Here is a 55,422-nt window from a genome sequence, read left to right as displayed (position 1 = left end):
AGAGGATCCGGGAGTACCTGGAGAACCTTCACGGCCTGGTGTACCGCGTCGAGTACGGGAGCGTGCTGCGCAAGTGGGGCCGCTGCGGCGGCGCGCCGTGGAGCCCGGGCGCCTACGGCCAGGCCATCCTCTCCGCCGCGCCGATGACGGACCCCGTCACCGTGGAGTATCCCGACGGCGGATCCGAGGACCGCGGGTACATGGCCGTGACCACCACCGTGGGCGACCGGTCCGTGCGGGTCTTCAACACACATCTCGCCCAGCGGCGGCAAGAGGATGTACGGGTCGGTCAGACCCGTGTGCTCGCCTCGGAGTTCGCCCGGCACGACCGCGCGATCCTGCTCGGCGATCTCAACGCCGTGCCGGACGCTCCCGAACTCGACCGGTTGTGGGCACTGGCCACGGACGTCGACCCGCAGTGCCGTCCGTCGCCCACCGGGACCTGCCGGCCGACCACCGACTGGCAGAGCAAGTTCGACTACGTGTTCCTGCGAGGGATCGTCCCGCTCGGGCACCGCGTGCTTCCGAGTCCGCACTCGGACCACCACCCCCTGTACGCGGACCTGGACCTGACCTGAGCGCTCGTCCCGGCTCCCCGCGGGCCAGGGGCGGCTTCGGCTCGGCCCTGCTCCCGAAAGGCCAGGTCAGGGGCCCGCACGCGCTGCGCGTCGTCGCACGACGTGGAATTCTTCCTCGCAGGGGCATACGGGGAAGGCAAGCAGGCAGGGCATGCCGGCGACAGGTACGCCGGCCCGATCAGCAGGGAGGCCGCGATGACGGGGCCGGAGCACACGGAGTCCTTTCACGGGCCGTCCGTGCCGACAGCGTCCGTCGTGCTGGCCGGGACTCTGGAAGCCATCGGCGCCGGTGCCTACGTCGTCAACGAGCAGGGCTGCATCGTCGCCGCGAACACCCGCGCCGAGCAGCTCCTGGGCCGCTCCGCCGACGATCTGATCGGCCATGACGCGCACGACCTGCTGCACCGGGGCCCGCAGGGGCAGCCACTGCCGAGAACCCAGTGCGCCATGCGGCAGCCGTTCCACGCCGGGCGCACCGCCCAGGCCGACGAGGCCTATTTCGTCTCCGGCGACGGCACCCTGCTGCGCATCTCCTGGCTGATCACGCCGTACGACGTCGGCGGCCGGCACGCGGGCACGCTCGTCGTCTTCCACGCCCCCGACCACCAGGAGCTCGGCGATCCGCAACCGGAACCGGCGGCCCAGCCGCTGTCCGAGCTGCACCGGCTGGCGCTGCTCGCCGAGACCACCGCGCAGCTGACCTCCACGCTGGACGTGGACGAGGCGCTGCGCCGCCTGGTGCGCCTGGTCGTGCCGCGGCTCGCGGACTGGATCGTCGTCGATCTGATCACCGAACGGGACGAGGTGTGGCGCAGCGTCGTGGTCCACGCCGAGGGTGACACGTACACGCACCGCGAGGACCTCCAGGGGCCGATGCCGCCGATCCCGGAGGAATCCCCGATGCCCCTGTCCAGAGCCCTGCGCGGCGTCGCGTCGGACCTGGCCGGACCGCGGACCTACCAGGGGTCACCGGATTCCGGCATCGCGGTCGAGCAGCGCCGCCTGTTCGAAGCCACGGGGATGCACTCGGCGGCCATCGCGCCCATCCGCAGCACCCGCGCGGTCCTGGGAGCGCTGACCCTGGGGCGCGACGAGAACCGTTCGGCCTTCACGCCCGTGGACCTCCCGCTGATCGAGGACATCGCCCGCCGTGCCGGTCTCGCCCTGGACAACGCACGCCTCTACCAGCGTCAGCGCAAGGTGGCCGAGACCATGCAGAACCACCTGCTGCCGCAGATGCCGGGCGTCGCGGGCCTGGAGATGACCGTCCGCTACCTGCCCGCCCCCGACGCCTCGCAGGTGGGCGGCGACTGGTACGACGCCTTCCCCTTGGCCGACGAGTCCACCGCCCTGGCCGTCGGAGACGTCGTCGGGCACGACCTGGAGGCGGCGGCCGGCATGGCGCAGGTCCGCAACATGCTCCGCGCCTACGCCTGGTCCCAGCACGAACCCCCCAGCCGGATCGTCGAACGGCTCGACGAGGCGATCCAGCACATCACCGACGTCACCATGGCCACGACGATCTTCGCCCGGGTCGAACCGGCCGACGACGGGCAGTGGAAGTTGTCCTGGACCAACGCCGGTCACCCTCCGCCGCTGCTGATCAGCCGGGACGGCCTGGCCCGCTATCTCACCGACGGCCACGGCATCCTCCTGGGCACCCAGACGGGTACCCGGCGCCCCGACGCCACCGCGCTGCTCCCGCCCGGTTCCACCCTGGTGCTGTACACGGACGGCCTCATCGAGGCACCCCGCCACACCCTCGACGAGGGACTGAGCCGACTGCGCCAGCACGCCGCCGCCCTCGCGCACCGTCCCCTCGCCTTGTTCACCGACGAGCTCCTGCGCCGCGTCCGGCCCGCCGGCAACGACGACGACGTGGCCCTTTTGGCGTTGCGCGTCCCCGAGGCCTGACCGGATGCGCGCCGCCGTGCCCGTGGCGCCCGCCCCTTCCCCGACGGCACGCGGGGTCGCGTCCGCCTCCTGCGGGGCAGGCGTTCCGACCTGGTGAGGAGTCCTGCGCTGACCGGCAACGAGGCGCGCCGCCCGGAACTGCTCGCCCAGAACCCGGGGTCTGTTCGGCGAGGTCGACTCACCGCTGGACAGTTCGACTCCCTCACCGGCGTGGAGGATCCTCCTCGAGCGTGTCGAGGTCGTCGGCCACGGTGACCTGCCCGCCGCCGGGTACGCGGGCCGTACCTGGACCGTGACCGGTCTGCGCGCGGAGGCGCGAAGCCGCGTCGACGACCTCGCCACCCGCTTCGACGGCCGCGACGGCATCACGACCCACGCCGAACGCCGCCGGGCCCGCCTCGACAGCGCCACGCCCCTGGACACTGGAGCTGACCCTGCGCTGCCGCTGCCGCTGCCGCTGCCGCTGCCGCTGCCGCTGCCGCTGCCGCAGCCCGCAGCCCGCAGCCCGCAGCCTCAGCCTCGACGACAGGGTCCCGGCCGCCCCCGTCGCCCCCTGCCCACCATCCGCCCGGCCGCCGCCGCCCCGAACGCCCTTCGCCAACTCGTCGTCCGCGAAAGGGCGTTGGGCGGGCAGGGACGCCTGGGGGTGGCGGCCTGCTGGGCGCGGCCGCGCACGCTCGTCGCCGCCCGCGACTACAGCCACTCCGACGACCCGGCCGTCGCCCGCTCGCGCGGCTGCGCGCGGACCTGCCGGCCGACGAGGCGAACAAGGCAGGTGGGAGGGACGAGTTCGCCGAAGCCGCCGCCCTCCAGGACCGAGTGCGTCCTGCCTCGGGGGAGCGCTGGAGGGCCTCGACCCGGAACGCCCCGCCCTCACCCGCCTGGACGCGGGGATCACCCGGCTGACCGCCCTGGGCCACACCGAGGAGACGAAGTCGCGGGTCTCCCCGGCGGGCAGGCTGCGCAACGGGGAGTGACACGGGGGCACGGGGCCGGGACGGAATATTCGCTGTCCGTGGGCCATGGCACGCGCTCATACTGACGCGGTGGATCCAGTGACTCTCGAGACCGAGCGCCTGGTACTGAGGGCCTTCGAACCGGGCGACGTGGACGCCGTGTTCGACGCCTGCCAGGACGAGGACATCCAGTTCTACACGCCGGTCCCCGTGCCCTTCACACGGCAGGACGCCGAGAAGAAGGTCGGTGGGGAGTGGCCCGAGGGCTGGGCCACCGACAAGGACTACGTCCTCGGAGCGTTCCGCAAGGACACCGCGGTGCTCGTCGGCTCCTACTGCCTGACCAAGGTGAGCCAAGGCGTGTACGAACTGGGCTACTGGGCGGTCAAGGAGCAGCGCGGCCAGGGCTTTTCGGTCGAGGCCGCGCGGGCGCTGTGCGACTGGGGGTGGGCCACGCTCGACGTCCACCGCATCGAGTGGTGGGCCATGACCGGGAACAGCGGTTCACGGGCCGTGGCCGAGAAGCTCGGCTTCACCGTCGAAGGGACATTGCGCCACCGCGGCATCGCCAACGACGGCAAGCCCCACGACTGGTGGGTCGGCGGACTGATGAGGCCCTGACCGTTGAGGGCCGAGGTGTCCCACCCGTCCGTACGCACCGGGCTCACCCGTCCGTACGCGCTGGGCAGGGCGCGACCGGCGCGCCGCGATCAGGATGGGCCGTGCCGGGGCGTCCGTCGGCAGCTCGGTGCTGCCTGACGTGATGCGGCAGTCGCCGCCCGCATGCGCGAGGGAGAGGTATGACCGAGACCGACGAGGCCGGGGCCTTCTCTGCCGGGGCCGAGTGGCCCTCTGAGCATCGCGACCCGGTCACCGGCATGATCGACCTCCGGCGCGTCGGTGCGAACCCGGACTTCTGGTATCCCGTGGCGCTGTCGAAGAACGTGCGCAGCAAGGGGACGTTCGCGACGACGTTCGCCGGTGAGCGCATCGCGCTCTACCGCGGCGAGAGCGGCACCGTGTACGCGTTGGAGGACCGCTGCGCTCACCGTCAGGTGCCGCTGAGCATGGGCGTCGTGGAGGGCGAGGCACTGCGCTGCTGCTATCACGCCTGGGCCTATCGCGGTGACGGCCGCATCTCGCAGATCCCTTACCTCTCCAAGGGCGACGGCCGGCCGCCGCGGGGCGTGCGCGGCTACCCCGTCCGGGAGGCGTACGGCCTGGTGTTCGCGTTCCCGGGCGACCCCGGCAAGGCGGCCGGCACGCCCCTGCCGGACCTGCCGGCGTTCGGGTCACCGCGCTGCAAGACCATGACCTACTCCCGGACCGTGCGCTGCCACTACTCGTTCATGCACGAGAACCTGCTCGACATGAACCACCAGTTCCTCCACCGGGGCGTCGTCGGCAGACTCCATCCCGAACTGCTGGACTACCGGAGCGACGAGCGGTCGGTGGAGGCCAGGTACCTCTTCAGTCATGCCGGGGGCAAGCGCAACCGCGGGGCCGGCCTGCTGGCCTCCGAGGGCATCGGCGGCAGCGACTCCCGCGACGTCATGACGATCCGCACCGTGTACCCGTACCAGACCCTCGATCTGGTCCCGGAGAACGCGGAGCGGCCCGCCTTCCGCCTCTGGGTCGCCTACGTGCCCGAGGACGCCGAGCAGCGCAGGTGTCACACCTTCGGGCTGCTCATGATCGAGAAGCCGCGGATCCCCGGCGCTCTGCAGCTCGCCTGGCCCTTCATCAGGCGCTTCACCGAGCGTGTGTTCGCCGAGGACCGGATGGCTGTCGAGGCCGAGCAGCGGGCCTGGGACGAGCAGGGCGAAGACCGCAATCGGGAGGTGTTCTCGCTGATCCTCGACGTCCGCGAGGTACTGCGCACCAACGGTGTCCCGATCCGCCCCCGGCCTGCCGCGTGCGGCGCCGCCTCCGTGTGCGGCGGCCGGGAGCGCGGTTGACGGAAGGCCGCGGTGCCGCAGGCCCCGCGCTCCGTCAGCCGCGGACACGGGCCCGTACGGCTTCAGGCAAGGAACTCCGTCAGCAGCCGGTTCAGCTCCGCGGGCCGTTCGGTGGGGAGGGAATGGTGAGAGGCGCCGGGGAGGGTGACGACCCTCGCCGCGGGCAGAAGCCGGCGTGCGGCGGTCGCAGCGCGCCGCGGGTCGTGGGCTCGGCTCGTTCGGCCAGGACCACCAAGGCCGGCACGGTGCACGTCGCGAGATCACGCGCCGTGGGGCGCGGCGGGGCGCGATCGGTCTCACGGGCGGGGACGGGTGCGGTGCCACCGCGGGCGGGCATCGGGGCCCCGGCGTCCCGCCACCGAGGCGCAGCGCGGGCACTGCCGCTGTACCCGGTCGGCCGCGCCGCCCGATTCCGGAAAGGTGTCCGGCCAGTCGACGTGCGGGAAGCGGACCAGTTGGGAGCGGCTGAGGGACAGGCCGCAGACCGTCTCGTTGCGGCCCGGCTCCCATGCGTGCACCTCACCGGAGGGCAGCCGGCGCCGGCCTTCCTCCTCATCGGTCCACTGCCCGGACGCGGCGACGCCGTACCTCTTGACGCGCGCCACGGCGGGTCAGCCGGCCGCGTGGTCGACGTGCAGCCGCACCTGCTCCTCCAGCCGCCGCAGGCTGGTGTCCAGGGCGTCGGCGACGGCCCGCTCGCCAGGGTCGTGGCCGTCGTCGAAGAACGACAGATGCACGGTCACCTCACTGGCGCCGCCATCGATCCCGGCCACCTGGAGCCAGCCCGCGTAGCCGCCCCGGTCGCGGGTCCCCCACTCGAGCCGCATCTGGTCCCGCCGGGCGCGCAGCACGGCCGAGGTGTCCTCGTCGGTGCGGTCCTCGTGCACGGTGACGGCCGGCAGTTCCCCGGCCTCCACGTGCAGGGCCTCCGGCAGCCAGCTGTCCAGCCGGCCGACGTTCGCGGCCTGGTCGAAGACTTGCTCGGCCTGGGCGGGCATCGTGCGGGAACGTTCGTACTCGGTCATCGCCTCACCGGCCTCACCTCGACTGTCGTGGCGCGTACCGCGTTCCCGGCCTGGCCGGGCCCAATCGCGCAACGCCCCGTCCGCGTTCCGTGCGGACGGGGCGTTGCGCGCCGGTCAGAACCGGGGCCGGGGGGACTGCGCCTGGACGAGTTCCCGCGCTTCCGCCTCCGTCTCCACGGACGGCGGGGAGCCCGCCAGGGGCTTGTTCGCGGTCTCCCGCATGCACAGCACGGCGATGACGCCGATGACCGCGGCGCCGGTGGCGTAGTACGCCGGCATGAGGGTCGAGTCGAAGGCGCTGATCAGGGCGGTGATCACCAGCGGTGTGGTGCCGCCGAAGATCGAGGTGGCCAGGTTGTAGGCCACCGAGAGCGACCCGTAGCGCACCTGGGTGGGGAATATCGCCGGGAGCGCCGCCGACATCGTGCCGAGCATCGCCACCAGCGAGAGCCCCATCAACAGCAGGCCCAGGGTGATGAGGACGACGCCGCCCTGCCGGATGAGCAGGAACGACGGCAGGGACAGGAACAGGAACCCGAGCATCCCCGTCATCAGTAGCGGCTTTCGCCCGAAGCGGTCCGAGAGCCGCCCGACCTGGTTGATGAGGCACATCTGCACCACCATCACGACGAGCAGGATCAGCAGCCCGTGGTTGGTGCCGTAGCCCAGCTCGTCGGACAGGTACGTCGGCATGTACGACAGCAGCATGTAGTCGGTGATGTTGTACGCCGCGACCAGCGCCAGGCACAGCAGCAGGGGCCGCCAGTACCGGGTGAAGATCTTGCCGAGGTCGGCCGCCGCCGAGGTCTCCACGGCGTCGGCGGCCTCGCTCGCCCTGGCCTGGCCGCCCTCCAGCTTCTGGAAGGCGGGCGTCTCGTCCAGCTTGAGCCGCAGGTACAGCCCGATGAGGCCGAGCGGGGCAGCGACCAGGAACGGCACGCGCCAGCCCCACGCCAGCATCTGCTCGTCGCTGAGGAGGGTCTGGAGGGCGACGACGAGGCCGGAGGCCCCGACGTACCCGGCGAGGGTGCCGAGCTCCAGGAAGCTGCCGAAGAAGCCGCGCCGCCTGTCGGGCGCGTACTCCGCGATGAACGTCGAGGCGCCCCCGTACTCCCCGCCCGTCGAGAAGCCCTGCACCAGCCGGAAGAAGATCAGCAGCGCCGGGGCCCACAGACCGATCACGGCGTGCGAGGGCACCAGACCGATGGCGAAGGTCCCCACCGCCATCAAGATCATGGTGAGGGAGAGGATGCGCTTGCGGCCGACCTTGTCCCCGAGCGGCCCGAAGACCATCCCCCCGAGAGGGCGCACCAGGAAGGCGACCGCGAAGGTCGCGAAGGAGCCGAGCAGCTGCGCGGTGTCGTTGCCCGAGGGGAAGAAGACCCTCCCGATGGTCGACGCCAGGTAGCTGTATATACCGAAGTCGTACCACTCCATCGCGTTGCCGAGAGCGGCGGCCTTGGTGGCACGCTTGACCGCCGCCTCGTCGGTCACCGTGATGTCGCTGCGACGCAGCTTCGGATTGCGTCGTTTGTCGATCGCCCGGAACAGCACCCGGTGTCGTCTCACAGCCGCGGGATCCACCGACTCGTCGTTGTCGGTCGCCGCCATCGCGTGGTTCCTTTCGCCGTTCGTCTTTCCCCGCAGCAGCACGCCTGCACCGATCTTGCTCACTCAAACGGACCCCTTCGCGTGGCATCCATCCGAACACGCACCGTGATGCGCGGGCGCTCAGGGTGAGAAGCGGGCGCCGCGCCGCCCTGGAGGATCTCCGGCGCGGGGTGTGCCCACGACCCGGCGGGGAACCTGGTTCGCCGGGTGCGTGCCTGGTGAGAGGAGCCCAAGTGACGATGTCGGCGGCGGGTGGCCGGAACCAGGGCGGGCACGAGGACGGCTACGCACCGGACCCGAACCGGTGGCGGGCCCTGTGGGTCACGCTGGTGGCCGGCTTCATGAGCCTGCTGGACGTGTCGATCGTCGCGGTCGCCCTGCCCACCGTCCAGGAACAGCTGCACGCCTCCGCGGCCGAGGTGCAGTGGGTGGTGTCCGGCTACGCCCTCTCCTTCGGCCTCGCCCTCGTCACCGCCGGCCGGCTCGGCGACGCCCTGGACCGGCGCCGCATCTTCCTGCTCGCCCTCAGCGGCTTCGTGCTCTTCAGCGCGGCCTGCGGGGCGGCCCCCAACATCACCTTGCTGGTGGTGGCCCGGCTCGCCCAGGGCCTGGCGGCCGGCTTCATGGCCCCGCAGAACTCCGCGCTCATCCAGCAGATGTTCCGCGGCGGGGAGCGCGGCCGGGCCTTCGGCTTCTTCGGCGCCACCGTCGGCATCTCCTCCGCCGTCGGCCCCCTCACCGGCGGCCTGATCCTCGCCCTGGCCGACAGCGCCCAGGGCTGGCGGTGGATCTTCTACGTCAACGTCCCCATCGGCATCCTCGCGGTGCTGCTCGGCCGCCGCCTGCTGCCCCGCACCCGGCGCTCCGGCCGCGAACACGTCGACCTGCCCGGTGTCCTGCTCCTCGGCCTCGGCGTCCTCGCGCTCATGTACCCGCTGGTCCAGGCGGAGACCGGTGGCCTCACACGGCTGTGGTGGCTGTTCCCGGCCGGCGCCGGGCTTCTGTTCGTCTTCACCCGCTGGCAGCGCCGCCTGCTGAACCGCGGGACCCAGCCGCTGCTCGACCCGCGCCTGTTCACCACCGTGCGCGGCTACGCCGTCGGTGCCGGCGTCGGCACGCTCTACTTCATCGGCTTCAGCGGCGTCTGGCTGGTCTTCGCCCTCTTCTACCAGCACGGCCTGGGCTTCTCCCCGCTCAAGTCGGGTCTCGCGGTCACTCCCTTCGCCCTCGGCTCGGCCCTGGGCGCCGCGGTCTCCGGGCGCCTCGTGGACCGGCTGGGCCGCCTGCTCACCGTCGGCGGGCTCACGGGCGTCATCCTCGGGCTGGGCGGCACCGCGCTGCTGCTGCGCTTCGCGCCCCTCGACGTCGCCCCCTGGATCGCCGCCCCGGTGCTGTTCATCGGCGGTGTCGGCGGCGGCTGCGTGATCTCGCCCAACATCACCATGACGCTGCGCGATGTACCCGTGCACATGGCGGGAGCGGCGGGCGGCGCCCTGCAGACCGGGCAGCGCCTGGGCGCCGCGGTGGGCACCGCCACCCTGCCCGGCCTCTTCTACCTGGTGCTCGCCGACAGGAGCGACGACTACCGCGGTGCCCTCTTCCTCGCGATGGTCGCCGGGCTCGTCGGGATGGCCGCGTCCCTGGCCCTCGCGGCCTACGACTGGCGGCGCGACCGGCGGACGCGGAAGCCGCACCGCGGGTGTCCGGACGATGTCGCCCACAGTCCCGTGCACGCCCGGCAGCCCTGAGCGGCCACACGCTCACGAGGTCTGCGGCCGGGCCTCCCGCGGGGCGGGCGCGTCGTCGTCCAGCTCGCCGCGCAGCGCGCCGAGGGTGAAGGCCGTCATGGATGCCAGGAGCAGCAGCGCGAGCGGCCCCCAGATCGCCGGGATGGCCCACAGCGGCCAGTCGTTGGAGGCCTGCGCCCAGAGCGTCATGATGGCCGTGGCGCCCAGGGCGACGCCGTGCCACCGCACCATCTTCGCCGCCGTCATGTGACGCGCCTCGCCTCGCGCGAAGAGCGGCCACAGCCCACCCGCGAGTGCCGCCAGGCCGAACGAGACGCAGGCCAGCGCACCGCCCAGACGGTCCTCGGGCCATCCCACGGGCCCGTCGGACGTCTGCTGCCGACGGCCCTCGGCGTCCCGGACCTCGACGACCCGGCCGTCCCAGATCACACCGACGACCTTCTCGCCCCGCTCCATCTCGGACATCACGGGCTCGGTGCGCAGGAACGTCACCTCCCACGGCTCGCCGGACGGCGGCACCAGCTCCGCCTCCGGAGAATCGCCCCGCTCCCCGCGGTTCATGTCGGCGCCGCGCACGGTGAACTCCTGCTCCCCCACGCACCCGGACGCCTCGACGGGGACAGCGGCGCACTCCGGCGCGGCGCGGTACTGCCGCTCCCGCTCCAGGGCCCCGCCTACCTCAAGGGCCGACGCCACCCCGATGCCGAGCGCCACGACGGCGAGCAGCACCCACATCACCGACCGCATGGCTCCGTGCCCCGACGACCCCACCGCGCCTCACCCCCTCCGCACGTGGAAACCCCGGAGCATTGGACCACGCCTCAGGCGCGGTGTGGACCCGCCGCCCCTCGACGAAGGTCTTCAGGACCCGGGTGGCGGCGATCTCCTCGGGAGGGCCCGCGAACGGATCGCGGTCCAGGCCGACGAGGTCGGCCAGCTTGCCGACGGTGATGCTGCCGGTGATGTCGTCGAGGTGGTTCGCATGGGCGCTGCCCGCCGTGTACGCGACGATGGCGGTCCCCAGGTCGAGGCGCTGTTCGGGGAAGAACGCGGGCATGCCCTCGGGTGCCTCGGGGGAGACGCGGTTGACGGCGACATGGATGGCCTGGAGCGGTCGGGGCTGCTGACGGGCCGGTCGCTGCCCGCCGCGAGGGTGGCCCCGGCCCGCAGCAGATCCCCGAAGGGATATGCCGTGACCCGCGTTCCGCCCCCAGGAAGGGCAGGGTCAGCTCGTCCATCTGCGGGTCGCGGGCGGCCCACAGCATCTGCAGGTTGGCGCTCGCGCCCAGCGCGCGAAAGCGTGACAGGCCGCCGGGGTGGACGACCTGGAGGTGCGCCAGGTGGTGACGTGTGTCGCGGCGGCCGTTGGCGGTGCGGGCGGACTCCACGGCGCCGAGCGCCTCACGCACGGCGCGGTCGCCGAGCGCGTGGAAGTGGACCTGGAAGCCGTGCGCATCCAGCTCTGACGTACTTCCGCAGCTCGCCCGGCTCGACGAAGCTGATGCCGCTGTGGTCCGAGGCGCAGCCGCAGCCGGTCGGACAGGGATCCAGCATGGCGGCGGTGTGGCCGGCCGACGCCGCACGGCTCTACCTGGCCTTCATCGACACCGTTCTCAGCCACGCCGCCGCCGAGGCGGCGTTCCACGCGCTTCCCCCACAGCGGCGCGAGGCCGACCACAGGTCCTGGCGAGACGTCTACGAGGACCTCGATCCGGCGACGTACCCGTCCCTGACCGTGGTACGCCGGGAGCTGCCCGCGATGGCGGACAGCTCCTTCGAGGAGGCGGTGGACCTCCTGGAGGCCCTGAGGGCGCGGGCCCGTGCCCTCGCCCGGCGGCCGGCGTAGCGGCGCTACGGCACCTCCGCCCGGCCGGGGGTGTCGTCCAGGAAGCCGCCCGACTGGTGCTGCCACAGTTTCGCGTAGGCACCCTCCCTCGCGAGCAACTCCTGATGGGTGCCCTGCTCGACGATCCGGCCGCGGTCGAGGACGACGAGCTGGTCCATGCCGGCGACCGTGCTCAGCCGGTGCGCCACCACCAGCGCGGTCCGCCCATCCATGAGCCGCCACAGCGCCTCCTGGACCAGCAGTTCGCTCTCGGAGTCCAGGGCGCTGGTCGCCTCGTCGAGCAGCAGGATCGGCGCGTCCCGCAGGATCGCCCGGGCAAGGGCGACCCGCTGGCGCTGACCGCCGGACAGCTTGACGCCCCGCTCGCCCACCATGGTGTCGAAGCCGTCCGGCAACGCGTCGGCGAACTCCGTGACATGGGCCGCCTCGGCCGCCCGGCGGATGTCGGCGTCCGTGGCGTCCGGCCGGGCGAAGGCGATGTTGTCCCGCAGGGTGCGGTGGAACATGGCCGGGTCCTGCGGAACGTACGCGATCCGACGGCGCAGGTCCGCCTGGCGCACCCGGCTGATGTCCTGGCCGCCGATCAGGATGCGGCCGCCGTCGATGTCGGTCATCCGCAGCAGCAGCCGGGTGAGGGAGGTCTTGCCGCCGCCGGACCGGCCCACGAGACCGAGTTTCGCCCCGCTCGGCACGGCCAGGTCGAGTCCCTCGAACAGTGGCCGCCCGCCCCGGTGGGCGAAGGTCACCTTCTCGAAGCGGACGTCGGCTGCCCCGGGCCGCAGCGGCTCCGGCGCCGACGGGTCGAGCACGGTCGGCGGGGTCAGGAGCAGTTCGGTGAACTGCGCGGCCTCCGTCATCGAGCTCTCCAGCCGGCGGTAGATCTGGTTGAACTCGAACATGATCCGGGTCGCGTTGTTGTAGTAGGCGAAGGCGACCACGATCGCCTCGACGCCGTGCGCGCCGCCGCCCAGCGTCACGGCGAGCAGCAGGCCCATCGCGTTGGTGAGCACGGACATCGGCGCGACCAGTGTGTCGATGCGCAGATTGCCGTAGTCCCACGACCGCATGGTGAGGCGGCGCGACATCGCGACCCGCGTCCGGTGCTCGGCGGCCTCCCGCTCCTCCGCGGCGAACGCCCGCACCGTGTCCATGTTCATCAGACTGTCGGCGACATGGCCCGACACCCGGGCGATCGCCTCCTCACGCTGGTCGACGAGCGCCTGGCGGCGCCGGATCAGCGGCACGACCAGCACCGCCGTCAGCGTGATCATCACCAGGAGACCGACGACGAGCAGCGGTTCGTAGCGCCACAGCACCACCGCCCCGAACGCCAGCGGCACGAAACTCCCCACGATCTGGAACGTCAGCGTGTCGACGAACTGCTCGAAACGGGAGGCGAAGCTGAGGACCCGCTTGGTCAGCGAACCGGCGAAGTTGTCGTGGAAGAACGCGGCGTCCTTGGCGAACAGTTCGTCCATCCCGATCACGTACAGATGCTCGATGCCCAGGGCGTCGAGACGGTTGAGGCAGTGCAGGGCGATGCGCCACAGCGCCTCCGCCACCAGCAGGACACCGGCGAAGGCGAGCACGTACGGCAGCATCGAGCCGGCCGTGATGTCCCTGTTCCTCGCGATGTCGCCGACGAGCTTGGCGACGATCAGCGGCGCGACGTAGTTGATTCCGATGTTGCCCAGTGCCGAGAGCAGCATCGCGGGTGCCGTCCACCGGCGCAGCCGGGACAACTCCCGTCCGTAGTGACGAAGTGCGAGCAGCACCGAGCGCCTGCCCGGTAAAACCCTGTGTGTTTCCGGCGTTTCCATCCCACCCCTGTGTCGTCCTGTGGCCGCCTGCCACGCCGCGCGTGCGGGCAGGGGCCATCGCCGCAACGGATGTGTGAGGTTTCGGGTCGAGTCCGGAAGTGTCCCGCGATGCCGGCCACGGCGTCCAAGCGTTTTCCGGCCGGGGGGTGGCGTGCGGGTGGCGCCCTGGGGCGTGGCGGGCGGATTCGGGGTGGGACCGTCGCGTGCGCCGGGGAGCGACGCGCAGGCGCCCCCCGCCGGTGGGTCGGACGAGGTCGGAGAGGTCTTCCGGGGTGAGGGTGATCGACCGGGCGGCCATGTTCTCCTCCAGGTGGGTGAGGGAGCCCGTGCGCGCGCTGGGGGTCGGTCGCGACCGACACGGCGGCGGCGAAGGAACTCGGCATGTCCGTGCGGACCCGTCGCCGCCGGGGCGCCGAACTGCTCGACACCCTCGACGCGGGGTCGCGGTTCCAGGCCGGTGTGCGCGCGGGGGAACTCGGCCTCAGCGGCTGACGAACCGGTGGGGGAGTCCGGGGCGGCAGCGGTCAGTCCCCGATCGCGGTGACGATGAGCGCCTGGAGCTGGGCGGCCGTGTGGTCCAGCGGTTGCGTGCTGCGCTTGGCGCGGCACATGGCCACGGTTCCCTCGACCGCCGCGACGATCAGCGTCGCGAGCTGGGCCGCCTGCGCGGGTTCGGCGCCGTGCTCCCGCAGCGAGCCGGCCAGCAGGCCCTCCCACTCCTCGAACACCTCGGCGGCCGCCGCCAGGACGGTGGGCGTCTCGTCGGCAGGGGGTTCCTCGATGGAGACGGCGAGGACCGGGCAGCCCGCCCGGAAGTCGCTGTCCACCACGATCCCGCGCCACAGGGCGAGGAAGGCCCGCAGCCCGGCGACCGGCCCCGCCTCGAGCTCCTCGCGCAGGCCACGGGCGGCCCACGCACCGGTGAAGCGCACCGCCTCGGTGGCCAGTTGCTGCTTCCCTCGGGGAAGTAGTGGTACGTCGAGCCCAGTGGCGCCCGGGCGTGCTTGGCCGTCTCGCGGATGCTCGTCGCGTTCAGACCGCGTCGGCTGATCATGTCGGCCGCACCGGCCACGATCCGATCGGCCTCCACGTGTGCGACATCGCTCGCGCGCTCGGCGCCTCCGACGTGCTCTACGTCGACCCCGACCCGGAGCACCGCGCCCTCGCCCGCGGCTTCGGCGCCACCACCGCCGAGACCCTGCAACCCCTGCCGCGGAGCTACGACATCGCCGTCGAGGCGACGGGCCGCGTCGACCGGCTCGCCCTCGCGCTGAGGTGCCTGACTCCCGAGGGCATCTGCGAGAGCGCGGGCAACCACTTCCGGCCCGGCGAGCTGCCCCTGCTCGACATGTACCTCACCGGCGTCACCCTGCGCGCCGCCCGCGACAGCGTACGGGTCCACCTCCCCGACGCCGTCGCGCTCGCCGCCTCCGGCGCCGTCGCACCCGGAAAGGTCGTCTCCCACGTCATCGACTGGGAGGACCTGCCGGCCGCGCTGCCGGAGAAGCACCTCAAACCGGTGTTCGTCCGGGCCGCCGGACAGGACGAGTCATGACACGACGCTGGAGTCCGGGCGCAGAGTGAAGACCTGATCGAGACCGACCAGGGTGAGGACGCGCAGCAGGTTCGACGGTACGGCCGCCAGGACGACGTCGGCGCCGGCGGCCAGGGCGTGCTGCCGGGCGGCGAGAAGTGCGGTGATGCCCGAGGAGTCGCAGAACTCGAGTCCGGCCAGGTCCAGGACGAGACACTGCCCCGGTGCCAGGGAGAGCCGGCCGAGACTGCCGCGGAGTTCGGGGGCCTGGTCGTAGTCCAGGTCGCCGGTCACGTACAGAACGGGGCCGGTCGCGGTGGCGCGCTGTCTGACGGTAAGAGGCTTCATGAGGTGTGACCCGTCCCCGGGCCCATGGGGGAAGGTGCGGCGGGAACGCCGAGGGCGAGCAGGGCGGTGTCGTCGTCGAGACCGTCGCCGAAGCTCTCGAGCAGCCCGGTGAGGGCGGTGATCGCCTCGTGCGGTGCGGCGGGAGCCTGGTCGGCGGCGAAGGCGTGCAGGGCGTCCTCGCCGTACAGGTCGTCGCGGCCGGCGCCGATGCGGGCCTCGGTGAGGCCGTCGGTGTACAGCACGACCGTGTCGCCGGGGGCGAGGACGGTCTCGGCGGTGCCGATGGGGGCGCCGGGGACGACGCCGATGAGCAGCCCGCCGGGGGTGGGCAGGAACTCGGCGCTGCCGTCGGACCGCAGCACGAGCGCCGGCGGGTGGCCGCCGGAGGCCAGACGCACGGTCGTCGGCCCGTGCTCGCCGCCCGGCTCGATGACCCCGAAGATGCAGGTGCAGTACCGGGGGTCGCCGTCGGCGGTGTAGCGCTCGTGCAGGACGGCGTTCAGCGTGGTCAGCGCCGAGGACGGATCCGGGTCGTGGTGGGCCGCGGCGCGCAGGGTGTAGCGGGTCAGCGAGGTCAGGGAGGCGGCCTCGGGGCCCTTGCCGCACACGTCGCCGAGGAAGAAGGCCCACCGGTCGCCGGCGACGGGGAACAGGTCGTAGAAGTCGCCGCCGAGCTGATCCGGCGCGGCGGTGTGGTAGTGGACGGCCGTCTCCACGCCCGGCACGGCGGGCAGCGAGTCCGGCACCAGGGAGCGCTGCAGGACGGCGAGCGCCTCGGCCAGCCTGGCCCGGTCGGCCTCGGCCTGCCGCCGGGCCTCGTCCGCCTCGGCGCGGGCCCGCTCGGCCTCCTGCCGGCGGTGCAGGAGTTCCTTCTCGTAGGCGCGGCGGTCCGAGGCGTCGAAGACGGTGATCCGGATCAGCAGGGGCTCGCCCTCGGTCCCGTACTTGATCACGGCGGAGACCAGCACCGGCAGCCGGCCGCCGTCGCCGCGCCGCAGCTCCAGGGCGATCCCTCGCAGCTCACCCTGCATGCGCAGCAGCGGGGCGAAGTGCGTCTCGTGGTACAGCTTCCCGCCGACGGTGAGCAGGTCCGCGAAACGCTTGCGGCCCGCCACGGCCTCACGGTCCAGACCGAGCCAGTCCAGCAGGGTGCCGTTGATCTTGGCGATGGTGCCGTCCATCAACGTGGACAGGTAGCCGCACGGCGCGGACTCGTACAGGTCCTCCACGCTGTCCTCCAGCAGCGCTGTGAAGGCCGCGTCCGTGCTCGCCCCGCCCCCCGTTCCGGCGGGCTCCGGCACGCCGCCCAAACGGCACATCACTTCAGGGACTCCAGGAAGCCGAGGATCGCCTCGGCGGTGGCCTCGGGGGCGCTGAGCTGCGGGCAGTGCCCGGTGGCGGCGAGCGTGACCAGGCGGGAGTCGGGGATCGCCGCGTGCACGTAGGCGCCGACCTCGCGCGGCGCGATGGCGTCCTGCTCACACTCCAGCACGAGCGTCGGCACGGACACACCCTTCAGGTCCTCACGGCTGTCGGTGAGGAACGTCGTGCGGGCGAAGACGCGGGCGATGTCGGGGTCGGTGGCGCAGAAGCTGTTGGTCAGTTCCCGGCCCAGCTCCGGCCGCTCCGGGTTGCCCATGATCACCGGTGCCATCACCGACGACCAGCCCAGGTAGTTCGCCTCCAGGGAGCCGAGCAGCTCGTCGATGTCCTCGGTGCTGAAGCCGCCGCGGTAGCCCTCGTCGTCGATGTAGCAGGGCGAGGGGGTCACCATCACGAGCGCCCCGATCCGCTCCGGCGCGGCCCGCGCCGCCAGCACCCCCACCATGGCACTCACCGAGTGCCCCACGAACACCGCCTGCCGCAGGTCCAGCTCCTCGCAGACGTCGACGACGTCGGAGGCGTAGCCATGGAGCGAGGAGTACCGCTCCTCGCTCCAGGCCGCGAGGTCCGAGCCGCCGGAACCGACGTAGTCGAACAGCACCACCCGGTAGCGCTCGGCAAGCACCGGCACCACCAGCCGCCACATGTTCTGGTCGCAGCCGAACCCGTGTGCCAGGAGCAGCACCGGCGCGTCGTCGCGGCCGATGACGTTGACGTTGTTCCTGCTGCGGATGTCCATACCGACCATGCTCCCACCTCGGCCGGAGCGGTACGACGGCGGGCTCGTGAGCAGGCTCTTCGCTGCGGCGAAGCTAGCCCAGGTACAGCGGTACCTTCGAGGCCAGCGGGCCGAGCCCGGCCTGCTCGGCCTCGGTAGGCGTCCTCCTGCCGGTGCCGATCATCAGCGCGTCCACGTCGTGGAAGGCGGCCGGGAACGGGCTCCCCACGATCTGCTCCAGCATCTCCCGGGACCGGGCGAGCCCCTCCGTCGGCGGCTGCTCAGCGCCCGGGAGGTGGGCGATCAGGTCGAGGTGGTGCAGCGTCCACTCCATGACGTACGTGGCGAGGAAGTCGCCCACGGTCAGGATCTCCTCACGGGTGCCGACCCGGCATGCCGGGTCGGCGAGCAGGGCGGCGCGGCCGGCGGCGGAACCGACGTCGTCCAGATGGAACTTCAGCAGACGCGGATCCTCGTACGCGGCGGCCAGCCGGACGGTCAGCGCGTCGAGCGGGTCGTCACCGGCCGGCGGGGTCCGGGAGATCTCCCAGTACGTCAGCGCGTCACGGGTCGGTTCCCGGTCGGACGGGGTGGCCAGGGTGATGAGGACGTCCTGGGCGTCGACGATCAGATGGCACACCAGGTCGCGCACCAGCCAGCCCGTGCAGCCGGAGGGCCGCCCGAAGTCCTCGTCGGACAGGTCGTCAACCGCCGCGCGCAGTGCCGTCCATGAACGTGAGAAGAGATCCACCTCGGCACCGTAGTGCGGTGCGGCGAGCGTGGACAAGCGCATTCCGGGCACCTGGACCGATACCGGGAGCGTTGCGACCGTCGACGCGCGCGACCCCGGTGGTCACGTTGAGTGATCGGCGGTTGCGGTGCAGCACACAGCTTGCGATCCAAAAGGTGGTGAGCATGACCGTCCTGCAGAACCCCGAAGTACCGCCCGCGGCCGGTGACGGCGCGGAACGGCTCGTGTCGCCGGTCGGTTCCCACACCGAGTGGGATCCGCTGGAGGAGATCATCGTCGGACGCCTGGAGGGCGCGACGATCCCCTCCGACCACGCGGTGGTGACCTGCAACGTGCCGCCGTGGGCAGGGCGGCTGCAGGGGCTCGCGGCCGGTTTCCGGTATCCGCGGCTGCTCCTCGAGCAGGCGCAGCAGGAGATCGACGCCTTCGTCGCCCTGCTGGAGTCCCTCGGCGTCACGGTCAGGCGGCCGGAGGCGGTCGACCACCGGCGCCGCTTCGGCACCCCCGACTGGACCTCGCGCGGCTTCTGCAACACCTGCCCGCGCGACAGCATGCTCGTGATCGGCGACGAGATCATCGAGACGCCGATGGCGTGGCCGTGCCGGTACTTCGAGACGCACTCCTACCGGCCGGTCCTCAAGGACTACTTCCGGCGCGGCGCGCGCTGGACGGCGGCACCCAAGCCACAGCTCACCGACGAGCTCTTCGACCCGGACTTCCGCGTCCCCGGACCGGACGAGCCCATGCGGTACATCCTCACCGAGTTCGAGCCAGTCTTCGACGCCGCGGACTTCGTCAGGGCGGGACGGGACCTGTTCGTCACCCGCAGCAACGTCACGAACGCGATGGGCATCGACTGGCTGCGCCGCCACCTCGGCCAGGGGTACCGCATCCACGAGATCGAGAGCCGCTGCCGCACACCCATGCACATCGACACGACGTTCGTCCTGCTCGCACCCGGGAAGGTGCTGATCAACCCCGAGTACATCGACGCGGACCGCCTGCCGGACGTCCTCGGCTCCTGGGACGTCCTCGTCGCTCCCGAACCCGACCCGATCGACGAGCGGCTGCTCAAACTCACCTCCATGTGCGGCAAGTGGCTCAGCATGAACGTGCTCATGCTCGACGAGAAGCGGGTGATAGCGGAGCGGCACCACACCGGGATGCTGCGCGCGCTGGAGAAGTGGGGCTTCGAGCCGATCCCGTGCGACCTGCTGCACTATGCCCCCTTCGGCGGTTCGTTCCACTGCGCGACCCTCGACGTCCGGCGCCGCGGCTCGCTCCAGTCCTACTTCGAGGACTGACCGGGCTGCTCCGACGGCCGGAGGCAGGCAGGGCCGAGGGCGACACGGCCACGGGGGGTGCCCCTCACCCTCCCGGGGCTCCGAGCCGCGCTGTCGTGAGAGCGGCGAGTTCGTCCGGTGTGCGCGGTCCCGGTTCCGTGTCGGCCAACAGCCCCTGGACGCGCAGAAGCTCAGCCGTCGCGGCCCCCCAGGGCAGGCGTAGTCCCGCTTCCCGCAGGAGGTCGGTGCGGGCCAGTGCCGTGGCAGCGGGGCCGGTACGGACGCCGGACGGGGTCAGGAGTGCCGCGTCGTCGGCCCAGCGCAGGGCCAGGTCGACGTCGTGCGTGGCCATCACGACCGTGGTGCCGGCGGCACGGAGCCCCTCGAGGGTCGTGAGGAGCCGTTCCTGCCCGTCGGGGTCGAGTCCGGCCGTCGGCTCGTCGAGGACGAGGACGCGGGGCCGCATGGCGACCGCGCCCGCGATGGCGGTGCGTTTGCGCTGCCCGTAGGAGAGGAGATGGGTGGGCCGGTCGGCCAGGGCCGTGATGTCCAGGGCGGCGAGCGCCTCCGCCACCCGCGCCCGCACCTGTGGGTCGTCCAGGCCGAGGTTCAGCGGCCCGAACGACACGTCCTGCTCGACGGAGGCCGCGAACAGCTGGTCGTCCGGGTCCTGCACCACCAGCTGCACGGTCGTCCGCAGCCGGGTCAGGCCCTCGCGGTCGTACGACACCGGCCGGCCCTCGACCGTCAGCACGCCCTCGTGGGGCCGCAGCCCGCCGGAGAGCAGCCGCATCAGCGTGGTCTTGCCGCTGCCGTTGCGGCCGAGCAGGGCGAGCGCGCGCCCTTCGCGGATCTCGAAGTCGAGGCCGCTGAGCACGGCCGGACCGTCCTCGTAGGCGAAGGACGCGCCCCGCAGGGCGACGAGAGCGGGCTCGCTCATGTCAGCGGCCTTTCCAGTACGAGGGTGAGGACGACCAGCGCCACGAGCAGCACGCAACTGGCCGCCGTGAAACGGACGGACACCCGGGCCTCGGGCACCAGGACGCGCAAGGTGCCGTCGTAGCCGCGCCCGGCGAGCCCGGCCTGGAGACGGGTGGCCCGGTCGAAGGCCCGGACGAACGCGGTGGCGCCGAGCCCGGCCAGGGAACGCCACTCCGCGCTCCGGCTGGTGTGCCCGAGCCGGGCCGCCTGGGCCTCCCGGATGCGACGCACGGAGTCCAGCAGCAGGAAGCTCATCCGGTACGTCACCAGTGCGACGTCGACGACCGGCGCGGGAATCCCGGCCCGTACCAGGCGGGGCAGCAGGTCGGACATGGGGGTGGTGAAGGCGAACAGCAGCACGCCCAGCGAGGCCGCCGAGGTGCGCAGCAGCAATTCCCCGGCCCGCAGCGGCCCGTCGGCGGCGAGGGAGACGAAGCCGCCCGGGCCGCCCACCTGGACGAGCAGCGTGACCGCGCCGGTCACACAGAAGCCCAGTGGCACCCGGTAGGCCCGCCACAGCCGCCGCCCGGGCACACCGGCCGGTCCCAGCAGCACCACCAGGGCGGTCAGCAGCACCAGGGCCGCGCCCGGCCAGGGCGGCAGGGAGATCGCGAGCACGGTCAGGCCGAGCCCGAGCACGGCCTTGTCCACGGGATGGCGGCGGCGCCAGCGACTGCTGTGCGCCGCCGCGTCGATCGGCAGCACCCGGGCTCAGTCCCGTTCCGCGGCGGACTTCTCCGCGGCGCCGGCGACCGCGCTGCCGGCCTCCCGCTCCAGCACCCGCCGCTCGCCCTGCCGACGTCCGCGGCGCAGGCCGAAGTAGTAGGCGAGGACCCCGGCGCCGAGAGCCGCCTGGAGGGCGAACAGAGCCGACTCGATCTCGCCGGACGGCGGCTCGTACAGCGGTGAGAACCACGGCTCGTAATCCGGCTTCAGCTCGGTGATCGCCGTCTCGGCCTCGGCGTCGGCTCCCGTGAACGGCTCCTTCTTGTGGTCGCCCAGGCCGAGCGCCAGGGGCAGCACGGCGAGCGCGGCCACGGCGAACAGCAGCACCAGGTTGATCTTCGTGTTCTTGCTCATCGGGTCACCGCCTCGGTCTCGGTCCGGGTCTGCTTCTTGGCCAGGAGCACGCCCAGCCGGGTCAGTTCGCCCTTGCTGGACTGCACCAGCAGCCGCATCACGAGCACGGTCAGCAGGCCTTCGCTGACCGCGAGCGGGATCTGGGTGACGGCGAAGATGGAACCGAACTTGCCGAGCGCGCCGAGGAATCCGCTGCCCGGGTCGGGAAACGCGAGAGCCAGCTGCACGCTGGTGACGCAATAGGTGGACAGGTCGGCGACGAACGCGCCGGAGAACACGGCCACCATCAGCGGCGCGTTGGAGCGCCGCAGCAGTGCGTAGACGGCGTAGCCGGCCCAGGGGCCGACGATCGCCATCGAGAAGACGTTGGCGCCGAGCGTGGTGAGGCCGCCGTGCGCGAGCAGCAGCGCCTGGAAGAGCAGGGTGATGGTGCCCAGCACCGCCATGACGGGCGGCCGGAACAGGATGGCTCCGAGGCCCGTGCCGGTGGGGTGTGAGCAACTGCCGGTGACGGACGGCAGCTTCAGGGCGGACAGGACGAAGGTGAAGGCGCCGGACGCACCGAGGAGCAGGGTGCTCTCGGGGTGCTCGCGCACTTCACGGGTGAGCGACCGGACCCCGTGGACGACGAACGGCGCCGACGCGACGCCCCAGGCGACCGCGTGCGCCGGAGGAAGGAAACCCTCGGCAATGTGCATGGCTCAGCAGACCCTCTCCAGCACCTCGTGGATGGTTGACGCGCCTTGGCCGGTCTCCTGGCTGACGGGTACCACCGCCCGAACTCCGCCTTCCCGGGGCTAGGGCCCTGGCGTCACATTCCCGTCGTCCGCCCGAAGGGCGGGCCGTACGGCGTCCGGCGTGCGCTCGCAAGGCGCCGGAGCGCCCATGGGGGCGCTCCGGCAACGCGGCGAGCGTGCGTGCCAGGCGTCGCGCGGCAGACGGGAATGTGGCACCAGGGCCCGAGGACCCAGTGGCTGCCCGTGAGGGCCGGAGCCGGACTTCCCGATTCACAGTGGCGAGGGCCGCACCGGCATCACACCGGATTTCCCGTTCACCAAGGCCTGGTGACAATAAGGCCGGGGTAAGGGCGATGACAAGCCACCCCTGGGGGCGCGCGAGGGGGCGCCCGCTCGCACACCGGCGCATCCCCCCGCTGATCCACGCGCTGCGGGAAGGGCCCCGTCACACGATGTCCGGGCCGCGTCAGTCGTCGCCCCCGTCGTCTCCGCCGTCGTCGCCCTCCCCGTCTGCCCCGGCGGGGCGCGGCTTCTCCGGCTTGGCCTGCTCCGGGCCGCCGTCACCCGCCTCCCCGGCGGGAGCCGGGGTGCCGGACGCGGGCGCGGGAAGGGTCGGGGAGGCGATCGGAGTGGACGGAGTGACATCGGCCACGGTGCCGATGCCCGGCGTGCCGGCGGCTGCCGGGCCGGCGCCCGGGGCGGAGGAGACAGACGTGGTGGAGACGGAGGCCGGCGTGGCAGCGGGGCTGCTCGCGGACGGCGACGCGTCGGGTTCCGTGCCCTCCGCGGTGGTGTCGGGCGAGAACCAGCGCATGCCGAGGAGCATCGCGGCGAGGAAGAGTGCCGCGGCGGCGGCCGTCGCGGCCACCCGGGAGCGGTTGCCGGGGCCGCCCCGCCCGGATGAGCGCCCCGAACGACCCGCCTGGGCCGCCCGGGCCGCGGTGCGGTGTCCCGTGGTCGCGGGCAGTGCGTACGTGGTCGGACTGCTGGTCTCGGCGGCATACGGGCTCGGCACAGCGGCGTACGGCTCCGGCCCGGCGGACGGCGTCGCGGACGCGGTCTTCGGCCGCAGCGACGCGGAAACCTCCGGCAGCGGCTCGGGCAGGCCCCGCCAGGCACCCCCGGTGAACCACTCGGCGGCCTGCTGGGCGGTGGGCCGGTCCTCGGGCTGCTTGGCGAGCATACCGAGGAGGTAGTTCTCGAACGCCGGCGGCAGTTCGCACACTCCGAGTTCGCGAGGCGGCACGGGGGCCGAGTCGAGATGCTGGTGGAGCAGGGCGACGGCGGTGTCGGCCTGGAACGGCGGGCGGCCGCTGAGGAGCTGGTAGAGCACGCAGCCCAGGGAGTACATGTCGGAGGCGGGCCCCGCGGGCTTGCCCAGGGCCCGTTCGGGCGCGAGGTAGAGACCGGTGCCGACGATCTGGCCGGTGGCGGTCAGCGCGGCGCCGGGGTCGTCGAGGAACCGCGCGATGCCGAAGTCGCCGATCTTCAACGTGCCGTGGGCGTCGAGCAGCAGATTGGCGGGTTTGACGTCCCGGTGCACGATGCCCTGCCCGTGCGCGGCGGCGAGTCCCGCGGCCGCCTGCGCGGCGAGACGGGCCACCCGCTCGGCGGGCAGCGCACCGGAGCCGTTCAGCACTCCGGCGAGACTGTCGCCCTCGACCAGCTCCATCACCAGGTACAGCCGGTTGTCGAACTCGCCGAAGTCCAGCACGCCCACCACGTTGGGGTGGTTGAGGCGCCCGGCGGTCTGAGCCTCCAGACGGAACCGGGAGGTTGCCGTGGCGTCGGTGTCCTGGGGCAGCAGCAGCTTGACGGCCACCGCTCTGGCGAGCGTCTCGTCGTACGCATGCCAGACCTCGCCCATTCCACCGCGCCCGATCTCAACATCCAGCCGGTAGCGGCCCGCTAGCAGCACTCGTCCTCGTCTCATGCGTGTGGGAAGGTCATCGCCGCAGGCCGAACTCCCCGCTTCCGCACGGGGAGTTGGTGGGGGGTGCCGCAGCCGACCCAGGATACTGGCGCGGCACGGCCCCTGATCTCCACAGCGGTGTCCCCGGACGGTGCGGTCCGGAAAACCCCGAGCGGGGAGAGTGCCCTCCGCGACGACACTCCCGCGCGCCGGGCGCCGGGGCGCGCCGGGCACCTTCCGGCGCCCTGTCAGGCCGCCGTGCCCGCCCCCTCCGCCCGGCGCGGCAGCAGGGCCACCGCCAGGGCGGGGACGGCCGCGAGGACGAGCCACGGCACGGCGGCCGGCAGGCCCAGGTCGAGCAGGGAGCCCGTGGCCGCGCTGCCGACGAGGACGATCAAGCCGGAGACCGAGGACAGCGCACCCATGTAGAGGCCGAGCCGGCCCTCCTCGGCCAGGTCGGGCACCCAGGCGCGGGCGGCGGGCACGACCAGCATCTGCCCCACAGTGAGCAAGATCACGAAGCCCGCGGCCGGCAGCAGCCCGGCGACGCCCGTCCAGCCCGCGGGCCGCACCACGGCCACCACCGCGAAACCGGCCGCGATCAGCAGCAGCCCCGCGGTCATGGAGCGGCGCAGATCGAGCCGGTCGCCCGCCCAGCGCGTCACCGGCAGCTGGGTGAAGACCACCAGCACGGAGGACAGCGCGAAGAGCCAGGACAGGGGCGCCTGGGACCCCGTCGCGCGCTGCACCTCGTCCGGCAGGGCCAGATACAGCTGGTTGTAGGCGAGCAGATAGGTGCCGTACGCGCAGCACAGGGCGAGGAAGCGGCGGTTGCGCAGCAGGACGCGGGCGCCGCCCCGCCCCCGGACGCGGACCCGGCCGGGGATGTGCTGCGGCATCAGCCACAGGTGCCCGGCGAGGACGAGCACGAACACCGCGGCACCGGCGAGGCACGCCGTACGGAAGTCGACGGCGAGCAGCAGCGCGCCGAGCAGCGGCCCGACGAAGGCCCCGGCCTGGCCCGCCACGCTGAACAGGGCGAGGACCCCGGTGCGCGGGCCGTGCCCGTCCTCCTCCCAGACCACCGCCTGGCGGGCCACCTCGGACTCCACGGCGGGGGAGAACAGCGCGGCGGCGAAGCCGATCACCAGCACCGCCCCGATCACGGCCCCGGCGGCCTGCGCGTACCCGAGCCAGGCGAACCCGGCGACGCGCAGCACACAGCCCGCCAGCACCACCGGCCGCACCCCGAACCGGTCGACGAGCCAGCCGCCGACCACGAACAGGCCCTGCTGGCTGAAGGTGCGCAGCCCGAGCACGAACCCGACCAGCCAGCCCGCCATGCCGATCGCGGTGCCGAGGTGCTCGGCGAGGAACGGCAGGACGGCGTAGAAGCCGATGTTGAAGGCGAGCTGGGTGAGGATCAGCAGCCGCAGCAGCGGCGACAGTTCCCCGCAGAGCCGCCAGGCGCTCTCGCGCGGTACACGGGGCGCCTCCTTGCCGGAGGACGCGCGGGCGGTCTTGCGAGCCAGCACCCGGGAGATGAGATCCGTCATCGTTCTTCTGTCAGTGAGGCGGACACGGGGGTCAGGCGCGCGTCGGGGCGGTCCGGCCGCCGCTGCGGGGCGGAGGTACCCCGATCCTCGGGCGGTACGGCCGGGGCCGTGGGCCGGGTGCGCCGCCTGGGCCGTCGCAGGCCTCCGGCGGCCGTCACCGCGAGCGCCCCGAGCAGGGCGAGCACGGCGGCGGGGAAGAGGACGGCCCACGGGGCGCGCTCGGCGTACGGCTGGTTCTCGGCGAGCAGCAGGCCCCACTCGGGGGACGGCGGCTGGGCACCCAGCCCGAGGAAACCGAGCGCGGCGAGGCTCAGGGCGATGCCCGGCAGCCGGAGCAGGGCGTGCCGGGCGACCGGGGGCAGGACGGCGGGCAGCAGTTCGTGCCGGAGCAGGTACCAGGGGCCCGCGCCCAGGGCCCGGGTGGCCGTCAGATGGACGGTCGCCCGCTCCTGCCGCAGCAGGGAGGAGGTGTGCGCGGCCAGCGGGGACCAGGCCACGACGGCCACGGCCAGCGCGGGCGTCCAGGGCCCGCTGCCCGCGATGCCGGTGACGAGGAGGCCGGCCAGCACCGGCGGCAGCGCGCTGAGGGTGTCGACCAGCGGTCCGGACAGCCTCGGCAACAGGCCCAGCAGGAGCCCCGCGACGAGGGCTGCGGCGCTCACCGTGAGGGCGAGGCCGAGGGTGGTCAGCGCCCCGTGGGAGATCCGGGCGAGGACGTCCCGGCCGAGGGCGTCCGTCCCGAAGGGGTGCGTCACGGAAGGGGCTTGCAGCCGGGCGAGCGTGTCCAGGGCGAGCGGGTCGCGGGGCAGCCCGAAGCCGATGACGCCCGCCAGCAGTCCGCCGTAGAGCAGCGGGAGGGCGCGGGGCGCGGGCGGCCGGGGCCGGTGCAGGGACTGCAGGGCGCCGTCGCGCAGCGCCGGCCCGATGAGCAGCCGGGCGGCGAGCCGCGCGAGGACCCCGGCGGTGGCCGCGACCAGTACGAGGGCGAGCGCGCCGGTCTGCAGGACGGGCAGGTCCTGGGCGAGCGCGGCGTGCAGGGTGAGCCGGCCCAGGCCCGGGATGTCGAAGATCTGCTCGATGGTGACCGATCCGCCGGTCAGGCCGACGACGAACAGCGCCAGGTTGGGCAGCAGTCCGGGCACGCAGCGGCGCACCGCCTGCCGCGCCACGGACCTGTGCGGAACACCGCGTGCCGCGGCCGCCATGGCCCAGGGTTCTGCGAACGCGCCGGGCAGCAGGTCGTCGAGCATCCGGCCCAGGACCGCCCCGGCGGGCAGGCCGAGGGCGAGGCAGGGCAGCACCATCCACTGCGGTCCGTACCAGCCCAGCGCGGGCAGCCAGCCCAGTTGCACGCCGATCACCGAGACCAGCACCGAGGCGACGAGGAACTCGGGCAGCGCGGCCAGCACGGCTGTCACCGTCCCGCCGGGACGGCGCGCCCCGAGCCGGCCGCCCGCGCCCAGCCGGAGCGTACGGGCGCAGACGGCGACCGCCGTGCCCGCGGCGACCACCAGGGCCCCGGCCATCAGCAGCAGCGATACGCCGAGCGCCGGCGCCACGTCCGGCAGCACCTGACTGCCGGACACCCAGGACGTGCCCGCGTCCCCGTGCAGCAGCCCGGCCAGCCAGCGGCCGAGCAGCGGCAAGGGGCCGTCGTCGAGGCCCAGTTGGTCCCGGATGGCGCGCAGGGTCTCGGGAGTGGGATCGCGGTCCGCCGACCGCGCCCTGAGCACGGTCAGCGCGGGGTCGGTACGGGACAGCCACGGCAGCAGGCCGATCCCGCACACCAGGGCGGCCACGAGCACGGCCCGCCACAACAGCGTCGGGGTGCCGCTGCGGGCCAGTGCGCGCAGCCCCGCGGCGGCACTCTTCATCGGGGGCGGCGTGTCGCTGCTCAGCGCCGGGTCCCCGTACCGATGAGGGTGCGCTCGTACGGATCGGGCAGCGCGCCCTGCACGGCGGTCGCGATGCCCGCGACGAGCTTGAGGTGCACCAGCGGGATCACCGAGTCGGTGCCGAGGACGGCCGCCTCCGCCTTCAGGGCGGCGTCCTGCCGCTCGGCCGTGTCGGACTCGTTCTGGGCGGCGGCGACCAGCTTGTCCACGTTCTTGTCGCACAGGAAGGACAGGTTGTTGGAACCGTCGCAGGTGTAGTCGCTCGCGAGGACGGTGACCGGGTCGCCGGTGTCCAGCATCATGTTGCGGGAGAAGACGACGGCGTCGAACTTCCCGGCCAGCATGTCGCCTTCGAGGCGTGCGTAGGTACGCACCTCGAGCTTGACCTTGAATCCGGCCTTCTGCAGCTGCTGCTGAAGTATCTGGGCGGCCTCCGGCATCTCGGGCCGGTCGGTGTAGGTGGCGAGGGTGATGCCCTTGCCCTCGGGGTCCGTCGCCTTCGCCCGCCCGGTCGGCTCGGTCCGCTTGTCGGCTGCCCAGGTCAGGGCGGGCCCGTACAGGCCCTGGGCGGGCACGGCGAATCCCTCGTAGGCGCCCTTGGCGATGACCGAGGTGTCGATCGCCTCGCGTGCGGCTGCCCGCAGCCCCGCGTCGGAGAAGGCGCCGGACTTGGTGTTGAGGTAGAGGCTGGTGTTGCGAGCGGTGTCGATCTCGTGGACGTCGTTCTCGTCCAGGGAGGCGACCTGGGCGACGGGAAGGGACTCGGCGATGTCGACGTCGCCGGTGCGCAGGGCGTTGGCACGGGCGGTGCCGTCGGAGACGAACCGGGCGGTGACGCCGGCCGCCTGGGCCCGGCCGCCCCAGTAGTCGTCGAAGCGGTTCAGTGTGGCCGCGGTGGCACCGTCGATCTTGGCGAGTGCGAAGGGGCCGGTGGCGGTGCCGACGACGTTCACCGTGCCCTTCTTGTCGTACGCCTTCGGCGCGAACACGGCGAGGGACGGGTTCGACAGCCGCAGGGGCAGGACGGGGTCGGCCTGCGCGGTGCTGACCCGGACCCGCTTGTCGTCCTCTGCCGTGGCGGTCAGCTTCACGCCGGAGAGGGCGGAGGGTGCCGGGTCGGCCTTCCCGGCGGCCGTGAGAGCGGCGGCGACGGCCTTCGCGGTGACGGCCTCGCCGTCCTGGAACCTCGCGTCCCGCAGGGTGAACACCCAGCTCCTGCCGCCGTTCTCACTGCTCCACGACTCGGCCAGCGCGGGTACCGCCGTGCCGTTGGCGTCCAGCTTGGTCAGCCCTTCGACGACACCGAGCCGGGACAGGAGCATCGCGTCCTGGCCGTACGGCGAGTAGTTCTCGGTCGGGGCGAAGGGGAGGGCGACACGCAGGCGTGCGCCGCCGGCCGAGCCGGAAGAGGCCGGGACGTCGTCGCCGGAGGACGCGAAACAACCGGAGAGCAAGGGCAGCGCGAGCAGGCCGGACAGGAGCCGACGGCGGGAGGTTCTCATAGCGTATATGAATATCATTTTCGTTAGATGAGCGGTATCTCGAAGTGCACGGCGCCGCTGCCCCCGCCGGGCATCTCCTCCCGCTCGTCGCACAGCTCCTTGCCCAGCGCTCGCCACAGGCCCATCGCGCCGGGGGAGTGAGGGTACGTGTGCAGATACGCGGACCGGTATCCGCCGTCGGCCCGGGCGAACTCCAGCAGGGCTTCCACCAGATGGCGGGCCAGACCGCGGCGCCGATGCTCCGGGCGCACGCAGACCCGCCGGAGCTGGGCGGTCTCACCCGACGGGAACCGCTCGGCCAGCCAGCGCGGGTTCGGCGGGTGCTCCGGGCCGCGCGCGTCCAGTGCCGCCGTGGCCGCCACCGTCCCGTCCCGTTCGTCCACGGCGACGAGGAGTGTGTGCCGGGGCGGCGTGACGTAGAACGACACCGGATCGATGATGTCGGCGTGCCACCGCGGCACGTAGCCGGTGGCGAAGTCGCGGTACACCGTGTCGAGCATCACCGCCCGGGCCCCGTCGATGTCGGCCGCCCCGGCTTCCTTGATGCTGTAGTCACGCATTTGCACATCATAGGCAAGAGGCCCCCGGGTGGTCGCTGCCCACCCCCTCACCCCGTACGTCCCGGCGACGGGCCCGACTTCAGCTCTCGGACGGGGTGAGCAGCACGAAGTCCGCGTTGGCCGGGTCGAGACAGACGGCGAGCCGGCCGACACCCTCCACGTCCTCCGGGCCCATCTGTACGCTGCCGCCGCTCTCGGTGACCTCGGCCACCGCGGCGTCGCAGTCGCCGACGGCGAACACCGGGTGCCAGTACGGCCGCCCGCCCGTCAGGGTCAGGTCCTCCGCGCGAAGCTGCATGAGGCCGCCGTGCATCCGGTCCTCGGACAGCCCGGCCGGGGTGATCAGGGTGTACGTGCCCGCGTCCCCCGGCAGCGGCATGTCGCTGAACTGCCAGCCGAAGAGGCTGCCGTAGAACTCCCGCGCGCCGGCCGCGTCGCTCGTGAGCAGTTCGGTCCACGACAGCGAGCCCGGCTGGTCCACCAGTTCCAGGCCCTTGTTCGTCCCCGGCTGCCAGACGGCGAACTGGCCGCCCAGCGGATCGCTGTACTGCGCCATCCGGCCCCAGTCGTCGAGGTCCATCGGCGCGACCCGCACGGTGCCGCCCGCCTGTTGTACGGCCTGTGTCGTGGCGTCGGCGTCGCTGACGCAGTAGTAGAGCATCCAGGCGGGGCGGGCGCCCTCCTCGGTGAGCTTGCCGAGCCCGGCGACGATCTTGCCGTCCTTCTTGAACATTCCGCCCTCGAAGTCCTCGGTCTCACCCATGGACTCGTAGTCCCACCCGAGCACCGCACCGTAGAAGTCGGCGGCGGCCCGGACGTCCGGAGCGCCCAGGTCGAGCCAGCAGGGGGAACCGGGGACGTACTCCGTGGTGATCATGGCGATGCTTCCCTTCCGCGGGTCGTGTCCGCCCAGCGTGACACCGGGCGCCGACCCCCGCCCGTCGGCCGCACCCCGTTCGGGGGAGTGCCGGTGACCGGCCCGGGCGTGGAACCATCGGGATCGTCACCCCCGGCGGGTGGACGCGGATCCGCGTGCGATGAGGGCGGTGGTGGGGCGTGATGGCCCGCTGGGAGTGGGACGACACGTTGTTCGCGGGGACCGCCGCCCACTACGGGCGCGGCCGGCTCCCGTACGCCCCCGGGCTCGCGGACACGCTGGCCGCGGCGCTGCGGCCGGACGGGCGTGGGCGGCTGATCGACGTGGGCTGTGGTCCCGGCACCATCGCCCTCGGCCTCGCCCATCTGTTCGGCGAGATCGTCGGTGTGGACCCCGACAGCGGGATGATCGCCGAAGCCGCACGCGCCGCCGCCGGGCGCGGAGTGGACGGGAAATGCCGGTGGGTGCGGGCCCGTGCCGAGGCCCTGCCCGCCGGGCTCGGCACCTTCACCGTCGCCTCGTTCGCCCAGTCCTTCCACTGGATGGACCGTGACCTGGTGGCGGGGAGAGTCAGGGACATGCTCCGGCCCGGTGCGGTCCTGCTGCACATCGCCGAGCTGAAGACGGAGCCCGGGGCCGTCGACGTCCTGCCGCATCCGGCGGTCCCCTACGCGGCCCTCGGTGATCTGGTCAAGCGGTATCTGGGGCCCGTGCGGCGCGCCGGGCGCGGGGTGCTGCCGCACGGGACAGCGGGTGGTGAGGCCGAGGTGTTCGCCCGTGCGGGATTCTCCGGCCCCCGCCGGCTCGTCGTCCCCGGCGGACAGGTGCTGGAGCGGACCTGCGACGACGTCGTCGACCAGGTGTTCTCGATGTCGTTCTCCGCTCCGCACCTGTTCGAGGAGCGCCGGGACGCCTTCGAGGCGGACGTGCGGCGGTCGTTGCGGGAGGCGTCACCCTCGGGCCGGTTCTCCGAACGGGGGCCGAGCACAGAGGTCTTCGTGTGGTGGAAGGACTCGCCCGGAGGGTGACCCGGCCGCCGGGGACGGCATCAGTGGACGGACAGCCCGCCGTCGACGAAGACCGACTGCCCGGTGACATAGGAGGAGGCCGCACTCGCCAGGAAGACCGCCGCGCCCGCGAAGTCCTCGGGCAGGCCGTTGCGCCCCACCATCGTGCGGGCGGCGAGGGCGGCCACCTTCTCCGGGTCCGACGACAGGCGCGCGTTGAGCGGTGTCATGACGAAGCCCGGCACCAGGAGGTTGCAGGTGACGCCGCGCGGCGACCACGCCTCCGCCTGGGAGCGCGCCAGTGCCTCCAGCCCGCCCTTGGACGCGCCGTAGGCGCCGCTCTGCACGAACGCGCGATGCGCCTGCTGTGAACTGATGTGGATGATCCGCCCGTACCCGCGCTCCGCCATGCCGGGGCCGAAGCGCTGCCCCAGCAGGAACGGAGCCTCCAGATTGACGGCCATCGTGGCGTCCCAGACGTCCTCGGTGAGCTCGTCCATCGGCGGACGCAGGTTGATCCCGGCGCTGTTGACGAGGATGTCGGGCTCCCCGAACGCCTCGGCCGCCCGCTCGGCGGCCGTCCGCACCCCCTCGCGGGTGCTCAGATCCGCACGGACCCACGCGGCGCGGCAGCCCCGTGCCGTCAGCTCCTCGACCGTCGCGGTCAGATCGGCCTCTCCACGGGCCACGACCACCACGCTCGCCCCGGCGCGCGCGAGGGCGCCGGTGATGGCGCGGCCGATGCCGGAACTGCCACCGGTGACCACCGCGACCCGCCCTTCGAGGGAGAACAACTCCGCCAGGTAGGCCCGAGCTGCGGGCGTCGGCTGCGTCGGTGGGGTCGGCTGTGTCCTCATGGCGGCCCACTCTAGGTCGATCACCGTGCCGGGTCTCGCGCATATACCCCTAGGGGGTATATGGTCAGGGGATGGATCACACCGCTCACGAACCTGGGAAGCGCGCGCACGGGACGGCGTCCTGGGGGACCGCCGTGAAGGCGACCCTGCACTGCCTGACCGGCTGCGTCGTCGGGGAGATCCTCGGCATGGTGATCGGCACGGCACTGGGGTGGGGCAATGTGCCCACGATGGTTCTGGCGATCGGGCTCGCGTTCCTCTTCGGCTACTCGTTCACCCTGATCGCGGTGGTCCGGTCCGGCCTCGACCTGAAGGCCGCGATCCGGATCGCGCTGGCCGCGGACACCGTCTCGATCGCCGTGATGGAACTCGTGGACAACCTGATCATCGCGCTCACCCCGGGCGCGATGGACGCCCATCTGTCGGACGGCCTCTTCTGGTCCGCGCTCCTGGGCGGCTTCGCGGTCGCCTTCCTGATCACGACCCCGGTCAACAAGTGGATGATCGGCCGCGGCGAGGGGCACGCCGTGGTCCATGCCCACCACTGACGCGAGGTCGGCGTCCGTGCGCTCGGGTCCGTGGTCCGGCGTCGCGGACTCGCCTCACTCGCGATCGGTGACGCGGTGGGATCGCGCCGTCGTGCGACCGCAGGCGCGAGCCCATGGCAGTGGCCTGGATCACATGGCTGGTTTTGAGTGCCCGGCCCCGGCGATGTCCGTACTCATGGGTGTCACAGCGGGGCCGGATGCGAGGATGAGGCGCCATGACAGCTGGGTGGTGTGCTCGCACGATACGGGCCGCGGTGTTCGCGGCCGTCTGTGTCGTGCTCGCCGCCCTGGGGCACGTCATGATGTCCGGCGATCATGTGCACCCGTCGACGCTGGTGGCCGGCTGGGCCGTCACGGGCGTGGCGGGCTGGTGCCTGGCGGGTCGCGAGCGCGGACTGCGGACGGTCGTGGCCGTCGCCGTGGCCGTCCAGACGGCTCTGCACTCGGCGTTCTCGCTCGGGCCGCCGCCGGCCGCGCGTGCGACGGACTCCAAGGACATGCCCTCAACGGGCCACGCCTCCATGGGCCACACCATGCCGACCGCGGGGCACGACATGGGATCCATGGCGCACGACATGGGCTCCCTGCCCCTGCCCATGGGGCATTCGGGGCACACGCCGGGCGGTGACGCGTCCCTCGGCATGCTCGCCGCCCACCTCCTGGCCGCGCTGCTGTGCGGCCTGTGGCTGGGCCACGGGGAGCGGGCCGTCTTCCGGATGCTGCGTGCCGTGGGCAGCCGGCTGGCCGCACCCCTGCGGCTCCTGTTCGCCCTCTCCGCGCCGCCGCCCCCGCCCGTGCGCGCGCGGCGGCGGTCGTCGCACCACACACCACGGCGTCTCCTTCTCGTCCACGCGATCACCACCCGGGGACCACCCGCGGGGGCCGCTGCCGCCTGACGGCAGCCGGTGGTGACCCGGGGCAGCCCCTGCGCGCCCCGGCCGCGGCCGTGTCCCTCCGTACTCGCGCGCACCCACGGGCGGCCACGCCCGCCGGTGCGCCGTACGGGCACGCCCGCACCCCCGCTCACCGGACCGCGCCTGCACCCGCGCACGGCCGACCACGGCCCTGCTCCGCGTCCACGCGGTCCCGGACCTTCGAGAAGGACATCAGGTGATCACTCCTGCCCTGCCCCTTCCGCACGAGAGATCGGCGTCGGCCGACGAGTCGATAACCGCCTGGGCGCTGGCCGCCCGCGGCGGTGACCCCGAAGCCGTCGACCACTTCGTGCGTGCCTTGCACCGCGACGTCATCCGTTACGTCGCCCATCTGTGCGCCGACCCGCAGGCGGTGGACGATCTCGCGCAGGACACGTTCCTGCGCGCGCTCGGCAGCCTGCACCGGTTCGAGGGCCGCTCCTCGGCGCGGGCCTGGCTGCTGGCCATCGCCCGGCGGGCGGTCGCCGACAGCATCCGGTACACCGCGGTACGCCCCCGCCCGGCCGACCTGCCGGACTGGGAGCCGGCGGCCGAACTCGCCCAGCCACGCGGCCTGCCCGGCTTCGACGACGGTGTGGCACTGCTGGAACTGCTGGCCGGACTGCCGGACGAACGCCGTGAGGCGTTCGTCCTCACCCAACTGCTCGGCCTTCCCTACGCGGAGGCCGCCGCACTGAGCGACTGCCCGGTCGGCACGATCCGATCCCGCGTGGCCCGCGCGAGGGCGACGCTCATCGCGCTGCTCGCCGAGGCGGAGGAACGGGAACCCGCCCTCGCCGCCGCCTGACGCACCGGCGCCGGCGGTGCCCCCGGACCTACCCGGCGGGCGCCGCCGGCGACGGCCGTGCAGGCCGGGGAACGACCGCGCCGCCGGCCACCCGTCGGCCGCTGACCTCACCCGCCGTACCGACCGCCGGCTCACCGACCGGGTGCCCAGCACCCTGTGCTCGTCGGCGACGCCCCGCTCTTCCCGCTCCCGCCACAGCCGTACGGCGCTCGGCTCAGTTCCTCGTGCGGCACCCGGACCGTGGTGAGCGGCGGCAGGCCGGCGCCTCCTGCGTGGTGGTGTCAGGTCGCCGGCACGCGGCACGTCGTCGAATCCGACCAGCGACACGCCACGCGGCACCCCCGGCCTCCCGCACCGCGGGCAGCAGATGGCCCAGGGCACCGCCCTGGTGGCCGGCGCGGCCCTGGCGTACTTCGCACCCGTACCGGGCGCTGACCCGCCCTCCCCCTCCGAAATGAGGTCATCCGTGAGCGACACCGCTCCCACTCTCGTCCTGACCGGTGGCCAGGTCCTCACCGTCGACGCCGGGTTCACCGTCGCCGAGGGCGTGGCCGTGCGCGGCCGGGACATCCTGGCCGTCGGCAGCGACACGGAGATGCGCGCCCTGGCCGGGCCCGGCACCCGGATCGTCGAGCTGGGCGGCCGGACCGTGCTGCCCGGCATCAACGACTCGCATCTGCACGGCGCCGCCTACGGCATGACGAAACCGCCGTTCGCCCTCGACGTCGGCCACCCGGCGGTGCGTTCCGTCGCCGACATCGCGGCGGTGATCGGCCGGGCGGCACGAGAGGCACCGGAAGGCGAGTGGATCGTCGGCCTCGGCTGGGACCCCGGCTACCTCGCCGAGTGCCTGGCCGACCCGGGCCGCTTCCCGCACCGGCGGGACCTGGACGCGGTCGCGCCCGGTCACCCGGTCTGCCTGACCGACTTCTCCTCGCACATGGTGTGGGTCAACTCCGAGGCCCTGCGCCGCTGCGGCATCGACGCCGCCACTCCCGCACCGCCCGGCGGTGTCATCGACCACGACCCCGACGGCCGGCCGACCGGCATCCTGCGCGAGGCCGCCGGGCGGCTCGTCCAGGCCGCACTGCCCGCCCCGACCCCCGCGCAGCGCCGCCAGGCGATCCAGGGCGTGATCCGCGAGCTGCACTCCCGTGGCATCACCAGCTACACCGAGCCCGGCCTCGGCCCTGGCGGCGCGCAGACCCTCTTCGGCGGCCTGAGCACCGACAACTGGACCGCCTACGCCGACCTCGCCGCGAGCGGCGAACTCCGGGCCCGCGTCAGCGTCCTGCTGCTGCCCGCCCCCATGGGCGGCTCAGCCGCCGACGTCCGCGAGGGACTGGCCGAACTGCGCCGCCCCGAGTCGGCCGACCCCCGGCTGCTGCGGGCCATCGGCGTAAAGATCTTCGCCGACGGCGTCCCGCCCAACCGCACGGCGTGGATGAGCGAGCCGTACCCGGACGGCGGACACGGCGCCCTGTGCGTGCACGGCGACACGCCCGCGCTCCAGGAGCACGAACTGCGGGAGATGATCAGGCTCGGCCACGAGGCCGGCTTCCAGCTCGGCGTGCACGTCACCGGCGACCGCGCCATCGACCTCGTGGTGGACGCCTTCCTCGCGGCGAACACGGCCGTGCCCCGCCCCGACGCCCGCCACTACGTCATCCACGGCGACTTCATCAGCCCCGGCAGCCTGGCCAAGCTCGCCGCGCACGGTTACGGCGTCAACATGAACCCCGCCATCAAGTGGACCATCTCCGACCTGATGGACGAGGTCGTCGGTCCCGAACGCTCCGCCTACCAGTGGCCGGTGCGCTCCGCGCTCGACGCCGGGGTGCGGGTCTGCGCCAGCTCCGACGCCCCCATCACCGAGCCCGACTGGCGTCAGGGCGTGGCCTCGATGATGCTGCGCGAGTCCAAGGCCGGCGGCCGCACCAGCGGCCCCGAGCAGTGCGTCTCCCTCGCCGACGCCCTGCGTGCCTACACCTCCACTGCCGCCTGGCAGGACTTCGCCGACGACTTCAAGGGCACCGTCGCACCGGGCCGGGCCGCCGACCTGTGCGTCCTGGACCGGCCGCTGCGGGACCTCGACCCGCACGAGATCACTCAGGTGCAGGTGGATCTGACGGTGTTCGACGGGCAGGTCGTCTTCGAACGGTGAGCCTCCCTCAGGCCGTCGCCCGCACCGCCGTGCGCCGCGCCCCCCACCGCCGGTTCCGGTACCGGCCGGGCACCCGGCACACCGCGTAGACCGTGAACGAGATCGTCGTGACGTACGGGCTGATGGGGACGCTGCCGCCCAGCGCGAGCAGGATGCCGCCCTCGATCGAGGTCACGGCGAACAGCACGCTCAGCACGGGCAGCAGCACTGGCGACGCGGTGACCCGGGCGGCCGCCGCGGCCGGGGTGACCACGAGGGAGAGCACCAGCAGCGCGCCGACGATCTGCACCGACAGGGCGACCGCGAGCCCGAGCACCAGCATGAACGCGAAGGACAGCACACGCACCGGTACCCCGCGGGCCTCCGCCACGTCCGGATCGGTACTGGCGAAGGCGAGCGGACGCCACATGACCGCCAGAGCGACCAGCACCAGGACGGAGGTGCCGAGCAGCCACGCCGTCTGCGGGGTGTCCACGGCGACGATCTGCCCGGTGAGCAGCCCGAACTTGTTCGCCGCCCGGCCCTTGTAGAGGGCGAGGAAGAGCACACCGAGCCCCAGCCCGAACGGCATGATGACGCCGATCACCGAGTTGCGGTCCCGGGCCCGGCTGCCGAGGACGCCGATGGCACCGGCCGCGAGGAGCGAACCGGCGATCGAGCCCACCACGATGTTCGCGTCCAGCAGCAGTGCCGCCGACGCCCCGGCGAAGGACAGCTCGCTGATGCCGTGCACCGCGAACGGCAGGTCCCGCATCAGGACGAACACCCCGGCCAGCCCGCCCACCAGGCCCAGCGCCGCGCCGGCCAGCAGGGAGTTGCGGACCAGGGCGAGGAGTTCGCCGTAGTCGGTGAAGTCGAAGATTTGGTGCCAGATCCCGTCGGCGAGTGTCATACGCCCACTCCGTCCGTCTCGTGAGGCCGCTCGTCGTGGTGCGGCGGGCCGGGCGTCTCGTCGGGTGCTCCCGCGACCACCACCCGGCCCCGGACGCGCATCACGTCGACCTGGGTGCCGTAGAGGCGGGACAGCGACTCGGAGGTCAGGACCTCGTCCGGGGTGCCGGCCCGGTGGCCGCCGCGGGCCAGGTACAGCACCCGGTCGGCCATGCCCAGCACCGGATTGATCTCGTGCGTCACGAACACCACCGCCGTGCCGTGGGCGCGCCGCCGGGCGTCGATCAGCTCGGTGACGGCCCGCTGGTGGTTCGGATCGAGCGACAGCAGCGGCTCGTCGCACAGCAGGAGGCGCGGGTCGGTCGCCAGGGCCTGCCCGATGCGCACGCGCTGCCGTTCGCCGCCGGAGAGCATCCCGAGCGGGACGTCCGCGTAGGAGGAGGCGCCGACCGATGCCAGGATCTCGTCCACCCGGCGGCGGATCCCGGCGGTGCGCAGCCGCGGCCCGAAGCGGTGGCCGTCGATGCCGAACCGGACGAGGTCGCGGGCGCGCAGCATGGCCTGCGCGGACAGCGCCGCCTGCTGTGGGACGTAGCCGATGTGCCGGGCGGCCTCGCGGGCGGGCCGGCCGAGGACGGTCAGGGTGCCGGCGGCAAGCGGCTGCCGGCCGAGCAGTGCCCGGACGAAGCTGGTCTTGCCCGCTCCGTTCGGGCCCAGCACGGCCAGGAACTCCCCGGGTCGTAGGTCGAGATCGAGACCGCTCCACACCTCGCGGTCGCCGTAGGACAGGGCGGCTCCCCGCAGACCGATGACAGGCGGGCCGTCCTGGCGGGGTATCGGGCTCACTTGGCCAGCGCTCCGGCGAGCGCGTCGACGTTGGCGGTCATCCAGCCGAGGTAGTCCTCGCCCTTCGGCAGGGTCTCGGTGACGGGCACGACGGGGATGCCGGCCGCCTTGGCCGCCGCCTCGGCCTTCTCGGTCTGCGGGCCGGAGGTCTGCTCGTTGTAGACGAGTGCCTTCACCTTCTTGCCGCTGAACAGGGCGAGGCTCTCCTGGAGGATGCGCGGGGAGACGTCGTCGCCCTCCTCGATCGCCTCGCTGAACTGCGGGGGTGTCCGGTTCACCAGGCCGCTCGCCTCGATCATGTACAGCGGCACGGGTTCGGTGATGGCGACTTGCTCACCGCCGTGCGTCTTCTTGATCCGCGCCTCCCGGGCCTCCAGCGGTGCGAGTTTCGCCTTGAAGGCCGCGGCGTTCTTCTCGAAGGCGGCGGCGTCGTCCGGGTCGGTCTTCGCGAGGGCGGCGGAGATCCGGTCGGCGACCTTGGCGACGGTGGGGACGTCGTACCAGACGTGCTCGTTGAGCTCCCCGCCCTTGGGTGCGGTCCTGCCGGACACCCGGACCGCGTTGATCACCTCGGCGGAGTCGTTGTGGCCGCTCTTCAGCATGCGGTCGACGAAGTCGTCGTATCCGCCGCCGTTCTCGACGACGACCTTCGCCTTGGACAGCGCCAGCTGGTTCTGGGGGTCGGCCTCGTAGGAGTGCGGGTCCTGGTCGGGGTCGCTGATGACCGATGTGACGTCGACCCGGTCGCCGCCTATGCGCCGGGCGATGTCGCCGTAGACGTTCGTGGAGGCGACCACGGCCAGGCGGGCCGGTGTGCTCTTGGCGCCGGTGGAGTCCGAGGAGCTGCCGCAGCCCGCGAGCAGGGCCAGTGACGCGCTGGTCACCAGCGCGAGGCGGCGGGACGTGGACAGGGGCATGGCTCCTCCAGGACGTGCACGGTGGTCGACGGGCGTCACGCTAGATGGGAATGAATGTCGAAAGCGGCTCGGAGTCGAAGTCATGTGAAAACCATTGCCAACTATTGGAGATGAGCTGGACTGGCTATCCAAGTGCTGGACTTATCGTCTAAGGTGGGGAAGTCGAAAGGGGGCCCGATGGCCGACGAGCTGGACAGCGAACGGGACGCGATCCTCGCGGCGCTGGCACCGGTCGTGGAGGGCATCGCCGCCACGTTCGGGCCGGTGTGCGACGTCGTGCTGCACGACTACCGCACCCCGGACACATCGGTGGTCGCCGTGGCCGGCTCGGTGACCGGGCGAACGGTCGGCGGCGCGATGAGCGAGATCGGCCTGCGCGTCCTCGCCCGCGGCGACGAGGCGTCCGACGAACTGAACTACGTCACCCGCGCCCGGAACGGGACGCTGGTGAAGTCCTCCACGATGGTGCTGCGCGACTCCTCGGGAGCAGTGTTCGGCGCCCTCTGCGTCAACGTGGACGCCGGTGCCCTCACCCAGGCGCACGGCCTGCTCGGCGCGCTCGCCGGACTCGGCGCCGCCCCGGCGGAGCTGCCGACGACCACCTTCGGCAACGACATCGACTCCGTGGTCGACGCCCTCTTCGACGCCCACCGGTCGAAGCAGCGGGGCAGCTGGGCGGAGCTCGACCGCGCGGAGCGCCTGGAGCTGTTCGGCGGGCTGGACACCCGCGGTGTCTTCGCCGTGCGCGGCGCGGTCGAGCAGGTCGCCGCCCGGCTCGGCATCTCCCGCGCCTCCGCCTACCACTACCTGGCCCAGGCCCGGGCCGCCCACGACACCGCCACCGGAGGATCCGCGTGACGACCACCACCCCACCCGTCACCCTCGACGACGTCCGGGACGCCGCAGCCCGGCTCAAGGGCGTCGCCCACCGCACGCCGGTGCTGCGCTCGCGGACCCTGGACGCGCTCACCGGCGCCGAGGTCTCCCTCAAGTGCGAGAACTTCCAGCGCGTGGGCGCCTTCAAGTTCCGCGGCGCCTACAACGCCGCCGCCCGCCTCACCCCCGAGCAGCTGTCCCGGGGCGTCGCCGCCTACTCCTCCGGCAACCACGCCCAGGCCGTCGCCCTGGCCGCCCGCGAGCTCGGCACCACCGCCGTGATCGTCATGCCCGAGGACGCCCCGCCGTCCAAGCGCGCGGCCACCGCCGCCTACGGCGCCGAGATCGTCACCTACGACCGATACACCGGCGACCGCGTCGCCATCGTCGAGGCCCTCGCCGCCGAGCGCGGCCTCACCCTCATCCCGCCGTACGAGCACCCGCACGTCATGGCGGGGCAGGGCACGGCCGCTCTCGAACTCCTCGAAGAGGCCGGGGAGCTCGGGGCGCTGCTGACGCCGGTCGGCGGCGGCGGGCTGATGGCCGGCAGCGCCACCGTGGCCAAGGCTCTGCACCCGGGCATCAGGACCATCGGCGTCGAACCGCAGGCCGGGGACGACACCAAGCGCTCGCTTCAGGCCGGCCGGCGCGTCAGCGTCCCGGTCCCGCACACCATCGCCGACGGCCAGGCCCTGCACACACCCGGGGAACTGACCTTCTCGGTCAACCGGCGGCTCCTGGACGAGGTCGTCCTGGTCACCGACGATGAGATCCGGGACGCGATGCGTTTCGCATTCGAACGCCTGAAGATCGTCGTCGAGCCGAGCGGCGCCACCCCGCTGGCCGCCCTGCTCACCGGCCGCGCGGGCGCGCTTCCATCCCGGGTCGGCGTCATCGTCTCCGGAGGCAACATAGACGCCGGGCGCTTCGCCGAGCTCTGCGGCGGCGGCTCCCGCTGAATTGGCGCCGCCCGTCGGACGGACGGACGATGGAAGCCCACCCTCACCGAGGAGGAGCGTCATGCTTGAAGTGAAGACGCTCGACAAGCCGGACGAGCGGCGCGACTACCCCCGAGGCCATCTGGAAGCCGTCCACATGACGGGACTGGACTTCGCCGTGGCCACCTTCGAACCGGGCTGGCGCTGGTCCGAGTCCGTGGCCCCGATCGCCGGGACGGACAGCTGCCGGATCCACCACAACGGCTATGTCGTCTCGGGCCGCATGCACATCCGCATGGACGACGGCGCGGAGGGCGAGGTGGGACCCGGCGACGTGTTCGTCTGCGCGCCCGGCCACGACGCCTGGGTCGTCGGCGACGAGCAGTGCGTGGTGTACGACTTCGCGGGCAGCATGGCCAAGGAGTACGCCAAGAAGGACTAGGACCGTCGTTCCGGATCATCCCGGTGTCACCAGGTCCGGCTCGCCCATCTGCGGCGTCGTCGCCGATGGGCGGCTCCCCCTGCTCGACTCCGATCGAGCAGGGGGACCCCACCGCGTCGGCGCCCTCCTTCACCTTGCGGCTGGGCGCACCGGCCCCGCTCGGGTCGGCTGACAGGAGCGGTGCCTCACAGCCGGCTCGATCCACCCGACGGGCCCCGCCACCGGCACCCGCGCGTCACACGGTGACCACCACTTTGGCCCGCGCGTGTTCCACCTCCAGGTACCGGATCGCCTCGGCCGCCTCGCTGAGCGGATACGTCCGCTCGACGACCGGGGCGAACCGTCCCGACTCGGCCAGCTCCCGCAGCACCGCCAGATTGGCCCTGCTCTGCCGCGCCGAGACCTCCAGCAGCCGCTGCCCGCCCGTGAAGGGAGCCAGGATCCGGCGCTTGAGGAAGAGCCCCATCGGCCCCAGGAGGCTGCCGCCCTCGTACATCCCTCCGCCCGACAGGACGAGCGTCCCGGAGGGAGTCAGCGCGCGCCGGAGCTCCCCGAGCGAGCGGTTGCCCACCAGGTCCAGTACGACGTCGTACCGCCTCCCGCTCCGGGCGAAGTCCTCCCGGGTGTAGTCGATGACCCCGTCCGCGCCCAGTGAGCGGACCAGGTCCACGTTCCGCGTGCTGCACACCGCCGTCACGTCCGCCCCGAAAGCCTTGCCGAGCTGCACGGCGAACGTGCCCACGCCGCCGGAGGCCCCGTTCACCAGGACCGCTTGTCCCGGCCGTACACCGGCGACGTCGCGCAGGGCCATGAGGGCGGTGTTGCCCGCCAGCGGCACCGCGGCGGCCTGCTCGAACGTGAGGTTGGCGGGCTTGATGCCCACCTCGCCGTCCCGTGCGCACACATACTCCGCGAACGCGCCGTCCGCCTCCCCGTACACCTCGTCACCGGGCTCCAGCCCCGTGACCCCGGGTCCCAGCGCCTCGACCCGGCCCGCGAAGTCCCGCCCCCGCACCGCCGTCCTGGGCCTGCGCAACCCCATCACGCCCCGGCCGAGCAGGGGGTCGCCGCGCATGAAGTGCCAGTCGTAGGCGTTGACCGAGGCCGCGTGCACCCGCACCAGCACCTCACCGGCGCCCGGCACCGGCCGGTCGACCTCCCGGAACTCCAGCGTGTCGGCCGAGCCGTACCGGTCCTGCACCACTGCCTTCATGAGACCCCCTCCGCTCCCGGCGAGCGTAGGAGCAGACCGGGCGCGGACCATCGGGGACGAACCCTGATCTTTCCCGGAGACCGGATGCCTGTCCCCGGAAGGCAACACCCCTGCGCACGTCCCTCGCCTTGCCCTTGGAAACCGATCGGTTTACGCTTCCCGGCAAGGGAAACCGATCGGTTTCCAAGCTGAGAACCTCAGGGAGACTCCCATGACCGCAATCGAAGGTTCCGTCGCACTAGTCACCGGCGGCAGTCGCGGCATCGGCCGGGCGCTGGTCGAGGCCCTCTACGAGCGGGGCGCGCGGAAGGTGTACGCCACCGCCCGCGACCCGCGCACCGTCACCCACCCCGACGCCTTGCCGCTGGCCCTGGAGGTGACCGACCCCGCGTCCGTCGCCGCGGCGGCCGAGCAGGCACAGGACGTCACCCTGCTGATCAACAACGCCGGTGCCTCGGTGAACGCGAACTTCCTCGACTCGCCCGTGGAGGACGTGCGCAGGGAGTTCGAGACCAACTTCTACGGGCCGCTCCTGGTGACCCGGGCCTTCGTCCCCGTCATCGAGCGCAACGGCGGCGGCCACATCCTCAACGTCCACTCCGTGCTGTCGTGGATCGGCCTCGCCGGCTCCTACAGCGCCTCCAAGGCCGCCTTCTGGTCGCAGACCAACTCGCTGCGCCTGGACCTGAAGCCGCGCGGGATCGACGTCACCGGCCTCCACGTCGGCTACGTCGACACGGACATGACCGTCGGCGTCGACGCCCCCAAGTCCACGGCCGCGTCCGTCGCCGCCCAGGCCCTCGACGGCATCGCGTCCGGCGCCTACGAGGTCCTGGCCGACGACGTCTCACGGCAGGTCAAGGCAGGGCTGGCGGCCGACCCCGCGGCCCTGTACCCGCAGCTCGCCGCCGCCTGATCACACCGGTAGCAGCCGCGCCACCAGCGCGCTCAACTGCCGGGCGTTGCGGCACTCGTGCATCTCGACCAGCTCGGCGTAAGCGGGCGCGACCGAGTCGCCGGTGCCCCAGCGGGAGCGCTGCTCGGGATTCAGCCAGTGCACACGACGGGCGCGTTCGGCGATCCGCCGCACGGCGGGCAGATTCGGGTCGCCCCGGTTCGTGCGGGCGTCACCGAGGACGAACACCGTCGTGCGCGAACCGACCGCGTCCCCGTAGCGCTCGGCGAACTCGCCCAGCGCCATGCCGTAGTCGCTGCTGCCGTGATGGCCCGTGACCGCCGCTTCCGCCTGGATGCGGACGCCCAGTCCTTCCGGGTCGGCCCTGCCGTGCTCCAGCAGCCCGGTCACCTCGTCGATCCGGTTGACGAAGGCGAACACGCGCACCTTGCCGAACTGGTCGTGCAGTGCCTGCACCAGCAGCATGGTGAAGTCCGAGAAGCCGGAAACCGACCCCGACACATCGCACAACAGCACCAGTTCGGGCCGTGCCGGACGCCGCCGGCGCAGCACCGGCTTCATCGGCACTCCGCCCGTGGACAGCGAACCGCGCAGGGTCCGCCGCAGATCGATCGTGCCCCGGGAGACGCGTCGGCGCCGGGCCGCGAGGCGCGTGGCGAGTTTACGGGCCAGCGGCTGGACCGTCCTGCGCAGCTCGGCCAGCCGGACCGGCCCGGCGAACAGGAAGTCGACCCGGTCGGCGGTCGGGGCGACCGCCCGACGGGCGATCTCGTCCCGCCCGCGCCGCTCGGCGACCCGCCGCCGTGCCTCCGCGGCCACCAGGGCGCGGAAGACGTCGATGCGCCGCCGGATCTCGTCCTCCAGCAGCCGGTCCGCGAATCCGGAACTCCCGGTCCGCCCCCGGACGTTGTCGCGCACGCGGGCCAGCAGCGTCTGCGGCCGCAGCCGTTCGAGCGTCTGGTACGACGACCAGCCGTCGGACTCGGGTGAGGAACCGTAGCCGCCGAAGCCGTCGACCGCCTCGATCGCCAGCCGGCCCAGCATCGCTCGGTCGTCGGCTGCCAGGGCGTCGACCAGCCGGTCCCGCAGTTCCTCCCGCCCCGCCGCCCGCTGCTCCGGGCCGCCGACACCGCTCGGGAAGCAGAGGTCGAAGACCGGGTCGAACACCTGGCGCTGCCCGGGCCCGTGCAGCAGCGTGGCGGCGAGCCCTTCGCGCAGCAGCTCCCGGTCCGCGAGGCCGAGTTCCTCGATGGCCCGTGCCGCGTCGACGCTCTCGCCGGTGCCGATCCGCACGCCGTGCGCGCGCAGCGCCCCGACCAGGGACGTCAGCCGTTCGGCGACGCCCGCCGGCGTGGTCACAGGGCGTCCAGGTCGAGCTTCGCGGACGCTTTGAGGACGTCGTCCTGGTGCTTGAGGAGCACGCCGAGCGTGGCTCGCACGACGGTCTCGTCCAGGGTGCCGGCGCCGAGAGCGAGCAGGGTGTGCGCCCAGTCGACCGTCTCGGCGACCGACGGCACCTTGCGCAGGTCCATCGCCCGCAGCGCGGCCACGACCCGCACGACCGAGCGGGCCAGTGCCTCGTCGAGGCCCGGCACCTTCAGTCGTACGATCCGGCGCTCCAGCTCCTCGTCGGGGAAGCCGATGTGCAGGAAGAGGCAGCGGCGACGCAGGGCCTCCGACAGCTCCCGGGACGCGTTGGAGGTGAGGACGACGAGGGGGCGGTGCGTCGCCGTGATGGTGCCCAGCTCGGGGACGGTCACCTGGAAGTCGCTCAGCACCTCCAGCAGCAGGCCCTCCACCTCGACGTCGGCCTTGTCCGTCTCGTCGATCAGCAGCACCGTGGGGTCTTCGCCCCGGATCGCGGTCAGCAGGGGCCGGGGGAGCAGGAACTCCTCGCTGAAGATGTCGGTGCGGGCCTCGTCCCACGTCTCGTCGCGGCCCGCGCTGATGCGCAGGAGCTGTTTGGCGTGGTTCCACTCGTACAGCGCCCGGGACTCGTCGACCCCCTCGTAGCACTGGAGGCGGACGAGCCGTGCCCCGGCGACCTCGGCGACCGCCTTGGCCAGCTCCGTCTTGCCGACGCCGGCCGGGCCCTCTACCAGGAGCGGCTTGCCGAGCCGGTCGGCGAGGAAGACGGTCGTGGCGACGGCGGGCGAAGCGAGGTAGCCGGTCTCGGCGAGGCGTGCGGAGACGTCGTCGACGGATGTGAACAACGGGGCCTCCCGGACTGCGGCGCCGGACGAACGGGCAGGGCACTATCTAAGCGCTTGTTCACCCACGTTGTCACGGGCCACGTGTCCGGGCCAGCGGTTAAACCGATCGGTTTCCCCGGGTGCGTGCGGCGGGGTACTCTCGCCCGTATGGCCACCACCGACAAGGCATCCACCAGGGACCGGCTGCTCGACACGGCGGCCGAGCTGTTCTACCGGGAGGGCGTCTCCCTCGGCGTCGAGACGCTGTGCCGCAGCGCCGGGGTGTCCAAGCGGTCCATGTACCAGCTCTTCGCCGGCAAGGACGAGGTCCTCGCGGCGAGCCTGGCCCGGCGGCTGCCGGAGTACGGGGAGCGGCTGGCGCTCGGCCCGCAGGAGGAGGCGGGCAGCCCGCGCGAGAGGATCCTGCACGTCTTCGACCGGCTGGAGAAGGCGTCAGCCGAGCCCGCCTACCTCGGCTGCCCCTATCTCGCCGCCCTGGTCGAGCTGAAGGCTCCCGAGCACCCGGCGAGTGTCGTCGCCCGCGGGGCGAAGGAATGGCTGCTGGGCTTCTTCCGCACGCAGGCCGAAGAGGGCGCGGCACGTGATCCGGAGCTGCTCGCCCGCCAGCTGATGCTGGTCTTCGACGGGGCCAGCGCCCGGGCGGGAGCCGGGATCGAGACACTGGACGGCCTGACGACGACGACCGTGACCGCGCTGCTGGACGCCTCCGGCACCCGGTGAGGGGGCGGCCGCCGCAGCGCCCGCCCCCTCACGCGGCGGACGCAACCGCCCGCACCGCCGGTGTGCGCGATACCCGCGGGTCTCCGGCCAGGCCCGCCCCCCCCTCGCCCCTGGTGCTCGCCGCCGATGTGACCACCGACGTGGGCGCGCGGCAGGCGGTGGACACGGTGGGGCAGGTCGACACCCTCGGCGTCTTCGAGTCCGCCGACCCCCTGGAGACCGGCGACGAGGAGTGGCGCCGCTACGTCGACGAACGTCCTGACCGCCGTGCGCCTCCCCCCGCTCGTCCTCCCCGGCACGAACCGAAGGCGGCTTCTCGGCGACGTCGTAGTCGCCGGTCTCCTCGATGCCCTTGGGCGGCTGGCCGGCCTCGCCGCGCTTGCGGCGCTTCACCAGCTTGGCGAAGCCCCCGTACCACTTGGTGGCCCGGTCGGCCGGGCCGGGGCACCGCGTGCGGAACGTCGCAGCGACTCGGCGGTCGTCATCCCCGCCGAGACGATCCATGACCGCCTGTCCGAGACGGCCCGGCTCACGGTGAGCCCGGGTTTCGCCGAGCAGGCGGCCGCAGCGGCGTCACGGTGAACTCGGTGATCGCGGGACCGGCCCACACGGGCGGCATGGAGGACTTCGTTCACCGACTCGTCGACCGCGACCCGCCCGGGGACGAGGCGCAGCGCGCCGCCGCGCGGCAGCACCGGCCCGCAATCACCGCTCCAGCGGCTGATCGAGCCGGAGGAGAGTGCCCACACGGTCGTCCACCTCGCCTCCGACCAGGCCTCGGCGACCGCGGGCGGTGCCCTGCGGGCCGACGGCGGCTACGCCACCCCGATCCTGCCCTGACGCACGAGCACCACCTCCAGCGTGCGCGGACCGTGCACCCCCTCGACCCGGTCCAGCTCGATGTCACTGGTCGCCGACGGCCCGGAGATCCACGTCAACGGGCGTGCCGGGTCGAGGCGTTCGAGCCCCTGAGGGACGGACGACACGACCTGGCCGGGGACGCGGACGACGCAGATGTGGTGGTCCGGGACGAGGGTGATCCGGCGGCGGCCCTGGTCGGGCGAGCCGTCCAGCACGAGGGTGCCGGTCTCGGCGATCGCGACCGCACAGGCCGTCACCACGCTGTCCACCCGGTCCAGTTCTCCCGGGGTGCTCTCCGCCCGGTCCGCCACCCGCGTCACACCGGTCGCCGACAGCCACCCCTCGTCCAGTCCCGGCGGCACGAGCACCGAGGCCGAACCGCGCTTCTCCAGCAGCCCCGCTATCAGGGCGGCCAGGCCACCGGCGTCCGTGCGGTGCACGAGCGCCCGGTAGTCCGCCAGGTTCTCGGCGAGCAGATCGACGGTCTGCTCGACACTCCGGTCCCCGTGCTCCCGCGCATAGTCACGCGGCACCGCCCGCTCATACGGGGCGTCGTCCCGCGGTACGTCCGCCAGTGCGCGCCGTACCCGCCCCAGGATCCGTTCCCTGCTGTTCACTTCGCCCCGTCCTTTCCGCCGCGCGTGCGCTGCCACCAGTCCCGGAACGGCTCGGCGGGCACCGGCGGCAGCTCCCGGGTCCCGCTCCAGGCCCGGCCGGGGCCGGGCAGCGTACGGGGATGGAAGCGGCGTGTGCGGGAGGCGGCGCGCTGACCGGTGCGCAGCGCGCCCGGGTGGGTGAACGCCCAGCGGGCCGCCCGCATCGCCGCCCGCTCGGCGGCATGCCCCTTCGCGGGTCGCAGCACCACCTTGTTGCCCTCCCGCGTGACCTCGCCGCCCTGCACGACCCGCTCCCGCAGATGCACCAGCACCTCGGGGATGTCGATGGCGACCGGGCACACCTCGTAGCACGCCCCGCACAGCGAGGACGCGTACGGCAGCGAGGCGTCGATCTCGCTGGCCGTACCCCGCAGCTGGGGACTGAGGATCGCGCCGATCGGCCCGGGGTACACCGAGCCGTAGGCGTGGCCGCCGGCCCGTTCGTACACCGGGCACACATTCAGGCACGCCGAACAGCGGATGCAGCGCAATGCCTGCCGGCCGACCTCGTCGGCGAGGGTGTCGGTGCGGCCGTTGTCCAGCAGCACCAGATGGAAGGTGCCCGGGCCGTCCTGATCGCTCGTGCCGGTCCACGTCGAGGTGTAGGGGTTCATGCGCTCGGCGGTGGAGGAGCGGGGGAGGGTCTGCAGGAACACCTCCAGGTCCCGCCACGTCGGCACGATCTTCTCGATGCCGACGACCGAGATCAGCGTCTCGGGCAGGGTCAGGCACATCCGGCCGTTGCCCTCCGACTCGACGACCACCAGGGTGCCCGTCTCGGCGACCATGAAGTTGGCACCGGAGATGCCGACCCTGGCACGCAGGAACTTCTCCCGCAGGTGCAGCCGTGCCGCCTCGGCGAGTTCGGCGGGCGTGTCGGTGAGGCCCTCGGGGGCGGGGCGGCCCCACTCGCTCATCTCGGAGCGGAAGATGTCCCGGATCTCGCCCCGGTTGCGGTGGATGGCCGGCACCAGGATGTGGGAGGGACGGTCCTTGCCCAACTGCACGATCAGCTCGGCGAGATCGGTCTCGTAGGCTCGGATGCCCTCGGCTTCCAGCGCCTCGTTCAGGCCGATCTCCTGCGTGGCCATCGACTTGACCTTGACGACCTCCGACTCGCCGGTCATCTTCACGAGCCGGGTCACGATGTCGTTGGCCTCGGCCGCGTCGGCGGCCCAGTGCACGACGCCGCCCGCGGCCGTGACCGACTCCTCCAGCTGTTCCAGGTAGCGGTCCAGATGGCGCAGCGTGTGGTCCTTGATCCGCTTGCCCGCCTCGCGCAGCTCGGCCCAGTCGGACACCTCCGTGACGGCCTTCGCCCGTTTGGCGCGGATGGTGTGCGTGGCGTGCCGCAGATTGCCGCGCAGGGTCGGATTGGCCACCGCCTCCCGCGCGGCCTCCGGAAACGCCGGCATGCCGACGAACGTCCCGCTCATACGGCCGGTTCCTCCTCCGTGCTCGCCAGGATCTCCGCGATGTGCACCGGCCGCATGCCGGTCCGCAGCCGGGCCATCGTCCCGCCGATGTGCATCAGGCAGGAGTTGTCGGCCGCGCACAGCACCTCGGCGCCCGTCGACTCGGCGTTGCGCACCTTGTCCGCGCCCATCGCCGCCGAGACGTCGGCGTTCTTCAGCGCGAAGGTGCCGCCGAACCCGCAGCACTCGTCCGCGCCCGGCAGTTCGACGAGCTCCAGCCCCTTCACGGCCCGCAGCAGCCGCCGCGGCCGTTCGCCGAGCCCGAGTCCGCGCAGCCCGTGGCAGGTCGGGTGGTAGGTCACCTTGTGCGGGTAGTACGCCCCGACGTCCGTCACGCCCAGCACATCGACCAGGAACTGCGTGAGCTCGTACGTCTTGGGCACCACCGGGGCCAGCGTCGCCGCGAGGGCGTCCCCGCGCCCCTCGGCCCGGGCCCGCTCGCCCATCCGCGGATACAGCTCCCGCACCATCGCCCCGCACGACCCGGACGGCGTCACGATCGCCTCGTACCCGCCGAAGACATCGGAGAAATGACGAGCGAGGGGCTCGGCCTCGTGACGGTATCCGGTGTTGTAGTGCGCCTGCCCGCAGCAGGTCTGCGCCATCGGGAAGTCGACGTCGACGCCCAGTCTGGTCAGCAGTTTCACCACGGCACGCCCGGTGTCCGGATAGAGCGTGTCGTTGACGCAGGTCAGGAACAGGGCGACACGCATCGCGGCTCCTAGTGGTCGGTCATGGGATGAGTGCTGGGGCCCCTCCCACACCGGTTCAGCGTAGTGGGGGAGGGATCAGGAGGACGAGGAGCGGGGGCGACCCCGTCAGTGCCCGGCGAGCCGGTCCTGCGCGGCGCGCCATCGCTCGGGCCCGCCGCGCGGCTCGTACCGCGTGAGCGGCTGGGTGTTCACGAGCAGCCGCCGCATCCCGGCCAGGTCGCCGGCCGACCCGTGCGCCCGTGCCTGCACCAGCACGTTCCCTAGCGCGGCGGCCTCGGTCGGTCCGGCCACCACCGGCAGCCCGCAGGCATCGGCGGTCAGCTGGCACAGCAGCGCGTTGCGCGTACCGCCCCCGACGACATGCACGACGTCGACCGCGTGCCCGGCGAGCCGCTGGGCGTCCTCGACGGCCTTGCGGTGGGCGAGGGCGAGGGAGTCGAGGATGCAGCGCGTCACCTCGGCCGGCGATTCGGGCACGGGCTGCCCCGAGACCCGGCAGGCCTCGGCGATCCGCTCGGGCATCCGCCCCGGCGCGAGGAACGCCGCGTCGCCCGCGTCCACCACCGACCGCAGTGTCTCCACCTTGGACGCCTCCAGCAGCAGCGTGCCCAGATCCCTCTCGCCCCAGGCCCGTACGCACTCCTGGAGCAGCCAGAGCCCCATGATGTTGCGCAGATAGCGAACCGTGCCGTCCAGGCCCAGTTCGTTGGTGAAGTTGGCCGCCCGGCTCTCCTCGGTCAGCACCGGCGCCTCCAGCTCCAGGCCGGCCAGGGACCAGGTGCCCGTGCAGATGTAGGCGAACCGTTCACCCGACGCCGGTACCGCGGCGACCGCCGAGGCGGTGTCGTGTGACCCGACGGCCGTCACCGGCACGGGTCCGGCGAGCCCGGTGGTCTCCAGCACCTCGGGGAGCAGCAGCCCCGCCGCATCACCGGGCTGCCGCAGCGGCGCGAACAGCCCGAGATCGATCCCGAGGCGCTCCGCGACGCCGTACGCCCAGTCGCGGGTGCGCGGATCGATCAGCTGGGTGGTGGAGGCGTTGGTGAGCTCGGTGCCCTGCTCGCCGGTGAGCCAGTACGTCAGCAGATCGGGCATCAGCAGCAACCGCCGGGCCTGGGCGAGCTGAGCCGTCGATCGCGCGGCGGTCAGCTGGTACAGGGTGTTGAAGGGCGCGTACTGCAACCCGGTCGCGGCGTACAGCTCCTGCGCGGACACGGTCGCCCACACCTTCTCCGCGACCCCCTCCGTACGGGAGTCCCGGTAGTGCACGGGGTTGCCGAGCAGCGCCCCGTCCGCGTCGAGCAGCCCGTAGTCGACGGCCCAGGTGTCGATGCCGACGGAGTCGACCTGCCCGGCCGCCTTCAGGCCGTCCAGCACCCCGGCGTACAGGCCGAGCACGTCCCAGCGCAGCCCCTCGGGTACCCGGACGGGCCGGTTGGGAAAGCGGTGGACCTCGGCCAGCTCCAGGCTGTCCGGGCCGACGCGGCCGACCATGACGCGCCCGCTGGACGCGCCGAGGTCGACCGCGGCGCAGGACTTCACAGCCGCGCTCATCGCAGGAAGGCGGCCGCGACGCCGGCGTCGACCGGGATGTGCAGACCGGTCGTGTGGGTGAGGTCCCCACCGGTCAGCGCGAACACGGCGCCCGCGACGTGCTCGGGCAGCACCTCGCGCTTGAGGATGGTCCGCTGGGCGTAGAACTCACCCAGCTTCTCCTCCTCCACCCCGTACACGGCGGCCCGCTTGGCGCCCCACCCGCCGGCGAAGATTCCCGAGCCGCGCACGACACCGTCCGGGTTGACCCCGTTGACCCGGACGCCGTGCTCGCCCAGCTCGGCGGCGAGCAGCCGCACCTGGTGGGCCTGGTCGGCCTTGGTGGCGGAGTAGGCGATGTTGTTGGGGCCGGCGAACACGGCGTTCTTTGAGGCGATGTAGACGATGTCACCGCCCAGTTCCTGGGCGATCATCACGCGCGCCGCTTCCCGCGACACGAGGAAGGACCCGCGCGCCATGATGTCGTGCTGGAGGTCCCAGTCCTTGGCGGAGGTCTCCAGCAGCGGCTTGGAGATCGAGATGCCGGCGTTGTTGACGACGAGGTCCACTCCGCCGAAGGCCAGCACGGCCGACCGGAACGCCTCGGCGATCTGCTCCTCGGACGTGACGTCCACGGTCACGGCGACGGCCTTGTCGGACCCGCCCAGTTCCTCGGCGACGGCCCGGGCGTTCTCCGCGTCGAGGTCGGCGACGACCACGCACGCCCCCTCGGCGACGAGCCGGTGGGCGATGGCCTTGCCGATCCCGCTGCCGGCACCGGTCACCAGCGCCACCCGGGTCGCCAACGCCTTGGGCTTCGGCATCCGCTGGAGCTTGGCCTCCTCCAGCGCCCAGTACTCGATCCGGAACTTCTCGGACTCCTCGATCGGCGCGTAGGCGGACACGGCCTCGGCCCCGCGCATCACGTTGATGGCGTTGACGTAGAACTCGCCCGCCACCCGGGCGGTCTGCTTGTCCTTGCCGAAGGAGAACATGCCCACGCCCGGTACCAGCACGATCGCCGGGTCGGCGCCCCGCATGGCGGGGGAGTCCGGCTCGGCGTGCCGCCGGTAGTAGGCGGCGTACTCCTCGCGGTACGCGGCGTGCAGCTCCTTCAGCCGGGCGATCGCCTCGTCGAGCGGAGCGGTCGGCGGCAGGTCCAGCACCAGCGGGCGGACCTTGGTGCGCAGGAAGTGGTCGGGGCAGGAGGTGCCGAGCGCGGCCAGGCGCGGGTGCTCCGCGCTCGCCAGGAAGTCGAGCACGACCTCGGAGTCGTTGTAATGCCCCACCTGGGGCCGGTCCCGGGAGGCGAGGGCGCGCACGTACGGCGCGAGGGCGGCGGCCCGCTCCCGCCGCTCGGCGGGGCCCAGCGCGGCGTACCCCTCGATCACCGGACCGAAGGGCTCGGGCCTGCCACGCTCGGCGAGGAACCGCTCGGCGGTCCGGATGATGTGCAGAGAGTTCCGCTCGCACTCCTCGGAGGTGTCCCCCCAGGCGGTGATCCCGTGGCCGCCGAGAACACACCCGATGGCTTGCGGGTTGGCCTTCCTCACGGCCGCGATGTCCAGCCCGAGCTGGAAACCGGGCCGCCGCCACGGCACCCACACCACGCGGTCCCCGAAGCACTCCGCGGTCAGCTTCTCCCCGTCGGCGGCACAGGCGAGCGCGATCCCCGAGTCCGGGTGCAGATGATCGACGTGCGCGGCCTCGACCAGCCCGTGCATCGCGGTGTCGATGGAGGGGGCGGCCCCGCCCTTGCCGTGCAGGCAGTAGTCGAAGGCGGCGACCATCTCGTCCTCGCGCTCGACTCCCGGATACACCTCGACGAGCGCCCGCATCCGGTCGAGCCGGAGCACGGCCAGCCCCGCCTCGGTCAGGGTCCCGAGGTCACCGCCGGATCCCTTGACCCACATCAGCTCGATGTCCCCACCGGTGACGGGGTCGGTCTCGGTGCCCTTGGCGGAGGCGTTGCCCCCGGCGTAGTTGGTGTTCCGGGGATCGGAGCCGAGCCGATGCGACCGAGCGAGCAGAGCGGCAGCTTCGGGATGAACAGCCATGCCAGTTCCTTTTCGAAGAGAGGGGGTGAGATTCGGTGTTCCTGGGGGCGCGGGGCTGCATCGATCGGCGGCTCCGGCGCGGGGCGCGACGAGCCGCACACGGCCCGCGGCCCCCATCGGGCAGACGCCGGCGGACGCCTACGCACCCCACCCCGCCTGCTGCCCACCGACCCGCTCGGCGACGATCTGCTCGGCCCACCCGGACCGCCGGTACGCGGCGAGCGGCTCGGGATCCAGCCCCATCTCCTCGCGCACCTCACGCAGCAGAGGCCGCACGTCCGTGTTGTACGCGTCCATCACCACGGCATTCGCCTCCAGCACGTCGCCCGCCCGCTGCGCCTCGGCCAACGCGTCACCGTCGACCAGCAGCGCCTTGGCCGTGGCCTCCTGCACGTTCATCACCGACCGGATGATCGCCGGGATCTTCGCCTCGATGTTGTGGCACTGGTCGAGCATGAAGGCGACGTCGGGCGAGAACCCACCGCCCCGCACGACCTCGTACATGATCCGGAAGAGCTGGAACGGATCAGCGGCCCCGACCATCAGGTCGTCATCCGCGTAGAACCGCGAGTTGAAGTCGAACCCGCCGAGCTTCCCCTCCCGCAGCAGCGTCGCCACGATGAACTCGATGTTGGTCCCCGGCGCGTGATGCCCCGTGTCGACGACGACCTGCGCCTTCGGCCCGAGCTTCAGGCAGTGGGCGTAGGCGGTTCCCCAGTCCGGCACGTCCGTCGTGTAGAAGGCCGGCTCGAAGAACTTGTACTCCAGCAGCATCCGCTGCCCGTCCCCGAGCCGCTCGTAGACCTCGGCCAGCCCCTCGGCCAGCCGGTCCTGCCGCCCCCGGATGTCGTCCTGCCCGGGATAGTTCGTCCCGTCGGCGAACCACAGCTTCAGATCCGTCGAGCCCGTCGCATCCATGATGTCGACACACTCCAGCAGATGATCCACCGCCTTGCGCCGCACGGAAGCCTCCGGATGGCAGATGCTCCCGAGTTTGTAGTCGTCGTCCTGGAAGGTGTTGGAGTTGATCGCCCCGAGCCTCACGCCCCGCTGCTCGGCATGCTTGGCCAGTGCCGCGTAGTCGTCCACCCTGTCCCACGGAATGTGCAGGGCCACCGTGGGCGCGACCCCGGTGAACTCGTGGACCTTCGCCGCGTCGTCCAGCTTCTCGAACGGGGTGCGCGGCACGCCCTGCTGTGCGAACACCTTGAACCGTGTGCCCGAGTTCCCGTACGCCCACGACGGCGTCTCGACGGCCTGTGTCTTGAGAGCGGCCTTCGCCGC

51 protein-coding genes, 4 pseudogenes and 1 riboswitch (2 of these 56 only partly in view) are annotated in these 55,422 nt (G+C 72.7%); of the genes and pseudogenes, 20 read left to right on the top strand and 35 right to left on the bottom strand.

Features of this window, described 5'->3' with window-relative positions; translation table 11 throughout:
- A protein-coding gene (locus tag ACIQHQ_RS20210) for an endonuclease/exonuclease/phosphatase family protein (protein ID WP_402613480.1) crosses the window boundary here: on the top strand, positions 1-578 show its 3' portion. It extends 223 nt beyond the left edge of the window; 578 of the gene's 801 nt are visible here — the last part of the coding sequence; its start codon lies off the left edge, out of view; it ends in the stop codon at positions 576-578.
- Positions 579-773: 195 nt separating this feature from the next.
- Positions 774-2,492, top strand: a complete 1,719-nt coding sequence (locus ACIQHQ_RS20205; protein WP_402613259.1) for a SpoIIE family protein phosphatase — start codon at positions 774-776, stop codon at positions 2,490-2,492.
- Positions 2,493-2,694: 202 nt separating this feature from the next.
- On the opposite strand, the gene ACIQHQ_RS20200 is transcribed toward ACIQHQ_RS20205, so the two are convergent.
- On the bottom strand, positions 2,695-3,195 hold the full coding sequence (locus tag ACIQHQ_RS20200) for a hypothetical protein (protein ID WP_402613258.1): 501 nt from the start codon (positions 3,193-3,195) through the stop codon (positions 2,695-2,697).
- Between the two features lie 343 nt (positions 3,196-3,538).
- Between ACIQHQ_RS20200 and ACIQHQ_RS20195 the strand changes: the two genes are divergently transcribed.
- Positions 3,539-4,069, top strand: coding sequence for a GNAT family N-acetyltransferase (locus ACIQHQ_RS20195; protein WP_402613257.1), 531 nt, complete (start codon positions 3,539-3,541; stop codon positions 4,067-4,069).
- Between the two features lie 179 nt (positions 4,070-4,248).
- A complete protein-coding gene (locus tag ACIQHQ_RS20190) occupies positions 4,249-5,406 on the top strand; it encodes a Rieske 2Fe-2S domain-containing protein (RefSeq protein WP_402613256.1) in 1,158 nt (385 codons plus the stop codon).
- Between the two features lie 296 nt (positions 5,407-5,702).
- On the opposite strand, the gene ACIQHQ_RS20185 is transcribed toward ACIQHQ_RS20190, so the two are convergent.
- From ACIQHQ_RS20185 to proP, 3 genes are all read right to left on the bottom strand, one after another.
- A complete protein-coding gene (locus tag ACIQHQ_RS20185) occupies positions 5,703-6,011 on the bottom strand; it encodes a hypothetical protein (RefSeq protein WP_402613255.1) in 309 nt (102 codons plus the stop codon).
- A 6-nt stretch (positions 6,012-6,017) separates the two neighbouring features.
- Positions 6,018-6,431, bottom strand: coding sequence for an SRPBCC family protein (locus ACIQHQ_RS20180; protein WP_402613254.1), 414 nt, complete (start codon positions 6,429-6,431; stop codon positions 6,018-6,020).
- A gap of 114 nt (positions 6,432-6,545) precedes the next feature.
- On the bottom strand, positions 6,546-8,042 hold the full coding sequence (gene proP, locus ACIQHQ_RS20175) for a glycine betaine/L-proline transporter ProP (RefSeq protein ID WP_402613478.1): 1,497 nt from the start codon (positions 8,040-8,042) through the stop codon (positions 6,546-6,548).
- A 239-nt stretch (positions 8,043-8,281) separates the two neighbouring features.
- On the opposite strand from proP, the gene ACIQHQ_RS20170 reads away from it, so the two are divergent.
- The gene (locus tag ACIQHQ_RS20170; RefSeq protein ID WP_402613476.1) at positions 8,282-9,790 is read left to right on the top strand and encodes an MFS transporter; all 1,509 of its coding nucleotides are present in this window, start codon (positions 8,282-8,284) and stop codon (positions 9,788-9,790) included.
- Between the two features lie 12 nt (positions 9,791-9,802).
- Here the strand turns inward: ACIQHQ_RS20170 and ACIQHQ_RS20165 are convergent, their stop codons facing one another.
- Both ACIQHQ_RS20165 and ACIQHQ_RS20160 read right to left on the bottom strand, forming a co-directional pair.
- Positions 9,803-10,537, bottom strand: a complete 735-nt coding sequence (locus tag ACIQHQ_RS20165; protein WP_402613253.1) for a hypothetical protein — start codon at positions 10,535-10,537, stop codon at positions 9,803-9,805.
- Between the two features lie 70 nt (positions 10,538-10,607).
- Positions 10,608-11,356, bottom strand: a pseudogene (locus ACIQHQ_RS20160) (amidohydrolase); the annotation flags it as partial.
- Here ACIQHQ_RS20160 and ACIQHQ_RS20155 point away from each other — a divergent pair.
- Entirely contained in the window at positions 11,343-11,636 is a 294-nt protein-coding gene (locus tag ACIQHQ_RS20155) for a hypothetical protein (protein ID WP_402613252.1), read from the top strand. The pseudogene ACIQHQ_RS20160 and the gene ACIQHQ_RS20155 sit on opposite strands and share 14 nt — an antisense overlap.
- A 5-nt stretch (positions 11,637-11,641) precedes the next feature.
- Here the strand turns inward: ACIQHQ_RS20155 and ACIQHQ_RS20150 are convergent, their stop codons facing one another.
- Positions 11,642-13,411: an ABC transporter ATP-binding protein gene (locus ACIQHQ_RS20150; protein ID WP_402613251.1), complete on the bottom strand. Its 1,770-nt coding sequence runs from the start codon at positions 13,409-13,411 to the stop codon at positions 11,642-11,644.
- Positions 13,412-13,795: 384 nt separating this feature from the next.
- Here ACIQHQ_RS20150 and ACIQHQ_RS20145 point away from each other — a divergent pair.
- Positions 13,796-13,948: pseudogene (locus ACIQHQ_RS20145) on the top strand (DNA-binding response regulator); the annotation flags it as partial.
- 32 nt (positions 13,949-13,980) lie between these two features.
- Here the strand turns inward: ACIQHQ_RS20145 and ACIQHQ_RS20140 are convergent.
- Positions 13,981-14,510: pseudogene (locus tag ACIQHQ_RS20140) on the bottom strand (TetR/AcrR family transcriptional regulator).
- A gap of 21 nt (positions 14,511-14,531) precedes the next feature.
- On the opposite strand from ACIQHQ_RS20140, the pseudogene ACIQHQ_RS20135 reads away from it, so the two are divergent.
- Positions 14,532-15,011, top strand: a pseudogene (locus ACIQHQ_RS20135) (zinc-binding dehydrogenase); the annotation flags it as partial.
- Here ACIQHQ_RS20135 and ACIQHQ_RS20130 read toward each other — a convergent pair.
- The 4 genes from ACIQHQ_RS20130 to ACIQHQ_RS20115 form a co-directional block, all read right to left on the bottom strand.
- Positions 15,006-15,338: an STAS domain-containing protein gene (locus ACIQHQ_RS20130; RefSeq protein WP_402613250.1), complete on the bottom strand. Its 333-nt coding sequence runs from the start codon at positions 15,336-15,338 to the stop codon at positions 15,006-15,008. The pseudogene ACIQHQ_RS20135 and the gene ACIQHQ_RS20130 overlap by 6 nt on opposite strands.
- Complete coding sequence (locus ACIQHQ_RS20125) at positions 15,335-16,657, bottom strand: PP2C family protein-serine/threonine phosphatase (protein WP_402613249.1); 1,323 nt, start codon at positions 16,655-16,657, stop codon at positions 15,335-15,337. Before ACIQHQ_RS20125 ends, ACIQHQ_RS20130 begins: the two co-directional genes overlap by 4 nt.
- A complete protein-coding gene (locus tag ACIQHQ_RS20120; RefSeq protein WP_402613474.1) occupies positions 16,657-17,460 on the bottom strand; it encodes an alpha/beta fold hydrolase in 804 nt (267 codons plus the stop codon). The genes ACIQHQ_RS20125 and ACIQHQ_RS20120 overlap by 1 nt, the downstream gene beginning before the upstream one ends.
- Before the next feature lie 73 nt (positions 17,461-17,533).
- Complete coding sequence (locus ACIQHQ_RS20115; RefSeq protein ID WP_402613472.1) at positions 17,534-18,190, bottom strand: maleylpyruvate isomerase N-terminal domain-containing protein; 657 nt, start codon at positions 18,188-18,190, stop codon at positions 17,534-17,536.
- A gap of 164 nt (positions 18,191-18,354) precedes the next feature.
- On the opposite strand from ACIQHQ_RS20115, the gene ACIQHQ_RS20110 reads away from it, so the two are divergent.
- Positions 18,355-19,494: an amidinotransferase gene (locus ACIQHQ_RS20110; protein WP_402613248.1), complete on the top strand. Its 1,140-nt coding sequence runs from the start codon at positions 18,355-18,357 to the stop codon at positions 19,492-19,494.
- Positions 19,495-19,558: 64 nt separating this feature from the next.
- Here ACIQHQ_RS20110 and ACIQHQ_RS20105 read toward each other — a convergent pair whose 3' ends face one another.
- The 10 genes from ACIQHQ_RS20105 to ACIQHQ_RS20060 all read right to left on the bottom strand — a co-directional run bounded on the left by ACIQHQ_RS20105 (position 19,559) and on the right by ACIQHQ_RS20060 (position 30,573).
- Positions 19,559-20,413: an energy-coupling factor ABC transporter ATP-binding protein gene (locus ACIQHQ_RS20105; RefSeq protein WP_402613247.1), complete on the bottom strand. Its 855-nt coding sequence runs from the start codon at positions 20,411-20,413 to the stop codon at positions 19,559-19,561.
- Positions 20,410-21,159 carry a cobalt ECF transporter T component CbiQ gene (gene cbiQ, locus ACIQHQ_RS20100; RefSeq protein ID WP_402613246.1) on the bottom strand — a complete coding sequence of 250 codons (750 nt, stop codon included), beginning with the start codon at positions 21,157-21,159 and terminating at the stop codon, positions 20,410-20,412. The genes ACIQHQ_RS20105 and cbiQ overlap by 4 nt, the downstream gene beginning before the upstream one ends.
- 6 nt (positions 21,160-21,165) lie before the next feature.
- Positions 21,166-21,534: an energy-coupling factor ABC transporter substrate-binding protein gene (locus tag ACIQHQ_RS20095; RefSeq protein ID WP_402613245.1), complete on the bottom strand. Its 369-nt coding sequence runs from the start codon at positions 21,532-21,534 to the stop codon at positions 21,166-21,168.
- The gene (locus ACIQHQ_RS20090) at positions 21,531-22,232 is read right to left on the bottom strand and encodes an energy-coupling factor ABC transporter permease (protein WP_402613244.1); all 702 of its coding nucleotides are present in this window, start codon (positions 22,230-22,232) and stop codon (positions 21,531-21,533) included. Before ACIQHQ_RS20090 ends, ACIQHQ_RS20095 begins: the two co-directional genes overlap by 4 nt.
- Positions 22,233-22,261: 29 nt before the next feature.
- A riboswitch (cobalamin riboswitch) is annotated at positions 22,262-22,608 on the bottom strand.
- Between the two features lie 129 nt (positions 22,609-22,737).
- Positions 22,738-24,189, bottom strand: a complete 1,452-nt coding sequence (locus ACIQHQ_RS20085; RefSeq protein ID WP_402613471.1) for a protein kinase — start codon at positions 24,187-24,189, stop codon at positions 22,738-22,740.
- 242 nt (positions 24,190-24,431) lie between these two features.
- Positions 24,432-25,739 (bottom strand): MFS transporter, encoded by a 1,308-nt coding sequence (locus ACIQHQ_RS20080; protein WP_402613243.1) that lies wholly within the window; start codon positions 25,737-25,739, stop codon positions 24,432-24,434.
- A complete protein-coding gene (locus ACIQHQ_RS20075) occupies positions 25,736-27,613 on the bottom strand; it encodes an ABC transporter permease subunit (RefSeq protein WP_402613242.1) in 1,878 nt (625 codons plus the stop codon). The genes ACIQHQ_RS20080 and ACIQHQ_RS20075 overlap by 4 nt, the downstream gene beginning before the upstream one ends.
- 20 nt (positions 27,614-27,633) lie before the next feature.
- Positions 27,634-29,136: an ABC transporter substrate-binding protein gene (locus ACIQHQ_RS20070; RefSeq protein WP_402613241.1), complete on the bottom strand. Its 1,503-nt coding sequence runs from the start codon at positions 29,134-29,136 to the stop codon at positions 27,634-27,636.
- 23 nt (positions 29,137-29,159) lie between these two features.
- Positions 29,160-29,696: a GNAT family N-acetyltransferase gene (locus ACIQHQ_RS20065; protein ID WP_402613240.1), complete on the bottom strand. Its 537-nt coding sequence runs from the start codon at positions 29,694-29,696 to the stop codon at positions 29,160-29,162.
- Positions 29,697-29,775: 79 nt separating this feature from the next.
- On the bottom strand, positions 29,776-30,573 hold the full coding sequence (locus tag ACIQHQ_RS20060; protein WP_402613239.1) for a VOC family protein: 798 nt from the start codon (positions 30,571-30,573) through the stop codon (positions 29,776-29,778).
- Positions 30,574-30,755: 182 nt separating this feature from the next.
- Between ACIQHQ_RS20060 and ACIQHQ_RS20055 the strand changes: the two genes are divergently transcribed.
- Complete coding sequence (locus ACIQHQ_RS20055) at positions 30,756-31,601, top strand: class I SAM-dependent methyltransferase (RefSeq protein WP_402613238.1); 846 nt, start codon at positions 30,756-30,758, stop codon at positions 31,599-31,601.
- Between the two features lie 20 nt (positions 31,602-31,621).
- Here the strand turns inward: ACIQHQ_RS20055 and ACIQHQ_RS20050 are convergent, their stop codons facing one another.
- Positions 31,622-32,437 carry an SDR family NAD(P)-dependent oxidoreductase gene (locus tag ACIQHQ_RS20050; protein ID WP_402613237.1) on the bottom strand — a complete coding sequence of 272 codons (816 nt, stop codon included), beginning with the start codon at positions 32,435-32,437 and terminating at the stop codon, positions 31,622-31,624.
- Positions 32,438-32,508: 71 nt separating this feature from the next.
- Between ACIQHQ_RS20050 and ACIQHQ_RS20045 the strand changes: the two genes are divergently transcribed.
- From ACIQHQ_RS20045 to ACIQHQ_RS20030, 4 genes are all read left to right on the top strand, one after another.
- A complete protein-coding gene (locus ACIQHQ_RS20045) occupies positions 32,509-32,985 on the top strand; it encodes a DUF4396 domain-containing protein (RefSeq protein WP_402613236.1) in 477 nt (158 codons plus the stop codon).
- A gap of 215 nt (positions 32,986-33,200) precedes the next feature.
- A complete protein-coding gene (locus ACIQHQ_RS20040; protein WP_402613235.1) occupies positions 33,201-33,881 on the top strand; it encodes a hypothetical protein in 681 nt (226 codons plus the stop codon).
- Positions 33,882-34,095: 214 nt separating this feature from the next.
- Complete coding sequence (locus ACIQHQ_RS20035; RefSeq protein ID WP_402613234.1) at positions 34,096-34,707, top strand: sigma-70 family RNA polymerase sigma factor; 612 nt, start codon at positions 34,096-34,098, stop codon at positions 34,705-34,707.
- 466 nt (positions 34,708-35,173) lie between these two features.
- On the top strand, positions 35,174-36,871 hold the full coding sequence (locus ACIQHQ_RS20030; protein WP_402613233.1) for an amidohydrolase: 1,698 nt from the start codon (positions 35,174-35,176) through the stop codon (positions 36,869-36,871).
- A 7-nt stretch (positions 36,872-36,878) separates the two neighbouring features.
- On the opposite strand, the gene ACIQHQ_RS20025 is transcribed toward ACIQHQ_RS20030, so the two are convergent.
- Genes ACIQHQ_RS20025 through ACIQHQ_RS20015 form a run of 3 tightly spaced genes read right to left on the bottom strand, consistent with a single transcriptional unit; the run spans position 36,879 to position 39,525 of the window.
- Positions 36,879-37,763: a metal ABC transporter permease gene (locus tag ACIQHQ_RS20025; RefSeq protein ID WP_402613232.1), complete on the bottom strand. Its 885-nt coding sequence runs from the start codon at positions 37,761-37,763 to the stop codon at positions 36,879-36,881.
- The gene (locus tag ACIQHQ_RS20020; RefSeq protein ID WP_402613231.1) at positions 37,760-38,608 is read right to left on the bottom strand and encodes a metal ABC transporter ATP-binding protein; all 849 of its coding nucleotides are present in this window, start codon (positions 38,606-38,608) and stop codon (positions 37,760-37,762) included. The genes ACIQHQ_RS20025 and ACIQHQ_RS20020 overlap by 4 nt, the downstream gene beginning before the upstream one ends.
- Positions 38,605-39,525, bottom strand: coding sequence for a metal ABC transporter solute-binding protein, Zn/Mn family (locus tag ACIQHQ_RS20015; protein WP_402613230.1), 921 nt, complete (start codon positions 39,523-39,525; stop codon positions 38,605-38,607). Before ACIQHQ_RS20015 ends, ACIQHQ_RS20020 begins: the two co-directional genes overlap by 4 nt.
- Positions 39,526-39,702: 177 nt before the next feature.
- Between ACIQHQ_RS20015 and ACIQHQ_RS20010 the strand changes: the two genes are divergently transcribed.
- From ACIQHQ_RS20010 to ACIQHQ_RS20000, 3 genes are all read left to right on the top strand, one after another.
- The gene (locus tag ACIQHQ_RS20010) at positions 39,703-40,383 is read left to right on the top strand and encodes a transcriptional regulator (protein ID WP_402613229.1); all 681 of its coding nucleotides are present in this window, start codon (positions 39,703-39,705) and stop codon (positions 40,381-40,383) included.
- Positions 40,380-41,360 (top strand): pyridoxal-phosphate dependent enzyme, encoded by a 981-nt coding sequence (locus ACIQHQ_RS20005; protein ID WP_402613228.1) that lies wholly within the window; start codon positions 40,380-40,382, stop codon positions 41,358-41,360. Before ACIQHQ_RS20010 ends, ACIQHQ_RS20005 begins: the two co-directional genes overlap by 4 nt.
- Before the next feature lie 61 nt (positions 41,361-41,421).
- Positions 41,422-41,781, top strand: a complete 360-nt coding sequence (locus tag ACIQHQ_RS20000; RefSeq protein ID WP_402613227.1) for a cupin domain-containing protein — start codon at positions 41,422-41,424, stop codon at positions 41,779-41,781.
- Positions 41,782-42,016: 235 nt separating this feature from the next.
- Here ACIQHQ_RS20000 and ACIQHQ_RS19995 read toward each other — a convergent pair whose 3' ends face one another.
- Entirely contained in the window at positions 42,017-42,994 is a 978-nt protein-coding gene (locus ACIQHQ_RS19995; protein ID WP_402613226.1) for an NAD(P)-dependent alcohol dehydrogenase, read from the bottom strand.
- A gap of 211 nt (positions 42,995-43,205) precedes the next feature.
- Between ACIQHQ_RS19995 and ACIQHQ_RS19990 the strand changes: the two genes are divergently transcribed.
- Entirely contained in the window at positions 43,206-43,910 is a 705-nt protein-coding gene (locus tag ACIQHQ_RS19990; RefSeq protein WP_402613225.1) for an SDR family oxidoreductase, read from the top strand.
- On the opposite strand, the gene ACIQHQ_RS19985 is transcribed toward ACIQHQ_RS19990, so the two are convergent.
- Positions 43,911-45,269: a VWA domain-containing protein gene (locus ACIQHQ_RS19985; protein WP_402613224.1), complete on the bottom strand. Its 1,359-nt coding sequence runs from the start codon at positions 45,267-45,269 to the stop codon at positions 43,911-43,913. It abuts the gene before it with no gap.
- A complete protein-coding gene (locus tag ACIQHQ_RS19980) occupies positions 45,266-46,123 on the bottom strand; it encodes an AAA family ATPase (RefSeq protein ID WP_402613223.1) in 858 nt (285 codons plus the stop codon). The genes ACIQHQ_RS19985 and ACIQHQ_RS19980 overlap by 4 nt, the downstream gene beginning before the upstream one ends.
- Positions 46,124-46,270: 147 nt before the next feature.
- Between ACIQHQ_RS19980 and ACIQHQ_RS19975 the strand changes: the two genes are divergently transcribed.
- A complete protein-coding gene (locus ACIQHQ_RS19975; RefSeq protein WP_402613222.1) occupies positions 46,271-46,843 on the top strand; it encodes a TetR/AcrR family transcriptional regulator in 573 nt (190 codons plus the stop codon).
- A gap of 720 nt (positions 46,844-47,563) precedes the next feature.
- Entirely contained in the window at positions 47,564-47,683 is a 120-nt protein-coding gene (locus ACIQHQ_RS19970) for a hypothetical protein (protein WP_402613469.1), read from the top strand.
- On the opposite strand, the gene ACIQHQ_RS19965 is transcribed toward ACIQHQ_RS19970, so the two are convergent.
- The 6 genes from ACIQHQ_RS19965 to rhaI all read right to left on the bottom strand — a co-directional run.
- Positions 47,659-48,321, bottom strand: coding sequence for a lactate utilization protein C (locus tag ACIQHQ_RS19965; RefSeq protein WP_402613221.1), 663 nt, complete (start codon positions 48,319-48,321; stop codon positions 47,659-47,661). The genes ACIQHQ_RS19970 and ACIQHQ_RS19965 overlap by 25 nt on opposite strands.
- Positions 48,318-49,796 carry a LutB/LldF family L-lactate oxidation iron-sulfur protein gene (locus ACIQHQ_RS19960; RefSeq protein WP_402613220.1) on the bottom strand — a complete coding sequence of 493 codons (1,479 nt, stop codon included), beginning with the start codon at positions 49,794-49,796 and terminating at the stop codon, positions 48,318-48,320. The genes ACIQHQ_RS19965 and ACIQHQ_RS19960 overlap by 4 nt, the downstream gene beginning before the upstream one ends.
- Complete coding sequence (locus ACIQHQ_RS19955) at positions 49,793-50,548, bottom strand: (Fe-S)-binding protein (protein WP_402613219.1); 756 nt, start codon at positions 50,546-50,548, stop codon at positions 49,793-49,795. Before ACIQHQ_RS19955 ends, ACIQHQ_RS19960 begins: the two co-directional genes overlap by 4 nt.
- Positions 50,549-50,653: 105 nt before the next feature.
- On the bottom strand, positions 50,654-52,102 hold the full coding sequence (locus tag ACIQHQ_RS19950) for a rhamnulokinase family protein (protein WP_402613218.1): 1,449 nt from the start codon (positions 52,100-52,102) through the stop codon (positions 50,654-50,656).
- Positions 52,099-54,138 carry a bifunctional aldolase/short-chain dehydrogenase gene (locus ACIQHQ_RS19945; protein WP_402613217.1) on the bottom strand — a complete coding sequence of 680 codons (2,040 nt, stop codon included), beginning with the start codon at positions 54,136-54,138 and terminating at the stop codon, positions 52,099-52,101. The genes ACIQHQ_RS19950 and ACIQHQ_RS19945 overlap by 4 nt, the downstream gene beginning before the upstream one ends.
- Positions 54,139-54,276: 138 nt before the next feature.
- On the bottom strand, positions 54,277-55,422 hold the 3' portion of the coding sequence (rhaI, locus tag ACIQHQ_RS19940; protein WP_402613216.1) for an L-rhamnose isomerase. The gene runs 15 nt beyond the window's last position; only the last 1,146 of its 1,161 coding nucleotides appear in the window; its start codon lies beyond the right edge, outside the window; the stop codon is at positions 54,277-54,279.

It is taken from the genome of Streptomyces sp. NPDC092370, from assembly GCF_044755265.1.
Taxonomy (GTDB): domain Bacteria; phylum Actinomycetota; class Actinomycetes; order Streptomycetales; family Streptomycetaceae; genus Streptomyces.
The sequence above is the reverse complement of the archived record's forward strand: the minus strand, read 5'-3'. Positions and strand labels throughout refer to the sequence as shown.

Excerpts from the sequence above, each read along its gene's own strand:
- ACIQHQ_RS20205 (WP_402613259.1), top strand. The coding sequence starts at position 774 with ATGACGGGGCCGGAGCACACGGAGTCCTTTCACGGGCCGTCCGTGCCG.
- ACIQHQ_RS20190 (WP_402613256.1), top strand. The coding sequence starts at position 4,249 with ATGACCGAGACCGACGAGGCCGGGGCCTTCTCTGCCGGGGCCGAGTGG.
- ACIQHQ_RS20180 (WP_402613254.1), bottom strand. The coding sequence starts at position 6,431 with ATGACCGAGTACGAACGTTCCCGCACGATGCCCGCCCAGGCCGAGCAA.
- proP (WP_402613478.1), bottom strand. The coding sequence starts at position 8,042 with ATGGCGGCGACCGACAACGACGAGTCGGTGGATCCCGCGGCTGTGAGA.
- ACIQHQ_RS20170 (WP_402613476.1), top strand. The coding sequence starts at position 8,282 with ATGTCGGCGGCGGGTGGCCGGAACCAGGGCGGGCACGAGGACGGCTAC.
- ACIQHQ_RS20165 (WP_402613253.1), bottom strand. The coding sequence starts at position 10,537 with ATGCGGTCGGTGATGTGGGTGCTGCTCGCCGTCGTGGCGCTCGGCATC.
- ACIQHQ_RS20155 (WP_402613252.1), top strand. The coding sequence starts at position 11,343 with ATGGCGGCGGTGTGGCCGGCCGACGCCGCACGGCTCTACCTGGCCTTC.
- ACIQHQ_RS20130 (WP_402613250.1), bottom strand. The coding sequence starts at position 15,338 with ATGAAGCCTCTTACCGTCAGACAGCGCGCCACCGCGACCGGCCCCGTT.
- ACIQHQ_RS20125 (WP_402613249.1), bottom strand. The coding sequence starts at position 16,657 with ATGTGCCGTTTGGGCGGCGTGCCGGAGCCCGCCGGAACGGGGGGCGGG.
- ACIQHQ_RS20120 (WP_402613474.1), bottom strand. The coding sequence starts at position 17,460 with ATGGACATCCGCAGCAGGAACAACGTCAACGTCATCGGCCGCGACGAC.
- ACIQHQ_RS20110 (WP_402613248.1), top strand. The coding sequence starts at position 18,355 with ATGACCGTCCTGCAGAACCCCGAAGTACCGCCCGCGGCCGGTGACGGC.
- ACIQHQ_RS20105 (WP_402613247.1), bottom strand. The coding sequence starts at position 20,413 with ATGAGCGAGCCCGCTCTCGTCGCCCTGCGGGGCGCGTCCTTCGCCTAC.
- ACIQHQ_RS20095 (WP_402613245.1), bottom strand. The coding sequence starts at position 21,534 with ATGAGCAAGAACACGAAGATCAACCTGGTGCTGCTGTTCGCCGTGGCC.
- ACIQHQ_RS20090 (WP_402613244.1), bottom strand. The coding sequence starts at position 22,232 with ATGCACATTGCCGAGGGTTTCCTTCCTCCGGCGCACGCGGTCGCCTGG.
- ACIQHQ_RS20080 (WP_402613243.1), bottom strand. The coding sequence starts at position 25,739 with ATGACGGATCTCATCTCCCGGGTGCTGGCTCGCAAGACCGCCCGCGCG.
- ACIQHQ_RS20075 (WP_402613242.1), bottom strand. The coding sequence starts at position 27,613 with ATGAAGAGTGCCGCCGCGGGGCTGCGCGCACTGGCCCGCAGCGGCACC.
- ACIQHQ_RS20070 (WP_402613241.1), bottom strand. The coding sequence starts at position 29,136 with ATGAGAACCTCCCGCCGTCGGCTCCTGTCCGGCCTGCTCGCGCTGCCC.
- ACIQHQ_RS20065 (WP_402613240.1), bottom strand. The coding sequence starts at position 29,696 with ATGCGTGACTACAGCATCAAGGAAGCCGGGGCGGCCGACATCGACGGG.
- ACIQHQ_RS20060 (WP_402613239.1), bottom strand. The coding sequence starts at position 30,573 with ATGATCACCACGGAGTACGTCCCCGGTTCCCCCTGCTGGCTCGACCTG.
- ACIQHQ_RS20055 (WP_402613238.1), top strand. The coding sequence starts at position 30,756 with ATGGCCCGCTGGGAGTGGGACGACACGTTGTTCGCGGGGACCGCCGCC.
- ACIQHQ_RS20050 (WP_402613237.1), bottom strand. The coding sequence starts at position 32,437 with ATGAGGACACAGCCGACCCCACCGACGCAGCCGACGCCCGCAGCTCGG.
- ACIQHQ_RS20045 (WP_402613236.1), top strand. The coding sequence starts at position 32,509 with ATGGATCACACCGCTCACGAACCTGGGAAGCGCGCGCACGGGACGGCG.
- ACIQHQ_RS20040 (WP_402613235.1), top strand. The coding sequence starts at position 33,201 with ATGACAGCTGGGTGGTGTGCTCGCACGATACGGGCCGCGGTGTTCGCG.
- ACIQHQ_RS20025 (WP_402613232.1), bottom strand. The coding sequence starts at position 37,763 with ATGACACTCGCCGACGGGATCTGGCACCAAATCTTCGACTTCACCGAC.
- ACIQHQ_RS20015 (WP_402613230.1), bottom strand. The coding sequence starts at position 39,525 with ATGCCCCTGTCCACGTCCCGCCGCCTCGCGCTGGTGACCAGCGCGTCA.
- ACIQHQ_RS20010 (WP_402613229.1), top strand. The coding sequence starts at position 39,703 with ATGGCCGACGAGCTGGACAGCGAACGGGACGCGATCCTCGCGGCGCTG.
- ACIQHQ_RS20000 (WP_402613227.1), top strand. The coding sequence starts at position 41,422 with ATGCTTGAAGTGAAGACGCTCGACAAGCCGGACGAGCGGCGCGACTAC.
- ACIQHQ_RS19995 (WP_402613226.1), bottom strand. The coding sequence starts at position 42,994 with ATGAAGGCAGTGGTGCAGGACCGGTACGGCTCGGCCGACACGCTGGAG.
- ACIQHQ_RS19990 (WP_402613225.1), top strand. The coding sequence starts at position 43,206 with ATGACCGCAATCGAAGGTTCCGTCGCACTAGTCACCGGCGGCAGTCGC.
- ACIQHQ_RS19975 (WP_402613222.1), top strand. The coding sequence starts at position 46,271 with ATGGCCACCACCGACAAGGCATCCACCAGGGACCGGCTGCTCGACACG.
- ACIQHQ_RS19960 (WP_402613220.1), bottom strand. The coding sequence starts at position 49,796 with ATGAGCGGGACGTTCGTCGGCATGCCGGCGTTTCCGGAGGCCGCGCGG.
- ACIQHQ_RS19955 (WP_402613219.1), bottom strand. The coding sequence starts at position 50,548 with ATGCGTGTCGCCCTGTTCCTGACCTGCGTCAACGACACGCTCTATCCG.
- ACIQHQ_RS19950 (WP_402613218.1), bottom strand. The coding sequence starts at position 52,102 with ATGAGCGCGGCTGTGAAGTCCTGCGCCGCGGTCGACCTCGGCGCGTCC.
- ACIQHQ_RS19945 (WP_402613217.1), bottom strand. The coding sequence starts at position 54,138 with ATGGCTGTTCATCCCGAAGCTGCCGCTCTGCTCGCTCGGTCGCATCGG.